Origin of the sequence: Williamsia sp. Leaf354 (assembly GCF_001424365.1) — a bacterium.
GTDB lineage: Bacteria > Actinomycetota > Actinomycetes > Mycobacteriales > Mycobacteriaceae > Williamsia_A.
On record NZ_LMPL01000002.1, the window covers coordinates 519,045 to 576,715 of the forward strand.

Here is a 57,671-nt window from a genome sequence, read left to right on the forward strand (position 1 = left end):
CGCCCAGTCCCGTGACCAACCTTCCCTGCTCTACGTAGTGCGCGACAATGGTCTCTTCGTCGAAGTAGGTGTGCACTGCGTAATCGGACTTCCGAGCCATTGAAGACCTCCAAATCCTGTCGTACTGGCCCGCTAGCAACGTGCGCGATATTGGAGTTGGGAGATAGCCGGACAGAATCGACCAATGTGAAGGTAGGGTGAAAGTCGCGGTTGCGTGACACGGAATACACGTACTTAAAGAGTCGAGGGTTGGCGTGTGGGCTCGCATTGCCGTATCGAATCGACAAGAATCCAGAGTCAAGAGCAGCATGTTATCCAGAACCGACAATCGCGTCATTTATATCATTGCCAACTTTCTGTTGGTGTGATCCAGCAGCGATATAGGCAAATTGCTCATCGTGTCAGCGAGACCATTCAAAATGGTAGACCGCATTTCCGCGGGATCGTAGTTGTTATCGAGAATCTGTCGGAATATTATGCGTATCTCATGGTCTTCCATCATCGCGAGCAGTTCGCATATTGCTGTATCGTCGAGTCGTCTTGCTGTGTTGCCCAACTTAATGTCCAGCGCCAGCCATCCAGGCGTGCTGTCGATGCGCGTGGTCACTTCGCGAAAACGCTCACCACGGGAGGTCCGCAGGAGCATCAGCAACGCCTTTGCAGTCGCGTAGTCGAGCGTTCGTCCGTTGCTAATGCCTCCCGCTCGGCTTGCTGCACTGGCCGCCGCGAATCCCGCGAGGTTTAAAAACCGGTCTGCCGCCATCGAAACATCAAGTAAGTCATCGTGCTGACGAAAGTTCACTCTGAGTGCTGACCACATAGCAAAGCGCTGCTGTACATCCGTTGTCAATTCATTCCAGCACTCACTAGGCAACAAGGCGACCGTCACATCGACGTCGCTAAATGATTCGCCATTCGAACAGTCCAGGTGAAAGTCATTTGCCAAGAATGAGCCGTACAGCATATCCGCCGCTGTGTAATGTCGGAAGCGAACCGAACTCCACACGCGTCGTTTAAATTCCGCCCGGGCTTGTTGAACGACGGGGTTTGACGCCACACCAGTCATCGTATTAGTTCAATCAGGCTTGCAATCGTTTCATCTGCCTTTAACCCGGAAGTACCAACGTCGACGTGTCGATTCCGTAGCCAAATCGTTCGCATTCCGACATTCGCCGCGCCAGCGATATCGTCGAGCGCACGGTCGCCAACAAAAACCACGTTTTGAGGAGCGAATGATCCGAGTTGCTCAGCCGCAGCCAGAAAAATAGATTCATGTGGTTTCCGCGCACTGAACTCACTGGAGTACACGCGGACGTCTAAAAACTGAATGAGACCGTCTCGCCGCAGGAGCTGATCATGCCAGCACGAAGGAAAGAGTGTGTTGCACACGAGACCCAGCTTCAAGCCGCTTCGCGAGAGACTGTCTAAAACAGCACCGGCGTTGCCGTCGTGACGAATTAAGTGCCCCAGGTGCGTCAGGAAACGTCCAACAAATCTAGGGCTTACTTGATCTACCTCTTCGACTCCGCAGGTCGTGAGAGCACTATGAACAATTTCTTTAATTGTAGGAGTCCAGTCATATACCGAGGAGTCCCAATACCGTTGAGCGGAGAGTTCGATCAAATCGACCGCCGTTTGTCGCCATCTGCTGTGCAAAGTGTCACCCGCGGCTGACATGAGCGCCAAGCTCTGCGCGGGTCGAATGTAGTCAGTCAAAGTACCGCCCCAGTCAAAGAGAACAGCTCGGTCTGCGCTTTTGATTAGCGAGCTGTTTACGTTCACAGGGGCCCCCACTCACTCGACAAGTTCAGTCAGACTCGCATCGTGCAGTTTGCGCATGACTGAGGTCAATAAGAACTGGTATGACAACCGGCGCGCGGTCGTAGTTGCTCTTTATCCATCGAGATGCAGAGTTGGTAACAATACGAGATAGGTCGCTTAGCTTGGTTTGTTGTCCCAGTAGGCTTTTTTCGAAGTCTTTTCGAATCGCAGTGAGGAGATGTGACGAAAAGCTGTCTGCGGAAGTTAGGCCCACACTTTTGATGCGGGGTTCTCCCACAATTACAGCTTGGTCGCTGTCGTAATAAATGGCGATAGCGACTGCACCACCGTCGGCAAGCCGGCCTCTCTCTTCTAGGATCTGGTTCGTAATATCGTCAAGACGATTACCGTCCAGATAGACACTCTTTAGCGGAATTCTTCCCGCGAATCGCGCGACGCCCTGTAGGAGATCGACTACAACTCCGTCTTCCGCGACGAGAACCTGGCTAGCCGTGGTCCCTGCCGCAACTGCGATCCCATGGTTCGCGACCAGGTGCTTCCACTCCCCGTGAACAGGCATAACATTCTTTGGACGGAGAATGTTATATAGATACTTCAGCTCACCGACAGCCGCGTGACCGGTCACGTGGACCTTCCGGTTCGATTGACTGACCACTTGGGCACCCCTCCGCACTAATCTATTAACGACCGAAGTGACTGCTTTCTCGTTTCCTGGAACAATGGATGAGGAGAAGATGACTAGGTCCCCAGGATCGATCGACAGTTGACGATGCTCTCCTCGGGAGATTCGTGTGAGTGCCGCCAACGGTTCTCCCTGAGAACCGGTGCATACGAGAACCGTCTTTGTCGGTGAGAGATTTTGATACTCGGAGATATTTACTACGTCAGAAGCAGCGTAGCTGAGGTATCCTTCATTAGCTGCAATTTCCGTGTTTCGCACCATCGAACGACCAAGGAAACAGACCTTTCGGCCAGTTTCAAGCGCGGCGTCTAAAACGCTCTGGACGCGATGGATATTGCTTGCGAACGCAACGACTAATATGCGCCCATCGGCAGATTTAATTACTTCCCGAAGATTTTGTCCAATCTCCGCCTCCGAGCTAACGAACCCGGGAATTTCTGCGTTGGTAGAGTCCATCAAAACCAGATCAACTCCGCTTTCTCCCGCGAAGCTCGCCATGCGATTAAGATCAGTCTTCCGACCGTCTAGAGGCGTTGGATCAATCTTTAAATCACCGCTGTGGAAGATTTTTCCGCCCGGATATTGTATTGCCACCGCGAAAGAGTGCGGGATCGAATGCGTCACCGAAATGAACTCACTCTTGAACGGGCCGTGGATATTTTCGGTCTTTTTATCGACAACGACTAGCCGTGGCGTCTGTCTGTGCTCTTGACACTTCGCTCTTAATAGAGCGAGGGTGAAACGCGAACCGTAGATAGGTATATCTGCGCGGAGTCTGAGTAGATAGGGCAGCGCACCGATGTGGTCTTCGTGGCCGTGCGTCAAGAGCACCGCCTCCACTTGATCTAGCCGGTCCGCGATGTATGAGAAATCCGGGATCGACAGATTGATACCTGGTTCACTGTCCGGGAACTGGACGCCACAGTCGACGATTAGCAGTTTCCCGTCGAACTCGAAGACGGTCATGTTCCGGCCGATCTCCCCGATGCCGCCGAGCGCGACCACACGGAGGCCGCCACGCGGCAACTTGTTCGGCAGACCGAGGCGATCGGTGGCGTCACCGACCGGTTGCGACGCCGCGCGGGGCGAACGGTCGCGGCCGGGTTCGGACCGGCGGTTGCCGCCGCCCTTGCGGTTGTCCGAGCGTGACGACCTCGCCGGGGCCCGGTCGCCGGATCCCTTCGCAGGCGCTGACTTCCCGGACGACTTCTCAGGCGCGGACTTCTCGGGCGCGGCTTTCGCCGACGCCGACTTCTGACGCCGTGACCTCGACGGGGCCGATTGTTGCTCGGCCGGGGCTGGGGCCGAGGACGACGACTGCGGTTCGGCCGGTGCATCTGCGGGCGCGGATTCGGCAACCGGCTGTGGGGTCTCGGTGACCTCGGGGGTGGGCTCGGGCGGGCCGCTGCGACGGGTGGCGGCGCGACGGGGGCGGCGTCCGGCGTTCGGGGTCTCGGTCACGAAAGAACCTGCGCTGCACGCAAATCAGCGATGAGAGCTTCGATCTGCGGTCCGGTCGCAGGCATCTGCGGCAACCGCGGATCACCCACGTCCAGTCCGATGATGCGCAGTGCGGCCTTGACCATGGTGACTCCTCCGAGGCGACCCATCGCATTCACGAGAGGGATCAGTGACAGGTTGATCTCGCGGGCTCGGACCATGTCGCCTTTGTCGACCGATTCGAGCAGCTCACGAAGGCGATCGGGCACGAGATGGCCGATCACCGAGACGAATCCGGATGCGCCGACCGCCAACCATGGCAGGTTGAGGGCGTCCTCACCGGACAGATATTCCAGATCCGCGTCGGCCATCAGTGCGGCGGCCGAGTTGAGGTCTCCCTTGGCGTCCTTGACGCCGACGATGTGACGGTGGCGTGCGAGCTCGAGCAGCGTGCGGTGCTCGATGGGCACGACCGACCGGGGCGGGATGTCGTAGAGCAGCACCGGGAGCTCGGTGGCGTCGGCGATCGCGGTGAAATGCGCGAGCAACCCGGTCTGCGGCGGCCGTGAGTAGTACGGCGTGACCACGAGCAGACCGTGGGCACCCCGCGCGGCGGCCTCGATCGCGAAGCGGACGCTCTCGGCGGTGTCGTAACTACCCGCGCCCTGGGTGATGCGGGCACGATCGCCCACTGCGTCGAGCACCGCGCTGAGCAGGTCGAGCTTCTCGTCGACGGTGGTCGTCGGCGACTCGCCGGTCGTACCGGAGACGACGAGCCCGTCGACTCCGCGATCGACGAGGTGCGTCGCGAGTTCGACGGCCTTGCCGATGTCGAGGCTGCCGTCCGGCGCGAACGGGGTCACCATCGCGACACCCACGGTTCCGAACGGATGCAGCCCGTGCTGCGTATGGCCGCTGTTCATGGTGGTCAGGCTACCGCCCGGGGGCGGGGCCGAGCCGCACAACCCACCTGCGGCCGCGTCGGTCAGCTGTCCACCACGAACGGCGAGGTCGCGACCTCGGTGCCGTCGGCCAGGGTTCCGATCTCGAAATCGCCGAAGACCGTCGGGGCGAGGCCCGACAGCTGTCGCAGACACTCGATCGCGAGCTGCCGGATCTCGACGTCGGCGTGCTCGGTGGCCCGCATCCCGACGAAGTGCCGCCAGGCACGCAGGTTGCCGCTCACCACGATCTTCGTCTCGGTCGCGTTCGGCAGCACCGACCGCGCCGCCTGCCGCGCCTGCTTGCGTCGCAGGATCGCGTTGGGCACGTCGGCGAACTTGGCCTCGAGCGCCTCGAGCAGTTCGGTGTAGGCCGCGCGGGCGGCGTCGGTGGCGGTCACGAACAGGTCCTCGAGCTCGGCGTCACCGCGGATCGCCGGCGGTGGGACCACGTTCGAGTCGTGTTCGGGGACGAAGCGCTGCGACAGCTGCGAGTACGAGAAGTGTCGGTGTCGGATGAGTTCGTGGGTGCACGACCGCGAGATCCCGGTGATGTAGAAGGTGACGGTCGCGTGCTCGAGGAGGGAGAGGTGTCCGACCTCGAGGATGTGACGCAGGTATCCGGCGTTGGTCGCCGTGCGCGGATTGGGCTTGTCCCAGCTCTGATAGCAGGCCCGCCCCGCGAACTCGACGAGCGCCTCGCCCCCGTCGACGTCGGTCGACCACGGGATGTCCGCGGGCGGATGGAACTCGGTGTGCGCGATCATGTGCACCTGCAACGGGACCAACTGCGACACCTGACTGCACTCCTCTTCGACGGGCCGACCGGCGACTCGATCGGCTCCGATTGTCCCGTGCCGCACCTCGACGCAGAACGCGGGTGTCGGTGTCGCCTATGCGAGAGCGCGACGCAGGACCGGCGCCAGGTCGCCCCGCCTGCCGACGGTGACGTCGTCCATCCCGAGCCATCCCGCCATCGACCGCAGGTCTGCGGCCAGTCGGGTCGCGACGTGATCGCGGTCGACGCCCTCCTCGGCGAAGGCGCCGAGCACCCGCAGCACACCGGCGGATCGGTCGGTCTTGAGGTCCACGCGAGCGGGTATCTCCTCGTCGAGGAGATACGGGAAGACGTAGTACCCGTGCACGCGTTGCGGTTCGGGCACGTAGATCTCGATGCGGTAGTGCATGTCGAACAGGCGGTGCAGGCGCGGCCGGAAGAACACCAACGGGTCGAACGGGGCGAGCAGGGCCGACGCCTCCACCCGACGCGGGGTGCGTGCCGCAGGATCCAGGTACGCGGTGCGGTCCCACCCCGCCACGGTCACCGGCGTCAGCTCGCCGGCATCGACGAGCTCGGTGACGGCGCGGCGGGCGTCGACGACGGGCAGTCGGTAGTAGTCGCGCAGGTCGGTCTCCGTCGCGACGCCGAGCGCACCGATCGATCGCCGAACGAGTTCACGGATCGCGACGTCCCGGTCGATGGTGGTGCTCGCGAGGTCCGGCCCCACGATGTTCTCGGCGAGGTCGTAGTGCCGGGCGAAATTTCCGCGCCGTATCGCCGAGAGATCGCCCGCGGCGAGCATCACCTCGCACGCGTGCTTCACCTCGCTGCGATCCCACCAGCTGCCCCGGCGCGGTTGATCCCGGCGTCGACCGAGCAGTTCTTCGAGTTCACCGCCGGTGGTCGGGCCCGTCTCGGCGAGGACGCGAGCGATCTCGGCACGGAGCGCGGTGCGTTCGGGCGGCTCGGCCACGGGCTTGCCGTACCGGCCGTAGCGGTAGTCGTCCATCCGCCAGCGGAACAGCGGCCAGTCCTCGACCGGGATCAGTGCGGCCTCGTGCGCCCAGTACTCGGCCAGCAATCGAGGTGCCCGAGCCGTCGATTCGGCCGCCGCACGGTCGAGGAGCGCAGGGTCATACGGCCCGAGTCGACTGAACAGCGGCATGTAGTGGGCGCGGACGGCGATGTTGACCGAGTCCATCTGCAGGAACCGGATCCGTCCGAGCACCCGCTGCAGGTGTCGACGCGTGACCGCGCCGCCGGGGCGTGGATCGGCGAAGCCCTGTGCGGCTAGGGCGATCCGACGCGCTCGCGCGATGGACAGGGCGGCTGCGCTCACGATGTCGGCGGGGTCGCTGTCGGCGCGTCGGGGCGGGCCCGGTAGTCGAGGAACCGGTAGCGCAACCCGCTCGTCGACTCCTGCCACTCACCGTGCGTGGTCGCCACCCACCGCGTGGGGTCGATCTCCGGGGCGTGGGCATCGGCGCCGTCGACATCGACATCGATCTCGGTGACGTGCAGGACATCGGCGAACGTCATTGCGGCGTCGTAGATCTGGCTGCCGCCCATCACCATGACGGTCTCGTCTCCTGCGAGTGCCTCCGGGAGGTCGTGGGCGACCACCGCGCCCGGTGACGACCAGGTCCGGTCGGTGGTGAGGACGACGTTGACGCGGTCGGGCAGTGGCCGGAACCGCTCGGGCAGCGAGTCCCAGGTCCGGCGCCCCATCACCACCCGATGGCCGCGGGTGAGTTCGCGGAAGTGCCGGGCGTCCTCGGGGACGCGCCACGGGATGGTGTTGTCGCGACCGATGGCGCGGTTGTTGCCCTGCGCCCAGATCAACGCGACCGTCATACGGCGACGGGCGCCTTGATACCCGGGTGGTGCTGATAGTCCACGACCTCGATGTCGTCGAACTCGTAGTCGAACAACGACTCTCGTGGCGCCAGCCGCAGGGTCGGGTACGGGTACGGGTCACGCGAGAGCTGCAACTGCACCTGGTCGACGTGGTTGTCGTAGATGTGGCAGTCGCCGCCGGTCCACACGAACTCACCGACCTCGAGCCCGGCCTGCGCGGCCATCATGTGGGTCAGCAGGGCGTAGGAGGCGATGTTGAACGGCACGCCGAGGAACAGATCGGCGCTGCGCTGATAGAGCTGGCAGGAGAGTTTGCCGTCGGCGACGTAGAACTGGAAGAACGCGTGGCACGGCGGGAGCGCCATCTGCGGGATCTCCCCCACGTTCCACGCCGAGACGATGTTGCGCCGCGAATCGGGATCCGACCGCAGGAGCGCCAGTGCGTTGGAGATCTGGTCGATGTGGTCGCCCGAGGGGGTCGGCCAGCTGCGCCACTGGACCCCGTAGACGGGTCCGAGATCGCCGGAGGAGTCGGCCCACTCGTCCCAGATCGTCACCCCGCGCTCCTGGAGCCACCGCACGTTCGAGTCACCGCGCAGGAACCACAGCAGTTCGTAGAACACCGACTTCACGTGTACCCGCTTGGTGGTGATCAGTGGGAAACCGGCCGCCAGGTCGTAGCGGAGCTGGTGGCCGAACAGGCTGCGTGTCCCGGTACCGGTGCGGTCGGCCTTGGGTGTCCCCTCGGCCAACACCTTCGCCAGCAGGTCCTCGTACGGGGTGTCGATCACGTGTCCGAGTCTAGGACTCCGGGCCGACGCCCGTGCGCAGGCGCCTCAGCTCATCAGGTGGGCGGCGACGACGCCGCCGAGTTCCCGGCACGCGGCGAGTGCACCGGTGTCCGGTTTGTTGGAGGCGATCACGTACTCGGCGGCCTTGGTCCAGCCGAGGCCGGTGGTGATCGAGTCGATGGCGCGGACGGCACCCTCTGCGCCTTCGTTGCCGTGCAGGTAGACCCCGAACGGACGGCCCCGGGTGGCGTCGAGGATCTGGTAGTAGCTGGTGTCGAAGGCGTGTTTCAGGGCGCCTGCGATGTAGCCGAGGTTCACGGGGCAGCCGAGCACGTACCCGTCGGCGTCGAGGAAGTCCGACGCGCTGACCGACAACGCCGGGCGGCGGATCACCTCGACGTCGGTGATCTCCGGATCGGTCGCCCCGGCGAGCACAGCCTCGAACATCGCCTGGGTGTGCGGCGACGGGGTGTGGTGGACGACCAGGAGTCGAGCGGTCACGCCTGCGGTCCGCCGTGTTCGGCCTTCTCCTGTGCGACAGCGCGTTTCATCATCTCGCGGGCCCGCGAGCGGTCGCCGGCGAAGTCGTAGGCGCGGGCGATGCGGTAGGTGTTGCGCCAGTTCTCGGGATCGGCCTCCCACTCGGTCTTGACCGTCGCGAACAGCTCGTCGGCCGCGTCGCGTTCCAGCCGGCCCGAGGGCCGTCGCGGGAGATCGGAGACGTCGAGTTCGCGGCCCTCCTCGCTCATCCGGCGACCCAGGCGCTGGTGGGCGATGCCTGCCCGCACGGTCGTGAACGCCATCCAGACCCCGAGGAACGGCAGGATCAGCACACCGACGCCCAGTCCGATGCCGACCACCGACCCGTCCTGGATCAGCTGGACCCCGCGGACACCGAGCAGCCCGATGTAGAAGGCCAGCAGGATGAGGATGACAACGATCACGAGCACGATCGGTCGCGCGTCGCGGGAGTAGAAGTCGCGCTTGGAGCGCTCGCCCATCACGACGCCCTACAGGTCGAGAAGGTCGTCGAGGCCGACCGTGAGGCCCGGCCGGTTGCCGATCTGGCGCACGCCGAGCAGTACGCCCGGGGCGAACGAGGTGCGGTCGAGCGAGTCGTGCCGGATGGTCAGCGTCTCCCCCTCGGTTCCCAGCAGCACCTCCTGGTGCGCGACCAGCCCCGCGAGTCGCACCGAGTGCACGCGGACGCCGTCGACGTCGGCGCCACGGGCGCCGTCGAGGGCGGTCGAGGTCGCGTCGGGCATCGGCGTCGCACCGGCGTAAGAGCGGGCCTCGGCGATCAATCGCGCGGTGCGGTAGGCCGTTCCCGACGGCGCGTCGGCCTTGTGCGGGTGGTGGAGCTCGATGACCTCGACCGAGTCGTAGAACCGGGCCGCCGCGGCGGCGAACCGCATGCTCAGTACCGCGCCGATCGCGAAATTGGGGGCGATGAGCACACCGACGCCGGGTGCGTCGTCGAGCCACGTGCGCACCTGGGCGAGACGGTCGTCGTCGAACCCGGTGGTGCCGACGACGGCGTGGATGCCGTTGCCGATCAGGAACTCGAGGTTGTCCATCACCACCGACGGGTGCGTGAAGTCGACGACGACCTGCGTGCCGGCGTCGACCAGCGACGACCGGTCGTCGTCCTTGTCGACGCCCACGGTGAAGGTCAGGTCGTCGGCGGCCTGCACCGCATCGACGATCGCCTGACCCACCTTGCCGCCACTACCGAACACCCCGACGCGGATCCCGTCACCACCAGCCATGACGTCCATGATCCCCCACGCGGGTCAGGTCGCGCGCAGCAGGTCCGCGCACTTCTCGGCCATGGCCATCACCGAGATGTTGGGGTTGACCGTGGGCAGTTTCGGCATCGCCGAGGCGTCGACCACGCGCAGGCGCTGCGTCCCGCGGACGCGCAGTTGCGGGTCGAGGACAGCCATCGGATCGGCGTCGGTACCCATCTTCGCCGTCGCCGCCGGGTGATAGACGGTGTTGTGGGTCTTGTGCATGTAGTCGATGAGATCGTCGTCGGTGACGGCGTCGGGACCGGGTGCGAGTTCCCGGGCGATCCACGGTCGCAGCGCTTCCTGCGCCGCGATCTCGCGGGCGAGGCGGATGCCGGCGAGCATCACCGTCTCGTCGTGGTGACCGGCGTCGGTGAAGTAGCGCGGATCCACTCGAGGGCGGTCACGGAAGTCGCGGCTGCGCAGCCGCACCGTTCCGCGGGACAGACCCTGCGTGACGTTCGGGGTCAGGCAGAACCCGTTGTCGGTGGTCGGGTATCCCCACCGCAGCGTGTTCATGTCGAACGGCACACTGCCGTAATGCATCATCAGGTCCGGTAGGCCGAGGGCGTCGGTCTCCGGGGAATGACCGGTCGAGGCGAACAGCCCGATCTCCCACCACTGACTCGACGTGGTGACCATGGGCTGCGCCGCCTCCCAGAACACGAGGCCCTCGACGTGATCGTCGAGGTTCGATCCCACCCCGGGTGAGTCGACCCGAAGGTCGATACCCATCGAACGCAGGTGGTCGGCCGGACCGATCCCCGACAGCATCAACAGTTTCGGGGTGTCGATGGCGCCGGCGGTCACGATGACCTCGCGCTTCGCACCCACCACGTCGAAGCCGGTGAGGTCGGGGCGCTGGTAGCGGGCACCGACGGCGGTGGTGCCCGAGCCGTCGTCGCCGTCGAACAGGATCTCCTGCGCCCAGCAGCCCGTGCGGACCTCGAGATTGGGGCGGGTCCCGATGATCGGGTGCAGGTAGGCATGCGAGGTCGACATCCGCAGGCCGTCCTCGCCGGCGTTGATCTGGAACCATCCGGCGCCGGTGCGCACCGTCTCGCCACGGTTGAATCCCACCGTGGGCAGTCCCGCCGCCGCGGCCGCGTCGAGAACCGCTGCCCCACAGGGGTCCCCGGCGGGGACGTCGCGCAGCCGGACGGGTCCGTCGTGACCGTGGTCGCCCGGTGCGTCGTTGTTCTCGAGTCGCCGCACCAGCGGGTGCACGTCGGCGGCCCCCCACCCCGTCAGCCCCATCCGTTCCCACTCGTCGAGGCTCTCCGCGGGCGGCCAGAAGGCGATACACGAGTTGTGCGAAGAACATCCACCGAGGACCTTGGCGCGGGCGTGCCGCATGAAATCGTTCCCACGCTCCTGCGGTTCGATCGGGTAGTCCCAGTCGTAGCCGGAATCGAGCAGGTGCATCCATTCGCTCAGCACCAGCACGTCGTCGTTGCCGACGTCGGTGGGGCCGGCCTCGATGAGACAGACGGTCACCTGCGGGTCCTCGCTCAATCGGGCGGCGAGCACACATCCGGCGGTGCCGCCGCCGACGATCACGTAGTCGAACCGCCCTGCGGTGACCTCGTTCTCGTGCAGTGGATCAGCCATGTGGTCAGACTCCCTCGGGTCCGGGGAACGGTACGGCGTCGGACTTGGTCTCCGAGGCGTGTGACCTCAGCGTCCCCATGCCCCGGCTGCCGACGGTGAAGTACCAGAGCAGACCGACTCCGCCGATGACGCCGATGTAGATGAACGCGGCCCACGTGTTGTACCAGGGGGCGCCGTACACCGCCTCGCGCGGCCACGCGAGGTTGATCGCCATCCCGATCCCCCACAGCACGGCGACGATGTTCACCGGGAGTCCCCAGCGCCCCATCGAGAAGTACCCGCCCGCCTTGAGATCCGGCGGCGGCCACTGCCCTCGAAAGCGCTGCAGCAGAAGCGGACCCGTCACCATCAGGTACGCGATGTAGATCATGATGATCGCCACCGACGTCAGCAGCAGGAAGATGGTCGGCTGGTTGATGTTGATCACGAGGATCAGGATCGACAACACACCGATCAGGACCGACGGGATGACCGGCGCCTGGGTGCGGGGGTGCACCTTGGCCAGCGATTCGCCGAAGGGCAGCGCGTTGTCGCGCGCCATGGCGAACGTGAGCCGGATGGCGGCGGTGTGGACGGCGAGGGTGCACACGAACACCGCGACCACGATGCACATCAGGAAGATCTTGCCGACCGGGCCGTACATGACGTCGAGCACGATCTGCTGGAGTCCGCCCTGCGCGGCGAGCGCCGGATCGGAGAGGTTCGGTGCGGCGAGGATGGCGAACACGAGGATCGCCCCACCGATCACGAACGAGGCGAGGATCGCCCGGAGGATCGCCGACGGCGCGGTCTTGCGGGGATTGACCGTCTCCTCACCGAGCGACGAGGCGGTGTCGAACCCGTACATGACATACCCCGACGCCAGCGAGGCGATGAGGAACGCGCCGAGATACCCGCCGCTCTCCCCTGCGCCGTAACCGTTGGTCGAGAAGAACACCGCCGGGGTGCGGTCGATGTTGAACGCCAGGATGACCGCGATCAGCACCGCGGCGATGAGTTCGATGAACACACCCGTGCTGTTGATGATCGACATCAACCGGACGCCGAAGGCGTTGATGGCCGTCGTCGCGAGCACCAGGATCGACCCCAGCAGAACGGCATTCGACGGCGACACCACGGTGAGGTCATCGGATCCGATGAGCCGGAAACCACTCCAGATCTTCGGCAGTGTCGAGTCGATCGCCAACACGACCGCCGACATCGTGACGATCGAGGCGGTCAGCATCATCCAGCCCGAGAACCACCCGACCACCTTGTTGCCCAGGATCTTGGCCCAGTTGTAGACCGACCCCGCGATCGGGTACTTCGCGGCGAGCTCCATGAAACACAGTGCGACAGCGAGCTGTCCGACGAACACGATGGGCCAGCTCCACAGATACGCCGCGCCCGCGGTGCCGAACCCGAAGTAGAACAGCTGGAAGGTGCCGGTGAGGATGGAGATGTAACTGACCCCGGCGGCGAAGCTGGCGAACTTGCCGATGCTGCGGTCGAGGCTCTCCTTGTAGCCGAAGTGTTCCATCCCGTTGTCGGGATCGATGGGTTTCTCGATGGTCATGCTGCCCCCTCGGGCGAAGCGGAATCGGATCTCGCGGTGACGACTGCTCTCGTGATGTCTATGGCGCGGTACGACGTGGGCCCTGACCTGCGGGCGGGGAACTCAGGGCGGGAACCACCCCGCCGGCGGGGCGGTGGTGTTGGTCCAGATGTGTTTGAGCTCCTGATATTCGGCGAGTCCCGAGGGACCGAGTTCGCGGCCGTTCCCGGACCGGCCGAAGCCACCCCACTCCGCGGCCGGGGTGTAGTAGCCGAAGTCGTTGACCCACACCGTGCCGTGGCGCAGACCGCGCGCCATCCGTTCGCCGCGTGCGGCGTCGGAGGTGCGCACACCGGCCGCGAGACCGTACGCGGTGTCGTTGCCCAGTTCCAGGGCGTGGGCCTCGGTGGTGAACCGTTCGACGGTGAGGATCGGGCCGAACGTCTCCTCGGCGACGATGCGCATGGAGCGGTCGCAGTGGTCGAAGACCGTCGGTTCGAAGAAATAGCCGTCGGCCAGACGCGGCTCGGTCGAGCGGTGGCCGCCGGTGACCAGCGTCGCCCCCTCGGCCACGCCCACCGCCACGAAATCGACGATCTTGTCCAGTTGCTGTGCCGAGACGAGCGGGCCGGTGAGGCTGGCCGGATCGACCCCGGGCCCCATCGGGATCCGGCCGGCGCGGTCGGCGACCGCGGCGACGAGGTCGTCGGCGACGGATTCCTCGACGATCAACCTGGTCCCCGCCGAGCAGACCTGACCCGAGTGCAGGAACACCCCCGTGAGGACCTGGTCGACCGTCGCCGACATGGCCTCGGGGGTCGCGCAGGCGTCGGCGAACACCACGTGTGGGTTCTTGCCGCCGAGTTCGACGAGCACACGGGTGACGTGCTCGGCAGCCGTGCGGGCGATGACCTTGCCGGTCGCGAGTCCGCCGGTGAACGAGATGAGGTCCACGTCGGGGTCGTCGGTGAGAGCGGGCCCCAGATCGGATCCGGCGCCGAGCACCAGGTTCACGACACCGGCGGGCACACCGGCCTCGGCGATGAGCCGGGTCAGCTCGATCGTCGACAGCGGCGTCACCTCGCTGGGTTTGAGCACCATGGTCGCGCCGGCCGCCAACGCGGGGGCGATCTTCCACGAGATCTGCAGCAGCGGGTAGTTCCAGGGCGCGATCATCACGCACACACCGACGGGTTCGGCGACCACGCGGCTGATCACCGCGGGGTTGCCGACGTCGACGAGTCGGTCGGAACTGGTGGTGACCAGGTCGGCGTAGTAGCGGAAGACCGAGACGACGTCGGTGATGTCGATTCGACTCTCCGCGAGCGTCTTCCCCGTGTCGCGGGTCTCGATCAACGCGAGCGACTCGATGTCGCGCATCAAAAGGTCGGCGATGCGGTCGAGGATGGCCGACCGGTCGGCCACGGTCGTCGATCGCCACGGCGAGTCGTCGAAGGCGGCGCGTGCGGCGACGATCGCCGCGCGGACGTCGGCCGGTGACGCCTCGTCGACCGACCGGATCACCGTCCCGTCGGCCGGATCGATGCAGTCGCGGGTGCGGCCGGAGGTCGCCGCGGTCCACGCGCCGTCGATGAAGAGGTCACTCACCTCCTCATCCTCACCCGTCGGCGCACATTTCGTTGATCCAATCGTGGAATTGCGCGATGTGGTGCTCGGCGGGTACGAGTACGCCTCCGGAGGCGTAGGCGCGCGAGGACATGCCGGGCTGCGTGCGTTCGCAGGCGTCGAAATCCTGGACGTTCACACGGTGGAACAGCTCGACACCGCCTCGGGTGTCGCCACCTGATGCGATCACGTCGGGGTGATAGAGCCAGTCGCACACCACCACCGTCCGGTCGACCGCGGTGGGGAACATGCGGTGCACGATCACGTGATCGGGCACGAGGTTCACGAACACCGTCGGATTGATCGTGATCGCGTAGTAGCGCCGATCCTGATCGGCGGTCAGGTCCGGAAGCGGTGCGAACCCGGATGACCCGTCGACGGTGAATCCCTCGATCTCGCCGCCGAACTCCGCGCCGTGCCCGACGTAGTACTGGGCGGCGAGACCGTCGGCGAACTCCGGCAACACCTCGGTGAGCTCGGGGTGGATCGTCGCGCAGTGGTAGCACTCCATGAAGTTCTCGACGATGAGCTTCCAGTTGGCGGCCACCTCGTAGGTTTCACGGTGCGCCATCGCGAGATCGGCGACGCCGTAGCGATCGATCTGTTCAGGCGATCCCAGACGTGTTGTGACCGCGCCGATCACGGTCTCGGTGAACGACGGCGGTTCGTCGGCCAGGCACACCCACAGGTAGCCGAGCCATTCACGGCTCGCGACGCCGATCAGTCCGTAGCGGGTGCGGTCGATGTCGCCCAGGCTGCTGAGGTTGGGTGCGGCGACGAGGGCTCCGTCGAGACCGTAGGTCCAGGCGTGGTACGGGCACTGCAGGTTTCGCCGGACCGACCCCTGCGCCTCGGTGCAGATGAGCGCACCCCGGTGGCGGCAACTGTTGAGAAACGCACGCAGGGCGCCGTCACGTCCCCGCACCACCAGCACGCTCTCGCGGCCGATGTCGACGGTCGCGAAACGCCCGGGGGCATCGAGATCGGCGCTGCGGACCGCGCACATCCAGCGTCGTTCGAGGATCGACTCCTGTTCGCGGGTGAAGGCGGCGGGGTCGGTGTAGGCGGCCCCGGCCAGTGTCGCCACGAGCGTGTCGGGTGGTGCCGGGTCGGTACGCCCGGTCTCGTCGAGGGCGGTCATCGGGCACCGGCTGTCGCGACCCGGTCCCCACCGCCCGCGGCGAGCGCGGTGCGGGTCGGATCGAAGATGTCGATCGGGTGGTCGGTGTGACCGTCGACGACGAGATCGGCGAGGATCTCCCCGACCACAGGCACGAACTTGAACCCGTGACCGGAGAACCCGCAGGCCACGGTCACCCGATCGTGTCGGGGATGCCGTGCGATCACGAAATTGTGGTCAGGGGTGGTCGAGTACATGCAGGTGGCGGCGTCGAGTGCGGGGCCGGCGACACCGGGCAGCAGCTGTCGCACCCGAGTTCGCATCCTTTCGGTCTCGTCGTCGTGGACGACACGGTCGATGGTCTCCGGCGAGCAGGTGTCGCCCCTGCGGAAGAAGGCGACCTTCACTCCCCCGTCGGGTCCGTCGATCGCCGGGAATCCGTAGATCTGCTCGATGTCGGCGTTCTCCTGGATGTAGATGGGCGCGTCGACCATCGCGGGAACGTCGTCCGCGGAGGGGTCGTCGGCTGCCGTCGGGGCGTCGAGGCCGAACCAGTACATGACCTGGCGCTCGATCTCGATCGAGACGCCGAGGTCGGCGAGGATCTCCGGCGCCCAGGCTCCGGGGCAGATCACCAGTTCCCGTGCCCGGAGGCGGCCGGAGTCGGTCACGACCTCCACGTACTGACCGTGATCGCTCCAGGATCGGACCGTCTCACCGAATCGGAGGTCGGCGCCCTCGCGGCCGGCGAGTTCGATGTGCGCGGCGACGGTCTCCTCCGGTCGCGCGAAACCGGCGAGCGGTTCGTACACGGCCACCTGACCGGCCTCGGGCACGAACCCCGGGAAGCGACGGGCGACCTCGCCGGCGTCGAGCACCTCGTGCTCGAGACCCCACAACTGCGCGGCGTGCAGCGAGCCCGACACGGTGGCGCAATCCGGTGGTCCGATGAACAGCCCGCCGGTGATGCGGTAGACCTCGCGGCCCGATGCGCGTGCGAGCTCCTCCCACAGTTCGTAGGCGCGCAACAGCAACGGCACGTACGCGGGATCCTCGAAGTACGACTGCCGGATGATGCGGGACCCGCCGTGCGACGACCCCCGATCGTGGGCCGGGGTGAACTGTTCGAGACCCAGCACCGACACGCCGCGGCGGGCGAGGTGGTAGGCCGCGGCCGATCCCATGCCACCGAGTCCGATGACGATGACCTGGGCATCGACGTCGCCCGGGTCGAGGGGTGCGTCGGTCATGCTGTGCGTCCTTTCAGGCGTGCGTTCTCCGGGTCGACGGTGGTGGTCGGCGACACCGTGAACGTCGCGGTCGTCGCGAGGTGGTCGACGTGCACCCGGTCACCGACACGCAGTTCGGGTGCGCCCCAGGCGTAGGCGATGGTGCGGTGCACGATCGGCGAGAACGCGGCCGATGTCACGTGTCCCACGGTCCCGTCGGGGCCGGTGACCGGTTCCCGACCGAGCAGGAGCGTGCCGGGGTCGTCGGCGACGAGTGTGTGCAGGCGCCGCCGCACCGGGCGCTGCGACATCGCCGCGCGTCCGGCGAAGTCGTGGTTCTTGGCGACGGCGAAGGCCAACCCGGCCTCGTCGGGTGAGTGCATCGCGGTCATGTCGGTCCCCCACGACCGGTACCCCTTCTCGATCCGCAGGGTGTCGAGCGCGCCGCGTCCGGCCCACACCGCGCCGAGAGATGCGCCCGCGGTGGTCAGTTCGTCGGCCAGGGTGACGGCGTCGTCGGCGGCCACGTACAACTCCCACCCGAACTCCCCGACGTAGGACACCCGCATGGCGAGGACGGAGACGTCGGCGATCCTGGTGCGCACCGTGCGGTAGAAACCGAGGTCGTCGGGCCCGAGCGCGGCCTCGCTGAGGGGATCGACCAGGGCGAGCGCAGCCGGCCCCCAGACACCGAGACACGCTGTTTCCGAGGTGATCTCGCGTACCTCGACGTCGGCGCCGTCGCGGCGGGCGACACGGGCGAGCGTGCGCAGACGTGCGAGATCGAGCGGACCGTTGATCCCGATCTGGAACGACTCGGCAGCGGTGCGTGCGACGGTGACGTCACTGAGCACGCCGCCCGAGGGGTCGAGCATGAGCGCGTAGATGACCGTCCCGACGGCGCGATCGGGGTCGCGGGTGAGGATGGGGGCGAGGAACGACACGGCGCCGGTTCCGCTGACCTGCACCCTCATCAGCGACGTCATGTCGAACAGACCGACGCCTGCCCGGGTGGCGGCCGCCTCGGCGAGCACGATCGGCGACCAGTGACGCGTGGAGAAGTCGTCGCGATGCGCCGACGCGGCGCTCGCCGTATCGATCTGAGGCAGTGCGGTATTGGCCTCGAACCACGCCGGGCGCTCCCAGTCGTGGGAGGTGACGAACACCGCAGCGCGTGCGCGGTGACGCTCGTGCAGTGGACTCACCGTGAGATCGCGCTGTATCGACCGTTGTTCGCGCGGATGGATGATGTCGTAGACCTCGTCGAAGGCGCGTGCACTCATCGCGGTGACGTGATCGGGGGCGGTCTCGCGGGTGGAGAACCGCGCGATGTCGCAGCCGGCGACACACAGATCCGGGCTGCCGTCGATCATCCAGTGCGCCATGGTGCGTGCCACGCCCGCCGACTGGGTGACCCACACCGCCTCAGCCACCCAGAACCCGTCGAGACCCGGATGGGGTCCGAGGACGGGCCCGCCGTCGGGGGTGAAGGAGAAGATGCCGTTGAACCCGTCGGCGACCGACGCCGAGGCGAGGCTCGGGAGAACGCGGATCGATTCCGTCCAGGCGGGCGCGAAGTCGGTGGGGGTGAACGGCAACATCGAGGGCATCGGTTGTTCCCGCGTGTCGCGGTAGAGACGATCCATGTCGACGGGCATCGCGCGGTGTCCGTAGTAGCCGATACCGATCCGGTCGCCGTGCTGACGGTAGTAGAGGTCGGCGTCCTGGTGGCGCAGGATCGGCAGTGTCGCAGCGGCTTTGCCCACACGCGGGTCGACGGACCCACGCAGCGGGTCCACCGTCGTCGTCTCGACGTACTGGTGTCCCATGGCGACGAGCGGCACGCGCAGATCGACCATCGCACCGATCTCGACGCCCCAGAATCCCGCGCACGACACGACGACGTCGGCGGGGTGGATGCCGTCGGTGGTCTCGACGCCGGTCACCCGGTCGCCGGCGGTCACGATCGCGCGTACCCGCGTGTCGCCGACGAACCGTGCACCGGCGGCCTCGGCCCGTCGGCGCTGGATGTCCACGCATGCCAGCGCGTCAGCGAGACCGTCTGTGGGCGTGTGCAATCCGCCGAGCACGGTCGCCGGGTCGAGCAGGGGGTGCAGCCGGGCGCACTCGGCGGCGTCGACGATCCGCGCCGACACGCCCCACGCACGCGCCCACCCGGCCTTGCGGTGCAGATCGGTCATGCGTGCCTCGGTGGTCGCGACCTCCAGCCCACCGACCGGGTTGAAACACAGGCGATCCGACGCCTCCGCGAGCCCGCGGAATTTGTCGACGGTGTACTGCGCGAAGCGGGACAGCGTCTCCGACGGGTTGGTCGCGAACACCAGGCCCGGTGCGTGACTGCTCGATCCGCCCGTGGCCGGCAGCGGCCCACGGTCGAGGACGGTGACGTCGGTCCATCCGCGACCGGTGAGCTCGTCGGCCAGCGACGTCCCGACGATGCCTGCGCCGATGACGACCACGCGAGGACCGGTCATGACCACCTCGATTCCGTCCCGTTGTTCCCTTGGGTCGCCCGTTGTTGCGTTGATCGCAACACGTTGCCCTTCGTGCAACACATGGTGCGACCGGGGATCGCAAACGTCAACTCGACGCGCGGCGTGCCACCGGGTCGGAGGAAGGGTCGATCAGGCGCGTGGGTGAATCAGGCGCGGTGGCCGAGTCGGACGCTGATCGCGTCGGCCGCATCGACGGCCTCGGCCGACAAGGTCGGAAGTCGGTCGTCGGACATCCGGAAGGTCGGACCGGAGATGCTCAACGCAGCGACGACATCGCCCGTGTGATCACGGATGGGGGCGGCAACCGCGGTCAGCCCCTCCTCGAGTTCCTCTCGCGCGTGCGCCCACCCGCGCCGACGGATGTCGCCGAGTTCGGCGCGCAGGGCATCGAGGTCGCCGATCGTCGAGGACGTGAAGCGCTCCAGCGTCGCGCCGACGGCGGTGTCGAGTCGACTGTCGTCGAGCGCCGCGAGCAACACCTTGCCGCTCGACGTGGCGTGCGCGGGGCAGCTCTGACCGACCCAGGTGCGCAACGAGATCCCCGGGGAGCCGTTGGCCTCGGTGACGTTGACCGCGCGCCCACTGTCGAGGATCGCGAGGTTGACCGTCTCACCGACGGCCTCGGCGAGCGGGCCGGCGATGTCGCGACTCTCGCGTCCGAGGTCGCGGGTGGCCATCGTCGCACCGGCGAGGCGGACGATGGTGAACCCCAGCCGGTACTTGCCGCGATCGGCGACCTGCTCGACGAATCCGCGACCCTCCAGCACCGACACCAGCCGCGAGATCGTCGACTTGTGCACGCCGAGGGTGTCGGCGATGTCGGACACGCCGCCCTCCCCGTGTCGAGCCAGGATCTCGAGGACCTCGAGTGCGCGATCGACCGACTGGATCGAGGCGGGACGGTTCCGGTCGGGCGAGATGTCGCCCGTGTCGTTGATGTCCATGTCGCTCCCCAGCATAGTTGCGGCCGCGAAGGGTCCGACACGCTTGACGGACACACCGACCGATGCGACTCTGTTGCGCACAATGCGTTATGTTGCCCGCAACGCAACGCCGCGCGTCACTGCTCCCGCCGTCTCGAGGTGAACCCATGTCCGTTGTCCACACCCCCACGACCGCAACACCCCACGGTGTCGCCACCGTGGTGGACGTCGCCGCCGCCGATCTCGCGGTCGACGTGCCGCTGCGCATCGAGCCCGCCGACCACCCGCCCATCGCGGTGATCCGCACCGCCGAGGGCGTGTTCGCCATCGACGACACCTGCACCCATCAAGACACCTCGCTGTCGGACGGATGGGTGGAGAACTGCACCGTCGAGTGCCCGCTGCACGAGACCTGCTTCGACCTCCGCACCGGGATGCCGACCGGCCCGCCGGCCACCCGCGCCGTGGCCACCCACCCGGTGACGGTCGCCGACGGTCGGGTGCACATCACCCTCCACGGCAGCTCGCTGTCCGTACCCGCTCCGGCCGAGGACGTCTCGGGCGCCGCATGATCGGCCCCTCGTGATCACCGTGGTCGGGGCGTCGCTCGCCGGGCTCACGGCCGCGCGCGAGCTGAGGGCCTCCGGCGTGACCGGCACGATCGCGTTCGTCGGCGCCGAGTCGTGGCTGCCCTATGACCGCCCGCCGTTGTCCAAGGACGTTCTGATGGAACCGTTCCCGAACAGCGCCGACGTCGCGCACGACCGCCACCCGGGACCGACGGCACTCCTTCTCGACGGCGAGGCCGAGACCTTCGACTGGCACCTCGGTGTCGCGGCCGACGGCCTGTCGGTCGACGCCGAGGGCATCAGTGTCCGACGTGGACAGCACCACCCCGTCGGACCGGCCGACGCGGTGATCCTCGCGACCGGTGCTCGAGGTCGCACGCTCATCGGCGCCGACCTCGACGGTGTCCACGTACTGCGCACCCTCGACGATGCCCGCGCCCTCGCCGCCGACCTTCGGACGGCCCGGCAGGTGGTGATGATCGGCGGCGGTTTCATCGGAGCCGAGATCGCCTCCACCGCGTGCACCCTCGGCGCGGAGGTCGCCATCATCGAGGCGACCGAGATCCCCGGTGCCGCGGTCCTCGGAGTCGACGTCGCCCGATGGTCGATGACCCGCCACGCACTCGCCGGGGTGTCGATGCACACCGGGGCGGCGGTGGAGACCATAGACGGGACTGCGGGGCGGGTCCGTTCGGTGACCCTCGGCGACGGGCGCGTCCTCGACGCCGACGTGGTGGTGGTCGGGATCGGATCGGTCCCGGACACCGAGTGGGCGGCCGCGTCCGGTATCGCACTCGACGACGGCTTCGTCACCGATGCCGGGGGCGCGACCTCCATGCCCGGTGTCTACGCGATCGGCGACTGCGCGCGCACCTTCGATCCGATCACCGGAACCCATGTACGGCGCCAACACTGGAGTTCTGCCGTCGACCAGGCACGCACGGTCGCACGCCGCATCGCCGGTCTCGCACCCCCACCGCAGCGGGCGCCCTACTTCTGGAGTGATCAGTACGGTCACCGCGTACAGGTCTGCGGGCACATCCCCGTCGGCGTGGAGCCGCAGCTCGTCGACGGGTCGATGGACCCGGGGGCGACCGAGGGTTTCCTCGCCGTGTTCGGCGACCGCGACCGTCCATCGGCAGTGGTCGCCGTCGACCGTCCCCGCGACTTCCTCCGCCTGCGCAAGTCGATGGACCGCGCCCTCGCCGGCTCGGTGAGAGACGTCGCCCACGCCTGAGTCGACCGACGCCCCGTGCGTCGGGCACCGGGTCAGAAGATCGGCGCAGCCGCCCGAAGGTGTTCGAACACCAGCGACGTGGTGGTGCCCGCGACCTCGGGTCGAGAGTTCAGCCGTTCGACGAATCCGCGGAGCGCCTCGGTGTCGGCCACCGCGACGTGCAACAGGTAGTCGTCGGATCCGGCGAGGAAGAAGACGTCGATGATCTCGTCCTGGGCGCCGATCTGGCCGACGAACCGACGGATCTGACCCCGCGCGTCGGACTGCAGGCTGACCGCCACCATCGCGCGCAACGTCCGACCGACCGCCGCCGGGTCGACGTCGGCGAAGAACCCGCGGATCACCCCGAGTTCGATCAGACGCCGCACCCGACCGTGGCAGGTCGACGCCGCGATCCCCGCCCGCTCGGCGAGTTCGCGGTTGGGCATCCGCGCATCGGCCTGCAGCAACGCCAGGAGCATGCGGTCGGTCTCGTCGAGATCGCGGCGACCGACGACGGTCCGAAGATCCTTCGATTCGATGCTCACCTGTGCAGCATATCTCGCTAGATCTTCCGCATGACCTGTTCACAGAGAATCTTGTTCGGAATAATTGATGATGTACCGAAGGGTGTTCACGCTGGGAGGCACACCATCGTGGCGACGACGCCGCGCCGCAGCGAACGAGAGGCAACGCCATGCGTGTCGGAATCCCCCGCGAGATCAAGAACAACGAGTACCGCGTCGCCATCACACCCGCCGGCGTCGCCGAACTGACGCGACGCGGACACGACGTGATCATCGAGGCCGGTGCGGGCGCCGGATCGGCGATCACCGACGTCGACTTCAAGGAGGCCGGCGCACAGATCCAGGCCACCGCCGACGCCATCTGGGAGCAGGCCGACCTCGTGGTGAAGGTCAAGGAGCCGATCGCCGCGGAGTACGCGCGGATGCGTTCGGGGCAGACCCTGTTCACCTACCTGCACCTGGCCGCGAGCCGTCCCTGCACCGACGCGCTGCTCGCGTCGGGCATCACCTCGATCGCCTACGAGACGGTCCAGGCGCGGGACGGGTCCCTGCCGCTGCTCGCCCCGATGAGTGAGGTCGCCGGTCGCCTGGCACCGCAGGTCGGCGCCTACCACCTCATGCGGTCGGCCGGCGGACGCGGCCAGCTGATGGGTGGCGTGCCCGGCACCGAACCCGCCGACGTCGTCGTGATCGGCGCCGGGGTCAGCGGCGTCAACGCCGCGACGATCGCCATGGGCATGGGCGCACAGGTCACCGTGTTCGACCTCGACATCGCGAAACTCCGCGCCGTCGACGCCCGTTTCGCCGGGCGGGTCCACACGCGCTACAGCACCGCCCTCGCGCTCGAGGAGGCCGTGAAGAGGGCCGATCTGGTGATCGGCGCCGTGCTGGTTCCCGGGGCGAAGGCCCCGGTGGTGGTGTCCAACCACCTCGTCGCGTCGATGAAGCCCGGATCGGTGCTGGTCGACATCGCCATCGATCAGGGCGGGTGTTTCGAGGACTCACGTCCGACCACCCACGACGACCCGACCTTCACCGTGCACGACTCGGTGTTCTACTGCGTCGCGAACATGCCCGGATCCGTCGCGCGTACGTCGACCTCGGCATTGACCGGCGCAACCCTCCCCTACGTCGTCGCCCTGGCCGAGAAGGGGTGGCAGCGGGCATGTTCCGACGATGCGAGCCTGGCCGCGGGACTCAGCACGCACGCAGGCGCTCTGTTGGCGCCGTCGGTGGGTGCCGCACTCGACCTGCCGGTGGGCGCGTCGCCGCTGGGCGTCTGAGGTCAGTCCTGCTCGCCGATCGGCGCGTAGTGGGAGAGGTTGATCATCCGGCGTTGGATACCCGACACCTCGCGGACCGCCTGTGCCACCAGACTCCGGTCGAGTGGTGAGAGCCTGCGCATGGTGAGCACGTCACCGGCGGACTCCCGGCGGTCGAGCTGTGCGACCTGGTAGGTGATGCGGATCTTCTGCAGTACATCGAACACCTCGATGAGCACTCCGGCGTTCTCCTCGGTGAGCATCGGGCTGCCGCCCGCGACACGAAGGCGCGAGCGGGTGTCGAGCTCGAGGGACTCCACGCTCAACGAGGCCCACCGGGCGATGTTCACCAACGGTGTGAGGGCGTGGGTCTTGATGTCGAAGGTCCCGCCGCGGCGGGCCAACACGTCGCGCATCGAGCGGATCCGGGCCTTGTGTGACAACGACTCCGCGAGGAGAAGGCGCAGGGTCCCCGGATGCGACCGTAGATCGCCGAACACCTCGGCCACCCCGGACAGGCCGCGGTCGCCCCAGATGGGACGGCCATCGAGCATGAGCGAGGTCATGATCATGCCCTTGTTCTCCAGCGGTGCGGCCAACCACTGCGCCGCCGCCGCACGCCATTGGGCATGGGTCCGGGCGAACAGTGGCGACGACGCCACCGCCCCGTTGACGTCGATCGTGAGTCCGCACGCCCGCAGGACGTCGTCGACCTCGGCGAACGCCGCCCGGTAGACGGCGATCTGCTCGGGGTCGGACACCGACTCGTCGAACGCGACCGCGCTGTCGACATCGGAGCTCAGCACGGCCTCACGACGTGCGTTGCTGCCCAACGACAACCACGTCAGTTTGTCGGGGTCGACATCGTCGTGGCGCTCGAGCACGAGTTCCAACGCTCTGCGCACGACGGCGTCGTGCACAAGGGACAGCATCGCGGTCACCTCGTGTGAGGGCTGCCCGCGCCGGACGAGGTCGGCGACGACGAACGGCATGCGCCCCGCCTGCTCGGCCAACGTCTCCACCGACCGTGCGCGGCCGATCTGATGCCGCAGCGACACGCTCGCCCCGCCCGGCGCCGAGATGAAGTCACCCGGGCCCACCACACCGACGAGTCGTCCACCCGGTTCCACCACGGGAAGACAGCCCAGTCCGTGTTCGAGGATCTGCAGCAGCGCGTCGGCCGCGGGTGTGCCGGTGACGACGGTACGGGCGCGCGGTGTGACGACACGGCTCACGGGGATGTCCCCGGATTCGCCGGCCGCCACCACCCGGGATCTGATGTCGGAGTCGGTGAGGACCCCCACGGTCCCGTCGCCCGCCGGGATCACGACGTAGTCGCGTCGGCGCTCGGTCATCAGACGCGCCGCCTCGCTCACCGACATCGTCGGGGTTCCCACCACCGGTGCGGTGCGGATCAATTCGTCGACGATGCCCCCGCGCGGGCGCACGGGATCGATCCTCCGCGGCAGTCGGAGCTGGCCGGCCAAGAACCGCGCGCCGGCCATGCTCGAGAAGACCGCGTGCACCGAGTCGCTCGGGATGCGGCACACGGTGCTGGCCGACATGGCGACCGCCCGTGGGCCCCGTGCGGCGTTGGTCAGCAAGGAGAAGTAGCCGAACACCCCGCCGGGGCCGAGGATCTCGTCGGGTTCACCATCGAGATGGTCGGGCAGACTCCACAGGCCCACCTCGCCGGTGATCACCACGCCGAGTTCTTCGACGGTGTCGCGGAACCCGTCGAAGATCTCCGCGCCGGCGGCGAACTCGCCGATCGTCGCCCGCGCGGCCAGGCGGTCGAGTTCCGCGGGAGCGAGCGCGTCGAACGGCGGGTGGAGCCCCAGGAATTGCGCGACCGCGGTCATCGGGACATCTTCGCAAGTGCGCGACATCCGCGCCACGCCGGACCGAAACGAACAAACCCGGCAGGAATGTCCGTTTCGTCGTGATCGGCAACATCGCTTGACCCCCAATGTAATCCGCGCGAAACCCCGTTGCCGCTACTGTTCAAGCCGGTGAACATCCGGGGTACGGAGGGCGACATGAGCACGGACATCGGTACGTCGGGTCTCGACGCGGAACAGGTCGGGTACAAACAGTCGCTCGGGCGACGGCAGGTGCAGATGATCGCCATCGGCGGCGCGATCGGCACCGGACTCTTCCTCGGGTCGGCCTCCCGACTCAACGCGAACGGTCCGGCCCTGCTGGTCAGCTACGCCGTCGCCGGACTCGTCGCCTACTTCCTCATGCGCGCCCTCGGCGAGCTCGTGCTGCACCGCTCCACCAGCGGCGCGTTCGTCTCCTACATGCGCGAGTTCTTCGGGGAGAAGGCCGCATATGTGACGGGCTGGATGTACTGGCTGAACTGGGCCCTGACCGGTATCGCCGAACTCTCGGCGGTCGGCGTCTACGTCAACAACAACTTTCCCTCGATGCCCAACTGGGGGTCGGCACTGATCGCCCTCGTGGTGGTCCTCGCGGTGAACCTGCTCAGCGCCAAGGCGTTCGGCGAGTTCGAGTTCTGGGCATCGATCCTCAAGGTCGGCGCGATCGTCCTGTTCCTCATCGTCGGCCTCGTCGTGGTCCTCGGCTCGGTACACGTCGGCGACCACCAGGCCGGCTTCTCGAACCTCTGGGACAACCCGGGCGGTTTCTGGCCGACCAGCGGCGCCTACAACTGGTACGGACCGATCCTCGTGATGTCCGGCGTGGTCTTCGCCTACGCCGCCATCGAGATGGTGGGCGTCGCGGCCGGCGAGATGGAGGACTCCGACAAGGAGGTCCCCCGCGCGGTGAACGCCGTCATCTTCCGTATCGCGGTGTTCTACATCGGCTCGATCCTGCTGCTGTGCGCCATGTTGCCGACCACCTCGTACACATCGGGCACCAGTCCGTTCGTGACGGTGTTCAACAAGCTCGGATTCGGCTGGATGGGCGACGTGATCCAGGTCGTCCTGATCGTCGCCGCGATGAGCAGCCTCAACTCGGGTCTGTACTCCACCGGGCGTGTGCTGCGCAGCCTCGGGATGAGCAAGCAGGCACCGGGATTCACCACCAGGATGAGCAACGGCGGGGTGCCGTGGGCGGGCATCGCCATGACCACGGTCGTCTACGTGCTCGGCGTCATCCTCAACGTCCTCGTGCCGGGTCGTGCCTTCGACATCGCTCTCGAGGCCGCGTCACTGGGCATCGTGTTCACGTGGGGCACCATCTTCGCCTGTCAGCTCAAACTGCGGTCGCTGGTGAACAAGGGCATCATCCCGAAGAGCAAGTTCCAGGCACCCGGTCACCCTTACACGTCGATATTCGGACTCGTGTTCCTCGTCGCGGTCATCGTCGGTCTCGGCGTCTCGGGCTGGCTCGACAAGGAGGGTGGTCGCGTCGACTTCTACGTCGTCGTGATCGGGATCCCGTTCATCGCAGCGTTGTTGATCGGCGGCTGGTACCTCATCCGCGACAACGTGAAGGCCAACACCGACGGCAAGATCGAGTCGACGTGGGCGGCCAAGGAACGGGAGTTCACCGCTCGCAAGCGCTGATCAGCGTGTGAGGGCCCGTACCGATGCGGGCAGGTCGCGGATACGTCGATAGGGCCCGACCACCGCGACCGCCGGGGCGGCACCGAGCAGACGCGCCGCGAGGGCCGAAACCTGCCGGGTGCGCACCGACTCGATCTGCCGGAGCGAGCGCGCGACCGGACGCCTGCGCCCGAAATCGAGTTCCGCGCTGCCGATCCGGTGCATCCGCGACTGGGTGTCCTCGAGACCCAGGAGCAGTGAGCCGCGTAGCGCTCCTTTCGCTCGAGCGCACTCGGCGGCGGTGATGCCGTTGCTCGCGACGTCGCGGAGGATCTCCACCGCCACCGAGGTGACATCGGCGAGCCGATCCGGGTTGCACCCGGCGTACACCGAGAACGTGCCGACGTCGCTGAACGAGTCCACACCGGAGTAGACCGAGTAGGCCAGTCCCCGCTCCTCCCGGATCTGTTGGAACAGACGTGAACTCAGTCCGCCACCGATGGCGGCGTTGAGCACCGACAGAGCCCAACGATCGTCGTCGGCGAGTCCCGCGGTGGGTACCCCGAGCATGAGGTGGGTCTGCTCGCTGTCGCGGTGGATCACCTCGAGGCCCGCACGCGTGGGTGGCCTCTGATTGCTCCGTCGCGGTGGTGTCGCGGAGACGCCCTGCTGGAGGTGCGCACCGAACGAGTCCCGCACCTGGGCCAGCACGTCGCGGTGGGCGACGTTGCCGGCCACGGCCAACACCATCTTGTCCGGGGTGTAGCGGCGGGTGTGGAACGACTGGATCTGCCTGCGGGACATGGCCGCGATCGACTCCGCGGAGCCGATCACCGGTCGGCCGATGGGGTGGTCGCCGAAGGTCGCGGTCATGAACGCGTCGGCGAGCAGGTCCTCGTGGTCGTCGTCGCGCATCGCGATCTCCTCGAGGACCACGTCGCGCTCGGTGTCGACGTCGTCGGAGGTGCAGCGTCCGCGCAGCACCACGTCGGCGACCATGTCGATCGCCATGTCGGCGTGTTCGTCGAGGACGTGCGCGTAGAAGCAGGTGTGCTCCTTCGACGTGAACGCGTTCAGTTCCCCGCCGATGGCGTCCATGTCCTGGGCGATCGACGACGCGGTGCGCGTCGGGGTCGCCTTGAACAGCAGGTGCTCCAGGAAATGCGCGGCGCCGGCGACGCTGGGTTTCTCGTCGCGCGAGCCGACGCCGACCCAGAGGCCGATCGATGCCGATCGGACCCCGGGGATGTGTTCGGTGACAACACGCAGCCCACCGGGCAGGACGCTTCTCCGTACGGAGTCGCGGGTCCCGGTGGGCTGTGTGGGTGTGGTGTTGTTCAGCGCAGGTCTTACTCGGCCGCCGCGGTGTCCGCGGTGGCCGCGTCGGACACGTCCGACACCGGCACGAGGCTGATCTTGCCGCGGTCGTCGATGTCGGCGATCTCCACGCGGAGCTTGCTGCCGACGGTCACGACGTCCTCGACCTTGTTGACGCGCTTGCCCTGGCCGAGCTTCGAGATGTGCACGAGGCCGTCACGACCCGGCAGCAGCGACACGAAGGCGCCGAATGCCGTTGTCTTGACGACGGTTCCGAGGAACCGCTCGCCGACCTTCGGCAGCTGCGGGTTCGCGATCGCGTTGATGCGATCAATCGCCGCCTGCGCCTTGATGCCATCGGTCGCACCGACGAACACGGTGCCGTCGTCCTCGATGGAGATGTTGGCGCCGGTCTCCTCGGTGATCGCGTTGATGTTCTTGCCCTTGGGCCCGATCAGCTCGCCGATCTTGTCGACCGGGACCTTCACGGTGGTGACGCGAGGAGCGAAGGGGCTCATCTCGTCGGGCTCGTCGATCGCCTCGGCCATCACCTCGAGGATGGTGGTGCGGGCGTCCTTGGCCTGGCTCAGCGCGCCGGCCAGCACCGCCGACGGGATGCCGTCGAGTTTGGTGTCGAGCTGCAGGGCGGTCACGAAGTCCTTCGTGCCTGCGACCTTGAAGTCCATGTCGCCGAACGCGTCCTCCGCACCGAGGATGTCGGTGAGGGCGACGTAGCGGGTCTCCCCGTCGACCTCGTCGGAGACGAGGCCCATGGCGATGCCGGCGACCGGGGCCTTGAGCGGCACACCGGCGTTGAGCAGCGACATGGTCGACGCGCAGACCGAGCCCATCGACGTCGATCCGTTGGAGCTCAGCGCCTCCGAGACCTGACGGATCGCGTACGGGAACTCCTCGACGCTCGGCAGCACCGGCATGAGCGCACGCTCGGCGAGTGCTCCGTGGCCGATCTCGCGACGCTTCGGCGATCCGACGCGACCGGTCTCACCGGTCGAGTACGGCGGGAAGTTGTAGTGGTGCATGTACCGCTTGGAGGTCTCGGGTCCGAGCGAGTCGATCTGCTGCGCCATCTTGACCATGTCGAGGGTGGTGACGCCCATGATCTGGGTCTCGCCGCGCTCGAACAGGGCGCTGCCGTGGGCGCGCGGGATCAGGGCGACCTCGGCCGAGAGCGACCGGATGTCGGTGATGCCACGGCCGTCGATGCGGAAGTGGTCGGTGAGGATGCGCTGACGCACGAGCTTCTTGGTCAGCGAGCGGTACGCCGCGCCGATCTCCTTCTCGCGCCCGGCGAACTGCTCGCCGAGCGAGGCGAGGATGTCGCCCTTGAGCTCGTCGGTCTTGTCGTCGCGCTCGGTCTTGCCCGCGATGGTCAGGATCTCCGACAGACGATCCTTGCCCGCGGCATCGACGGCGTCGTAGACGTCGGACTGGTAGGCGGGGAACAGCGGGAACTCGCCGGTGGCCTTGGCGGCCTGGGCGGCGAGCTGGCGCTGCGCCTCGCACAGCGAGCGGATGAACGGCTTGGCGGCCTCGAGGCCCTCGGCGACGATGGCCTCGGTCGGAGCCTGCGCGCCGCCCTCGATGAGCTCGATGACGTTGTCGGTGGCTTCCGCCTCGACCATCATGATCGCGACGTCGTCACCGACGATGCGGCCGGCGACGACCATGTCGAACACGGCGCCCTCGAGCTGCTCGACGGTCGGGAACGCGACCCACTGGCCCGCGCGGTTGGACTCGGTCGGGATGAGCGCGACACGCACACCGCCGACGGGGCCGGAGAACGGCAGTCCGGCGAGCTGGGTCGACGCCGAGGCGGCGTTGATGGCGACGACGTCGTAGAGGTCGTTGGGGTCGAGGCTCAGGACGGTGATGACGACCTGGATCTCGTTGCGCAGGCCGTCGACGAACGACGGGCGCAGCGGCCGGTCGATGAGGCGGCAGGTCAGGATCGCGTCGGTCGAGGGACGGCCCTCGCGACGGAAGAACGATCCGGGGATGCGGCCGGCGGCGTACATCCGCTCCTCGACGTCGATCGTGAGGGGGAAGAAGTCGAACTGGTCCTTGGGGTGCTTGCCGGCGCTGGTGGCCGAGAGCAGCATGTTCTCGTCGTCGAGGTAGGCGACGACGGCGCCCGCGGCCTGCTGCGCGAGGCGGCCGGTCTCGAAACGGATGGTGCGGGTACCGAAGGAGCCGTTGTCGATGACGGCGGTCGCCTCGGTGATCTCGTCGTCGTACTCGGCCTCGGGGGCGGTGGTGACATCGGTCATGTGTGGATGAATCCTCTCGTTCGATGCGCGCGTGTCATCGCTGCGCAACGGTGTAGCAGCGCCCGTCCAGACGGACGGGTGCTGTGGGTCGATGCCCGAGAGGAGGATTTCCGAACAGGTGCGGATGTCCGCGATCGAAGGCGGAGGAGGTTCGGCGACGGCCGTCGATCGAAGCGGTCGGAACCCTGCGGAACAGTTCCGCGGATTCCGGCAGCCACTACCGAAGACCGATCGTCCGAACTCGGGGCACGCGTGAAGCAAAAACCATCTCGTGGCATCGGGTCCATGGCGAGGGTAGCACCCGAGGGCGTCCGCACCTCGAACGCGCGCTCGTGGTCACCCGTTCCACTCACGCCACAGCCGCCGCAGACCGATGGCCGCCAGCACGGCGAACGTGATCGGCCAGGCGATCGCATACAGCGACGCCGACACGAACAACATCCCCATCCGACCGACACCGCCGCCCTGCCGTCGGTAGGACACGACCGCAAACGCGGCAGCGAGGATGAAGGTCACCGCTGCCACCTGCCAGAACCACAGCGGGACATCCGGCGTGGTGGTGTCGGAACCACCGGGGAACGGAGCACCCGAAGCGCTCACGTGCGACCGCCTCCCATCGATCCGGAGACCTCCGGCAGCCCTCATGGAAACGACGCGAGCCGTGGCACCCGGTGAGGTGCCACGGCTCGCGAGGAGTCCGGAAACGCCGGCAGCGTCAGCGACGCAGGCCGAGGCGCTCGATGAGCGTGCGGTAGCGGTTGACGTCGACCTTGGCGACGTACTTCAGCAGTCGACGGCGACGGCCGACCATCAGCAGCAGTCCGCGACGGCTGTGGTGATCGTGCTTGTGGGTCTTGAGGTGCTCGGTCAGGTCGCTGATGCGCTTGGTGAGCATCGCGATCTGTGCCTCGGGGGATCCGGTGTCGGTCTCGTGCAGGCCGTACTCGGAAAGGATCGACTTCTTCTGATCCGTGGTCAAAGCCATGGTGTTCTCCTGTGATGGAGTTCGCGTGAGGAATGGGCCCAGTGCCCCGGCACAGCCACCGCGAACCGCAGCGTGCGCCGATCGGCCAGGCTACCAGCGCTTTCGCACCCCGCCCAAATCGTCAGGGCGCGGTCAGTCCGCGAGCGCCTCGCGGGTCTTGACCACGTCGTCGTTCATCTGCTCGATCAACGGCTCCATGCCCTCGTACTTGATCATCCCGCGGATCCGTCGGACGAAGTCGACCGCGACGTGCTGTCCGTACAGGTCGGCGTGGGTGTCGAGGACGAACGCCTCCACCGTGCGTGTGCGACCGGAGAACGTGGGGTTCGACCCCACCGACACCGCCGCGCGGTAGCTCTCCCCCGGCACCACCTGTCCCACGACCGGTCCGGCGCCGAGCACCGTGAACCACGCCGCGTAGACGCCGTCGGACGGGATCGCCGAATACATCGGCGGCGCGACGTTGGCGGTCGGATAGCCCATCTCACGTCCGCGTCCGTCACCGCGCACCACGACACCCTCGACCCGGTGGGGGCGGCCGAGAGCCTCGGCAGCGGCCTCGACGTCGCCCGCCGCGACACAGGAACGGATGTAGGTGGACGAGAAGGTGACCGACGGGCGGTCGGTGGCCTCGGCGCCGGCTCCCTCACCGACCAGGGACACGGCGTGGACCTCGAACCCGAAGGTGCGGCCCAGCGACGTCAGCACGTCCACCGTTCCCGCCGCCTTCTTGCCGAAGGTGAAGTTGGCACCCACCACCACGTCGGCGGCGTGCAGACCCTCGACGAGCACTTCGTGGGCGAAGTCCTTGGGCGACTGCGCGGCCAGCACCGGGGTGAACGGCATGACACAGAAGACGTCGATGCCCAGTTCCTCGGCGAGCTCGGCACGCCGGGTGAGTGTGGACAGCTGCTGCGGGTGGCTGCCGGGGCGAACGACCTCGGCGGGGTGCGGGTCGAACGTCATCAACACCGCGGGCACACCGCGCTTCTTCGCGATCGACGTCGCGGTGGCGATCAGTTGGGCATGCCCTCGGTGCACACCGTCGAACACTCCGATGGTCACGACACATCGGCCCCAGCCCGCGGGGATATCGTCCAACCCTCGCCATCGCAACACGGGGCCAAGCGTACGGGGACGTCCCACGGCGTACCAGACCCGCGTCCGGCCGCGGCGCGAGATCGCCTCCGGCGAGTGCTCGTCGATCATCGACTTGCCCTGCCCTAAGCTCGTGGGGTGCCTTCCACCGGCGGCGAGCCGAGCCGCGATGTTTCGCCCACCGCGACAACGGTCGGCCCGAACGCCGCGCCCGCCACGCCCGTCACCGAACTCAGTGCGGTCACCCAGGACTACCTGAAGGTCATCTGGACCGCGCAGGAGTGGTCGTCGACCAAGGTGACCACCAAACTGCTGGCCGAGAAACTCGCCGTGTCGCCGTCGACGGTGTCGGAGTCCGTGCGCAAACTCGCCGATCAGGGACTGGTGTCGCACGCGCGCTACGGATCGGTGACGCTCACCGAATCGGGACGCCGCGCCGCGGTGTCGATGGTGCGCAGGCACCGGTTGATCGAGACGTTCCTGGTCCGCGAACTCGGGTACGGCTGGGACGAGGTGCACGACGAGGCCGAGGTGCTCGAGCACGCGATGTCGGACCGGTTCATGGAGCGCCTCGACGCGAAACTCGGCCACCCCACCCGCGATCCGCACGGCGACCCGATCCCCGATCCCGACGGAGACGTCCCGGAGTCGCCCGCGTGCCAGCTCGCCGACGTGCAACCCGGACGGTCGGGGCGGGTCGCGCGTATCGCCGACACCGATCCGGCGATGCTGCGGTACTTCGACTCGGTCGGCATTGCGTTGGACCGCCGGATCGAGGTCGTCGAGCAGCGTCCGTTCGCCGGGACGGTCGCGGTCGCCGTCGACGACTCCGAACCGATCGACCTCGGCGACATCGCGACCAGGGCCATCTGGCTCGACATCCCGCCGGCGACCTGACCGTCGGCGCTGGTGGGCGCGTCGCTCAGCGCATCGTCGAAGGTCGGACCACCATCACCGACGCGGCCCGCTTGCCCTTCTCCTCCAGCAGTCCGATCGCCCGACCGTGCCGGTCGACCGCCGCGTACACGCCACGCATGCCGACAGGGTCGAGCCACCGTCCGTTGCTGACCGTCTGGGCCTCGACGTCGTCGACGGACCGGGTCGGGAACGCGAGGGTGACCGCCGCGTCGATGTCGAGTGTCGGTGCGGGAGAGGGATCGTCGACGATGGCCGCGAGCGGGGTGGCCTGGGCGAGGGTGAAGGGGCCGACCGCGGTGCGACGCAGCGCGGTCAGATGTCCCCCGACGCCCAGGGCGGCGCCGAGGTCGCGGGCCAGCGACCTGATGTAGGTGCCCGAGGAGCAGTCGACCTCGACGTCGACGTCGAACCAGCCGTCGTCGATGCGGTGCTCGCCGATGTCGAAGCGCGACACGGTCACCCGGCGCGATGCGAGCGCGAACTCCTCACCGCTGCGCGCGAGATCGTGGGCCCGACGGCCGTCGACCTTGATGGCGCTGACCCTCGCCGGCACCTGATCGATGTCGCCGACGAAGTGCTCGACCGCGGCGGCGACGGCCGTGATGTCGAGCCCGGAGACGTCGGCCCGTTCACCGAGGACCCCCTCGCGGTCGTCGGTGTCGGTGCCCGCGCCGAGACGGATCGTCGCCGAGTAGGACTTCGTGGTGAGAGCCAGCAGGCCGAGCAGTTTGGTCGCTCGTTCCAGACCGAGGATGAGGACGCCCGTCGCCATGGGGTCGAGGGTGCCCGCGTGGCCGACCTTGCGGGTCCGGAATGCCTTGCGGCACTTCGCGACGACGTCGTGGCTGGTCATGCCGCCGGGTTTGTCGACCACCACCAGACCGGCGGTCGCGATGTGCTTGTTCTCGGAGCGTTCGGCTCCGTCGGCGTTCACAGACATATCGAGGTGACCACCAGTCCGTTCTCGATGCGCCAGCGACCGTCGAACGACCGCAGCGGCGGCCCGCCGTCGATCACCGCACCGTCCACGAGCAATTCCGAGCGGAAGGTGCCCGCCGCGGTGGCGTCACCGCCGGATGCGACCCGCTCGAAGGTGATGTGGGCGTCCTCGAAGCCCAACCACCGTTCGGTCAGCGGGAACCACGCCTTGTACGTCGCCTCCTTGGCGCAGAACAACAGCCGGTCCCAGTGGATGTCGCCCGGTCGGGTGGCGAGCACGTCGCGTTCGGGAGCGAGGGTGACGTGGTCGAGGACGCCGTCGGGCAGCTCACCGTGCGGTTCGGCGTCGATGCCCACCGAGCGACATTGCAGCTTGTAGGCGACGACCGCGGCGCGGTAGCCGTCGCAGTGGGTGAGGCTGCCGACCACACCGCGGGGCCACAGCGGTTGCCCCTTCTCGCCGCGCAGGATCGGTACCGGTTCGACCCCGAGCGTGCCCAGCGCACGACGCGCCAGGCCACGGGCGGTGGTGAATTCCGACCGACGTTTGTCGACGGCGCGTGCCACGAGCGAGGTCTCGGCGGGCAACAGCTCGAGGTCGTCGGGGTCGGCGAACGCCTCGGCGGCCGCGACCCCCGGTGCGAGCATCGCGTCGATCATCGCGCTCCCCCGCCGTCGCGTTCGGCACGAGCGGCGAGCCTGCGCGCCCGCGCCTCACGCTTGGCGACGACACTCGCCTTGAACTCCTCGGCGCGCTCGCGATAGTCCGGCGGGAGGTCGAAGCGGGCACCGTGCTCGGGCAGGTGTTCGGGACGCAGTCCGCCGTCGGGGATGATCTTGCGCAGCAACGGGTCCGGCAGCCCGCGCCGTTGCCATTCGCGCGGGTACCCGACCGAGACCTCCTCGAACCGGACGTCGTCGTACCAGGTGGTCCGGGGGATGTGGAGGTGCCCGTACACGCAGCAGGCCGCGTTGTAGCGGGTGTGCCAGTCGTGGGTCAGTTCGCTGCCGCACCACAGCGCGAACTCCGGGTACATCAGCGCATCGGTCGGCTCGCGACGCAGCGGCCAGTGGTTGATGAGAACGGTGCGCTCGGCGGGATCGATGGCGTCGAGCCGCGTACGGGTCCGTTCGATGCGGTCCCTCCCCCACGCGTCGCGGGTGGCGAACGGCTCGGGCGAGAGCAGGAACTCGTCGGTCGCGACCACGTCGTGCTCACGCGCGAGCGCGAGGGCGGCGAACTTGTTGGTCGTGCCCTCGGGCCGGAACGTGTAGTCGTACAACAGGAACATCGGGACCACGCGCACCGGAGGCGTGCCGTCGCCGGGGTCGAACTGCGGGTAGATCTCCTCGGGGGTGATGACGCCGAGGTCGCGGCAGGCCTGCACGAGGTAGTCGTAGCGGGCCACGCCGTGGATCTGCAGGGGGTCCTTGGCGGTGGTGTAGAGCTCGTGGTTGCCCGGCACCCAGACCACGGTCGCGAACTTGGCCTTGAGTCGGCGCAGCGTCTCGATGATGTCGTCGGTGCGCTCGGCGACGTCTCCGGCGACGATCAGCCAGTCGTCGGGGTCGGCGGGGTGGATCCGGTCGAGCACCTCGTCGTTCCCGCGGTGGCTGACGTGGAGATCGCTGATCGCCCACAGGGTCGGCACGCAGACCTCCTCGTCCTCGCCGCTGTCGGACGCGGTCGATCCCCGAGTCTATCGACGCCTCATCGGATCTCCACGAGGGTCCACCGGCCACCGGCCATGCGGGCCGACAACGCCACGAGGCGACAGATCATGAACAGGGCCAGTCCGGTCCAGATGCCGGCCAGACCCCAGTCGAACACCAACGACAGCCAGATTGTCGGCAGGAACCCGACGAGCGCGCTCGCGACGGTCGTGGTGCGCAGATAGGCGGCGTCGCCGCTGCCCAGGAGCACACCGTCGAGGGCGAACACCACCCCCGCGACCGGCAGCATCCCGATGAGGAACCACCACGGCGTGTCGAGAGCGCCGAGGACGTCGGTGTCGTCGGTGAAGATGCGGCCCATCGGTGTGCGCGCCACGGCGAACACCGCGGCGACCGCGACAGCGACACCGACCGACACGACGGTGACCCGGCGCGCGACGACCCTCGCCGCCCCGATCGCCCGGGCGCCCAACGCGGCCCCGACGAGGGACTGCGCGGCGATGGCCAGTGCGTCGAGCACCAGCGACACGAAGTTCCACAGCTGCAGCACCACCTGGTGCGCGGCCAGCGACGCGACCCCGAAGCGCGCGGCGACGGCGGCGGCGGAGAGGAAGCAGATCTGGAACGACAGGCTCCGGACGATGAGATCACGCGCCATCGACAGCTGTGCGGTGATGATGCGGCGACGAGGTGCGAGCAGCGCGGTCCACGGCTCCTCGGGTGCCGACCTGCGGGCCGCGACGACGACCTGTCGTGCGAACAGCACCCCGGCCACCGACTGGCCGACGACGTTCGCGACGGCGCTGCCGTGCAACCCCATCTCGGGGGCGCCGAGCAGACCGTGCACGAGGATCGGACACAGCACCGCACTGAGACCCAGTCCGATCACGACGAAGACCACGGGCCTCCGGGTGTCCTGGACGCCGCGCATCCACCCGTTGCCCGCCATCGACAGAAGGATGAGGGGAACGCCGCAGACGGCGATGCGCAGCCATCCGACGGCCTCGGCGTCGACGCCGTCGCCGGGCGCGATCACCCCGACGACCCAGGGGGCGATGACCGTCATCACCATCGCGATGACGACGCCGACCCCGATGGCGAGCCAGCTCGCCGCGACACCCTCGGCGATGGCTGCGCGCCGGTCACCGCGACCGAACATGCGCGCCGACCGGGCCGTGGTGCCGTAGGACAGGAAGGTGAGCTGGGTGCTGACGACGCCCAGGATCAGCGATCCGACCCCGAGCGCGGCGAGCGCGACGGCACCGAGTCGGCCGACGACGGCCAGGTCCTCCATCAGGTAGAGGGGTTCGGCCACCAGGACGATGAGCGCCGAGGAGGCCAGACGCAGGATGGTGCGCCCCGAGGGCGCAGCGGAATCCGGTCCGGTCACACCGCGGTCAGGAACTTCTCGATGACCTCGTCGACCGGACCCGACGCGCTGAACCCCGCCGCATGGGGGTGGCCGCCGCCGCCCTGGGAACGCGCGAGGGGCACCAGGTCGGTGTGCGACCGTGCGCGCATCGACACCGTCCACTCGTGCGGCGCGGACTCCTTGAACACGACGGCCACGTCGGCGTCACCGACGGTGCGGACCAGGTCGATGACGCTCTCGGCCTCGTCCCAGTCGATGGCTCGGCTGCAGTCGTGGTCCACCACCGCGTACACCAGGCCGCTACCGCCGAATGCCTCCGGGATCAGGACCGCCGACTGCAGTGCCCCCGACACCATCGTCAGCCACCCGAACTGGTGGGTGTCGAGCAGCGTGCGGGTCCAGCCCTGGCCGTCGACACCGGTCTCGAGGAGACGCGCCGCGAGCAGGTGGGAGTTGGGTCGCGCCCACCGGAACGAGCCGGTGTCGGTGACGAGTCCTGCGAACAGGCATGTCGCGATGTCACGGTCGACGGGCATGTCGGCCTGGTCGAGGATGCCGAGCACCAGTTCTGCGGTGCAGTCGGCGGCGGGGTCGATCAGGTCGATGTCACCGAAACCACGATTGGACGCGTGGTGGTCGACGACGATGCCGGTCTCGGCGGCGGTCAGGACCGCGGCGAGGTCGCCGAGGCGCTCGGAACTGGCGCAGTCCAACGCGACGGCGACGGGATGACCGACGAGGTCACCGGGTTCGACGATGAGCTTGGCGCCGGGGAGCGAGCCCAGCGCCTCGGGCAACGGCCAGGGACCGGGGAACGCGACCTCGACCTCGACCCCGATCGCGTCGAGCGCGAGCGCGAGGGCCAGGCCGCTGCCGATGGTGTCGGCATCCGGGCGGACGTGACAGAGCACCGTGACCGCGGGAGCGGCGCGCAGCACCTCGGCCGTGCGCGCCCGTGGCGCCCCGAGCGCGTCGGTCGTCTGCCCTGGTGCGCTCACGCCTGCTCCGTCCGACTCGTCGTGCCCTGTACCGACCGGCGGCCCAGGCGGCCGCTCGGCCGAACCCGTCACCGTCGGTCGGCCGCGTTGCGCCCATCGTAATCAGCGGGGTCGGCGCCTCGTGGTGGAGTTGCGTCAGCGGCCGGTCCGGTGGCCGTCGCCTCATCGGAGATCGAGACGTCGTCGCGGTAGGGATCGGCGTCTCCGGCCGGGACGGCGTCGCGGGCCTGGCGGGCCAGCATCTCGTCGTGTGCGCGGGCGCGGGCGACGAGTTCCTCCATGTGCCGCGCGGTGTCGGGCACGGTGTCGAGGACGAAACGCAGTGTCGGGGTGAACCGGACGCCGGTCCCGGCGCCGACCTTGGAGCGCAGGAGGCCGGTGGCGCGGGCCAATCCGGCGGCCGCACCCTCGTAATCGGGTGCCACGTCCAGGGATTCGCCCATCACCGTGTAGTAGACGGTGGCGTCGTGCAGGTCGTTGGTCACCTTGGTGTCGGTGACGGTGACGAAGTTGAGCCGCGGGTCCTTGATCTCCGAGCCGATCGCCGAGGCGACGATCGACGAGATCCGCTTGGCCATCCGTTGTGCCCGTGCCGGGTCGGCCATGGTGTCACTCCTTCGCGGTGGTGGGGGTGGGTGCCGAGCCCGACGCCCGGGATCCCGCGGATGCGGGACGCCCGGGCGTCGGGTGGTCGAGCAGCGCAGCTGCGATGTGCCGCGCGGTGTCGCAGCGATCAGCTACGGGCTTTCTCCTGCAACTCGTAGGTCTCGATCACGTCGTCGACCTTGATGTCGTTGTACGTGATCGTCAGACCGCATTCGTAGCCTTCGCGGACCTCGGTCGCGTCGTCCTTCTCCCGCTTGAGCGACGAGATGGTGAGGTTCTCGGCCACCACCACGTTGTCACGCAGGAGACGCGCCTTGGCGTTGCGTCGCATGATGCCCGAGGTGACCAGGCAGCCGGCGATGTTGCCGACCTTGGACGAGCGGAAGATCGCGCGGATGTCCGCACGGCCGAGCTCGACCTCCTCGTAGATCGGCTTGAGCATGCCCTTGAGCGCGCTCTCGATCTCGTCGATCGCCTGGTAGATCACCGTGTAGTACCGGATGTCGACACCCTCGCGGTTGGCCAGCTCGGTGGCCTTGCCCTCCGCGCGGACGTTGAACCCGACGATGATCGCGTCCGACGCCGTCGCGAGGTTGACGTTGGTCTCGGTCACGCCGCCGACACCGCGGTCGATGACGCGCAGCTGCACCTCGTCGCCGATGTCGATACCGAGCAGCGCCTCCTCGAGTGCCTCCACGGTGCCCGAGTTGTCACCCTTGAGGATGAGGTTGAGCTGCGACGTCTCCTTGAGGGCGGCGTCGAGATCGTCGAGGCTGATCCGCTTGCGGCTGCGTGCGGCCATCGCGTTGCGCTTGCGCGCATTGCGACGGTCGGCGATCTGGCGGGCGATGCGGTCCTCGTCGACGACGAGGAGGTTGTCGCCGGCACCGGGCACCGAGGTGAAGCCGATGACCTGCACGGGCCGCGACGGTGTCGCCTCGGCCACGTCCTCGCCGTGCTCGTCGACCATGCGACGCACACGTCCGTAGGCGTCGCCGGCGACGATCGAGTCGCCGACCTTGAGCGTTCCGCGCTGCACGAGCACGGTCGCCACCGGTCCACGGCCGCGGTCGAGGTGTGCCTCGATGGCGACACCCTGGGCGTCCATGTCCGGGTTGGCACGCAGGTCGAGCGACGCGTCCGCGGTGAGCAGGACCGCCTCGAGGAGGGCCTCGATGTTGGTGTTCTCCCGCGCGGAGATGTCGACGAACATCGCGTCGCCGCCGTACTCCTCGGGGATCAGACCGTATTCGGTGAGCTGACCGCGGATCTTCTGCGGATCAGCACCCTCCTTGTCGATCTTGTTGACCGCGACCACGATCGGCACGTCGGCCGCCTGGGCGTGGTTGATCGCCTCCACCGTCTGCGGCATGACGCCGTCGTCGGCCGCGACCACGAGGATCGCGATGTCGGTCGACTTCGCGCCTCGGGCACGCATGGCGGTGAACGCCTCGTGACCCGGGGTGTCGATGAAGGTGATGAGCCGCTCGTCGCCGTTGAGCTCGGTGAGCACCTGGTAGGCACCGATGTGCTGCGTGATGCCACCGGCCTCGCCCTCGCGGACGTTGGCCTTGCGGATCGTGTCGAGCAGTCGCGTCTTGCCGTGGTCGACGTGACCCATGACGGTCACCACCGGCGGACGCTGCTCGAGCTCGTCCTCGCCACCCTCGTTCTCGCCGTAGCTGAGGTCGAAGCTGTCGAGCAGCTCGCGGTCCTCGTCCTCGGGGCTGACGACCTGCACGACGTAGTTCATCTCGCCGCCGAGCAGCTCGAGCGTCTCGTCGTTCACCGACTCGGTGGCCGTGACCATCTCGCCGAGGTTGAACAGCGCCTGGACGAGCGCGGCCGGGTTGGCGTCGATCTTGTCGGCGAAGTCGACGAGCGACGCACCACGGGCGAGTCGGATAGTCTGTCCGTCGCCACGGGGCAACCGGACGCCACCGACGGCCGGTGCCTGCATCGAGTCGTATTCCTGGCGCTTCTGACGCTTCGACTTGCGTCCCTTGCGGGGCGCTCCGCCGGGACGACCGAAGGCACCTGCGGCACCGCCGCCACGGCCGCGACCGCCACCACCGGGACGACCCCGGAAACCACCGGGAGGTCCACCGGTCGGGGCGCCCGTGGGTGCGCCGCCACCGCGGTAGCCACCGCCACCGCCGCCGGGACGACCGCCGGGACCACCCGGACGTCCGCCCGGACCACCGGGACGACCGCCCGGGGCGGGACGCGCCGACCGCGACGGCATCGCGCCGGGGTTGGGGCGGGGAGGCATGCTGCCCGGGCTGGGACGGGGCCCACCGGCACCGGGTGCCGGGCGGGGACCACCGGGACCGGCGGCAGGACGACCTGCGCCGGGACGGGCGGCACCGGGGGCACCAGGGGCTCCGGGCGCAGCCGGACGTGCCGCCGGCGGTCGCGGTGCGGGCGCCGACGAGTAGGGGTTGTTACCGACACGCGGTGCACGCGGGCCGGGCTTGGGGCCGGCCGGTGTGCGCGGGCCCGGAGCCGCGGGCGGCGCCTCGGTCGGGGCTGCGGACGCGGCGGCCGGGGCCTGCGGTGCGGGCGCCTCGGCGGGCGGGGTCGCAGCCGCGGGACGCGGTGCCGGGGTCGGCGCGGACGGGGTGGGTGCGGCCGGGGTCGGGGCCGCGGGGGCCGGTGCCGACGGGGTCGGGGCGGCCGGTGCGGGCGCCGCTGCGGCCGCAGCCGAGGCGGGGCTCGGTGCGGACGGCTTGCGACCGCCGGGCTTGGCGCCGGAGCCGGGGGACGGTGCGGTGGTCGCCGCGCCGTTGCCGGTCGATCCGTTCTGGGACGACCCGTTCTGAGAGGACCCCTTCTGGGCCGCCGGGGCCGACGAGGCCGCGCCGGAGGCGGCCGGGAACGACTCACGCAGTCGACGCGCGACCGGTGCCTCGACGGTGGATGACGCTGATTTGACGAATTCGCCCTGCTCGCTCAATCGAGCCAGGACTTGTTTGCTCGTGACGCCGAGTTCTTTTGCCAACTCGTGCACGCGGGCCTTGCCTGCCACTGCTCTCCTCACTTGGAGGTCGAGCGGGCTGCCCGCTGCGACCTCGGATTACGTTAGAAACGTGCTCATCGTGGGAACTTCACGGTGTGCTCATGTCTTCTGCCACCCGTTCTGCCGGGGACTCGCGTCCTCGGCTCTCGACCGGTCACCGATGTGACCGGCTCGTGCCTACGGTCGTGGTGCAACCGTCTCCTACTTCGCGCTCAGGCAACGCCGCTGTCGGCCATCTCGCGTTCGAGACGGTCGGCGTCGGCGGTGAGTCCTGGCACCCTGAGCGCCGGTCCGAAGGCCTTGCGCCGCACCGCCGCCCGGACGCAGTCCGGACTGTGATGCAGCCAGGCGCCACGCCCCGGCATGGTGGAGGTGCGGTCGATCGTCACGATCGGCGCACCCTGCTCGACTGCTGCCACGACCCGCACGAGATCTGCGGCCGCGGCTCGCGTCCGACAACCGATGCACGTTCGCACGGGACCGGTGGTCGTCAGCGCTTTTTCTACCATCGGAGAGTCTACCGCCCGCCGCAAATCGCCGACGCCACGACACCGCGCCGGGTGTCGTCCCTCAGGGTCACTCAGCCGAGCCGGCCGCCTCGGCGGCGACCTCGGCGTCGGACCGGATGTCGATGCGCCACCCAGTCAACCGGGCCGCCAACCGGGCGTTCTGGCCCTCTTTGCCGATCGCCAGCGAGAGTTGATAGTCGGGGACGACGACGCGCGCGGCCTTCGCCACCGGATCGACGACGGTCACCGACACCACCTTCGACGGTGACAGCGCATTGCCGACGAACACCGCCGGGTCGGTGTCGAAGTCGATGATGTCGATCTTCTCCCCCGCCAACTCGCTCATCACGTTGCGCACACGCTGGCCCATCGGACCGATGCAGGCGCCCTTCGCGTTGAGGCCGGCGACACCGGTGTGGACGGCGATCTTCGACCGGTGGCCCGCTTCGCGCGCGACCGCGACGATCTCGACCGAGCCGTCCTCGATCTCGGGCACCTCGAGGGAGAACAGCTTGCGCACGAGGTTGGGATGGGTGCGCGAGAGGGTGATCTGAGGGCCGCGGGCACCGCGGGCGACGCCGACGACGTAGCACTTCACGCGGTCGCCGTGCTTGTAGGTCTCACCGGGGACCTGCTCGGCCGAGGGCATGACGCCCTCGGTGCCGGTGGCCTCGCTGCCGATGCGGACGATGACCATGCCGCGGGCGTTGGCCCGTGAGTCCTGCTGGACCACACCGCCGACGATCTGCCCCTCGTGCGCCACGTAGTCGCCGAAGTTCTTCTCGTTCTCCGCGTCGCGCAGACGCTGCAGGATCACCTGACGTGCAGTGGTCGCGGCGATGCGACCGAAGCCCTCGGGGGTGTCGTCCCATTCGGAGATCAGCTGGTCGTTCTCGTCGCGGGTCTGCGCCATGACCCGCACCGCACCGGTTTTGCGGTTCACGTCGATCCGCGCGTGCTGCGCGAAGCCCTCGGTGTGGCGATAGGCGGTGATCAGTGCGGTCTCGATGGCGGTGATCACCGTGTCGATCGGGATCCCCTTGTCGGACTCGATCATCCGCAGTGCGGCGATGTCGATGTTCATGCGTGTCCTCTCGTGGCGTCTGGTGCCGCGGCGTCGGTGGCGGAGTGGGGGTCGTCGGTGGTGTCGTCGGCGAACTGCGGGTCGTCGGCGGGGTCGACGTCACGCCCGGGTTCCTCCCACACCGCCACGGGGGCGCGGGAATCGGTCTCCTCGGGCAGGCCGCAGAGGTGGCGCTCGTCGCGGGTGGCGCGACCGAAGTCGACCTGCACCACGGCCTTCGCGACGTCGTCGACCGACAGCGTCCGAGCGGTGCTGCGTCCTCGGTCGGTGACGACGACGTCGATGGTGGCCTCGTCGGCGGCGAGCCGACCGACGCGACCGGCGACCGTGGTCCCGTCGGCGAGGTCGACGACGACCTTGCGACCCTGCGCGCGGCGCCAGTGCCGCGGCCGGGTCAGTGGACGGTCGATCCCCGGCGAGGTGACCTCCAGGGTGTAGCGCAGTGCGCCCAGCACGGGCGGATCGGCGGCGTCGAGGACCTCGGAGACGGCGCGGCTGAGGTCGGCGAGGAGGTCGAGGTCGCCGCCCTGCTCGGAGTCGACGATCACCCGGACCACACTGCGGTCGCCGGAACGGTGCACGATCACGTCGTCGAGGTCGAAGCCCGCGTCGCCGACGACCGGGGAGATCATGACGCTGATCGCCTGGCTGTCGTCCGCCATGGGGCGCCTCCTCGTCTGAAGTTGTCGCGCAACGTCGCTGCGCATCGTGGCCGTCGGGTCGTCGCCGTGGGCGTCGGTTCGTGATGATCGAACGCGACCCGTCGTGCCGACCGTGGTGCGAGTGGTGAGTTTACCCCGTCGCCGGGGGTGCTCCGGTCCACGCCGGACCGGCGGTCGGCTGGCAGTATGAACACCCGTGACCGTCGCCCGACCCACCCTCGCCCCCCGCTCCGTCGTGTCCCGGCGTGGCCTCCTGCGGAACACCGCGGCGGTGTCGACCGGTGTGGTTCTCGGGGCCGGGGTGCTCGCGGCATGCGGTGACAGCGCCGAGATGACCGAGGACATGCGGATCGCGCAGCAGCTGGAGCCGCTGTCGGTGGCTGCGTCGGTCGACGCCGCCGCGGCCACCGCGCTGGCCGCCCGTGCGCCCGACCGTGCCGCGGCCCTCGCCGTGATCGCCGCCGAGCGCCAGACCCACGCCACACTGATCAACGACGAGATCGCACGCCTGTCCCCCGACCTCGCACGGCCGAGCTCGACCTCGGGCGTGGTCGCCGATCCGTCACCGGTCACGACGACGGGTGGCGCTGACGCCGCACCGACGTCGGCGGCGCCGTCGGTGCGGGATGCGGCGGCCGCGGTGACGACCGTCGACGACCTGCGCGCCCGCCTGAGCGATGCCCGGTCGGCTGCGGCAGGCCTGGCGATCGCGGGGCAGGGCTATCGCGCGGGCATGCTCGGTTCGGTCGCCGCTGCGCTGACCGCCGAGATCGAGGTGCAGCTCTCATGAGTGAGGCCACCGACGCCCTCGCAGCCGCGGTCGAGGCGGAGAACGCCGCCGTGTTCGTCTACGGCGTGGCCGTGGCCTACGCGGCCGCGTCCCGTCGCGACACCATCGCCGACTTCACCGCCGAACACCGTTCCCGGCGTGACGAACTCGAACGTCTGATGCTGGCGGCGAAGGTCACCGCACCGCTGCCGGCCGCGGGGTATGTCCCGCCGGTGTCGATCACCGACCCGGTGACCGCGATCCAGGCCGTTCTCGCCGCCGAACAGGACTGCGCCCGCGCCTACCGCGCGCTGCTCGAACGCGCCGATGACCGGTCGCAACGACAGGCCGGTGTCGACGCGCTCAGCGACTCGGCGCGACGAGCCGCGAACTGGCGACTCGTACTGCGGATCTCACCGGCGACGGTCGCGTCACCGGGCACCCAGAGCTGACCGCACGTCGGCGACGGGCACCTCGCTGACCGCCCCGGTCGCGCGGACGCGCACCTCCACGAGGCCGTCGACGAAACCGCGACCGACGACCACGATGTAGGGCGTGCCGAGCAGTTCGGCGTCCTTGAACTTCACCCCGGGCGAGGCCTTGCGGTCGTCGAGCAGCACCTCACGTCCCCAGGAGTCGAGATCGGCGGCCAGCTCGTGGGCGCCGGTGACGATGGCCGGATCCTTCGCGTTGGCGATGACGACGTGGACGTCGAACGGCGCCACCGACTCCGGCCAGCACAGGCCCTTCTCGTCGTGGGTCTGTTCGGCGATGACCGCGACCAGACGCGACACCCCGACGCCGTACGAACCCTGGATCAGGCGGACGGGCTTGCCGTTCTCGCCGAGCACGTCGACCTCGAAGGCGTCGGTGTATTTCTGCCCGAGAGAGAAGATGTGCCCGATCTCGATGCCGCGGGCCGACACCAGCGTGCCGGTGCCGTCGGGCGACGGGTCGCCGTCGCGGATGGCGGCGGCCTCGACCGTGCCGTCGGCGACGAAATCGCGCCCGGCGACGAGACCGACGACGTGCTTGCCCTGCTCATCGGCACCGGTGATCCAGCTCGTGCCGTCGACGACACGGGGATCGACCAGGTACCGGACCCCGTGGGCGATCAGGCCACGCGGACCGATGTAGCCCTTCACGAGGAACGGATTCGCGGCGAAGTCGGCCTCGTCGAGCAGTGCGACGGCCGAGGGCTCGAACGAGGCCTCGAGCCGCTTCATGTCGACCTCGCGGTCGCCGGGGACGCCCACGCCGACGATCTCGGGTTCCTTGCCCGGCACGATCACCTTCACCATGACGTTCTTGAGGGTGTCGGCGGCGGTCACGGGCCGGTCGAGGGTCGCACCGGCCCACTCGACGAGGGTCGCGATGGTCGGGGTGGAGCCGGTCTCGTACACCGTCGCCTCGGGCTGACCCTCGATCGGGATCGCCGGCGGACTGGGGGTGACGACGGCCTCGACGTTGGCGGCGTATCCCGATTCCGGCGAGCGGACGTAGGTGTCCTCGCCCACCTCGCTCTCGGCGAGGAACTCCTCGGACGCACTCCCGCCCATGGCCCCCGAGGTGGCCGCGACGATGACGTAGCGGACGCCGAGGCGGGCGAAGATCGCCTGATAGGCCTCACGATGGGCGTTGTAGGAGGCCTTGGTGCCCGCCTCGTCGAGGTCGAACGAGTACGAGTCCTTCATCACGAACTCACGGCCGCGCAGGATCCCGGCGCGGGGGCGTTCCTCGTCGCGGTACTTGGTCTGGATCTGGTACAGCGTGACGGGCAGGTCCTTGTACGACGAGTACTCCCCCTTCACCAGTTGGGCGAACAGCTCCTCGTGGGTGGGGCCGAGCAGCATGTCCGCACCCCGACGGTCCTTGAGGCGGAACAGGGCGTCGCCGTACTCGGTCCACCGGCCGGTGGTCTCGTAGGGCTCACGCGGCAGCAGCGCGGGCAGCGAGATCTCCTGCGCACCGATGCGGTCCATCTCCTCGCGCACCACGTTCTCGACGCGGCGCAGCACCCGCAGACCCAGCGGCAGCCAGCTGTACACACCGGGCGCGACGCGCCGGACGTAGCCGGCACGCACCAGCAGCTTGTGGCTCGGCACCTCCGCGTCGGCGGGGTCGTCGCGCAGGGTGCGCAGGAAGAGGGTCGACATACGGGTGATCACGGGTAGTCAGCCTAGTTGCTCGCGAACCCACCGGTGCCGGCCGCTAGCGTGGACGATCGTGCTCATCATCCTGCCGCCGTCGGAGACCAAGTCCGACGGAGGGCGTGGCGCCCCTCTCGATCTCGGTGGCCTGTCGTTTCCCGCGCTGACCCCCATCCGACAGCGCCTCGCCGCCGCCCTGGTCGATCTGGCCGACGACCCCGAGGCCAGTGCCACCGCACTGGGGCTGGGTCGCACCCAACTCGACGAGGTCGCGCGCAACGCCACGCTGTTCACCTCACCGACCCGACCGGCGATGGAGCGGTACACCGGCGTCCTCTACGACGCCCTCGACGTCGGGGGGCTCACCCGAGCGTCGCGGACGAAGGCGCGTGATCGGCTCGCCGTCGGTTCGGCGTTGTTCGGGGTGGTCCGCGCAGGTGACCCGATCCCGGCGTATCGCCTCTCGGCGGCGTCGCGGCTGCCCGGCCTCGGAACACTGGCGTCACAATGGAAACCGGACCTGTCGGCCGCTCTCGACGACCTCGACACCGACGTCGTCATCGATCTGCGGTCGGGTGGCTATCGGGCGCTGGGACCCGTCGCCGGGTCGATAGAGGTGACGGTGCTGACCGAGAACGCCGACGGATCACGCAGCGTGGTCAGTCATTTCAACAAGCATCACAAGGGCGTGATGGCACGGACGCTGGTCTCCACGCGACGGTCGGTACGCGACATCTCGTCGCTGGCGTCGGTGGTGGCCGACGGGGGTCAACGCACCGAGATCGCCTCCGACCGCGAGCTGGTCATCCTCACCGACTGAACCGACTGATCCGACGGGTCGGGCGGGATCAGGCGGTGGTCTCGACCGGACCGCCCTCGTTGGCGGCCTTCTGCGCGAGCTGACCCTCGGCGACCTCGTCGACGGTGAACCGCATGAACAGCACGACCAGGCCGGTGAGGACGGCGATCCCCGACGCACAGACGAACGCGAGGCCGTAACCGTTGGCCAGGGCATCGAGCTGGGAGGGGTTCATGTCGACGACGGGTGCGGTGGTGCCGCCCAACGACAGGGTCCGCGACGTCACGATCGCACCGACGATCACCAGACCGATACCGCCGCCGAGGTTCTGGCCGACCTGCACCATGGCGGTGACCGGGCCGACCTCGTTGACACCGACACCCGCGACCGCGGCAAGGGTCAGCGGGATCGACGCGACACCCACGCCGAAGCCGATGACGATGACGGGGACGAAGATCGCCGGGAAGTAGCTCGGCGACGCGGTGGCGATGCTCGCCGCGTAGAGACAGCCACCGAGGATGCAGGCGCCGCCGACCACGACGATCCACCGGCACTGCACGCGCTGGGCCAGTCGCGACGCGAGGAACGCGCCGACGCCGAGGCCGTAGGCGAACGGTACGACGGCGAGACCGCTCTGCAGCGGGGTGTACTTGATGATCCCCTGCAGGAACAGGGCGATGTAGACCGCCATCGTCATGAGGATCGCACCCGACAGCAGGATCGAGACCAACGCGGCCACGCGACTGAGATTGCGGAACAGCGAGAACGGCAGGATCGGGTTCTCCGCGCGACGCTCGACGAAGACGAACGCGATCCAGGCCGCGACCGCGAGGACGGCGGGGATCAGGACGATCGGGCGCACCCATCCACCGGGGCCCTCATTGACGGCGAACACCAGCAGCGACGCACCCGCGGTCGCGAGGACGGCGCCCGGGACGTCGAGGGCGAGGCGACTGCCCTGTGACTCGGCGAGGAACGCGACGGCGCCGACCACCACGAGCAGGCCGATCGGGACGTTGATGAGGAACACCAGCCGCCACGACACCTCGGTGAGCGCACCGCCCACGATGAGACCCGCGACGGATCCGATACCGCTCATGGCGGCGTACACCGCGAAGGCCCGGCTGCGGGGTTTACCGGGTGCGTAGGTGGTGGTCACCAGCGCCATGGCGGTCGGCGCGGCGACGGCCGCCGACGCACCCTGCAGGGCACGACCGACGACGAGGCTCGCCTCGTCCCACGCGAGGCCGCACAGCAGCGAGGTGATCGTGAAGGCGGCGACGCCGAAGACGAACATCTTGCGCCGCCCGAAGGTGTCACCGAGACGACCACCGAGCAGCATGAGTCCGCCGAAGGCGATGACGTAGGCGGTGATGATCCAGTTGCCGCTGGACTCGCTGAGCCCGAGGGCGTCGCGGATGCGGGGCAGTGCGAGGGCTGCGACGGTGCCGTCGAGGACCACCAGCAGCTGCATGCCGCCGAGCACGAAGATGGGCCAACCGAACACACGGGATTGCCCGACGCTCGGCGCACGGGTCGTCGAATCGGCGGTCATGACCTCCGACGCTACCGGTCGTCGGTCGTTTCCGTGAAAACGCGGCGACGCGGATCCGACGGCGCCGGGTGCGATCGGTCGGTGCGGTCAGACGCCGACGCGTCCCAGGGTGCCGGCGGCGGCATCGAAGGCCGCCACCTCTCCGACGACCACGATCGCGGGCGGCCGGACCGCCTGTCCGCGGGCCTCGTCGGCCACGGCGGCGAGGGTGGAGGTGAGGCGTCGCTGCCCGGGCATCGAGCCCTGTTCGATCACCGCGACGGGGGTCTGCGGGTCGCGGCCGCCGGTGATCAGCGCCTCGGTGAACTGCTCGAGCCGCTCGACGGCCATCATCAACACCAGCGTGCCCTTGAGGCGCCCCAGGGCCGACCAGTCGACCAGCGACTCGGGGTGTCCGGGCGGCAGGTGCCCCGACACGACGACGACCTCGTGGGTGACACCGCGGTGCGTCACGGGGATCCCCGCGGCCGCCGGCGCGGCGATGGCACTGGTGATGCCGGGCACAACCGTCACCGGTATGCCTGCTTGCACACATGCGGCGAGTTCCTCGAAACCGCGGCCGTAGACGTAGGGGTCGCCGCCCTTGAGACGCACGACGAACTTGCCCGCGCGGGCGTTGTCGACGAGGGCGTCGTTGATCGCCTCCTGCTTCATGGCCCGCCCGTACGGAACCTTGGCCGCATCGATGATCTCGACCCACGGGGCCAGTTCGGCCAACAGGGCGGGCGGGGCGAGCCGGTCGGCGACGACGACGTCGGCCGCGGCGAGCAGACGGCGGCCGCGCACGGTGATGAGTTCGGGGTCGCCGGGGCCGCCGCCGACGAGGGCGACCCCTGCGGGGTGGCTCCCCTGCGACGGGGTACCGAGCGACCCGTCGAGCAGCCCCTGCGCGATCTCCGACCGGATACGTGCGGACCGTCGGTGGTCACCGGACGCGAGGACCCCGATGTTCAGGCGGTCGTGCTGGACCGACGCCGGGGTGACCGCGGTGCCGTGACGGGCGTCGTCGGCGCGGACGCAGAAGATGTGGCGTTCGGTGGCCTCGGCGACGACAGCGGCGTTCACCTCGGGGTCGTCGGTGCACGCCAGGGCGTACCAGGCGCCGGCGAGGTCGCCGGGTCGGTAGGCCCGTGTGGTGACGGTGATGCCGGGGAACGACTCGACCGTCGGCGTGGGGTCGACGGCGATGACGTGGATGTCGGCGCCGCTCGCCGCGAGGGTGCCCAGGCGCCGCGACACCACCGAGCCACCGCCGATGAGCACGACCCGTCGGCCGCGCAGATCGAGGCCGACGAGGTAGTGGTCCTCGTCGGGGGGCGCGTCGCGCCCCGTCACGTCAGGGACTGATCCAGGCATGGCAGAACCGTACCGACGTCACCGTGGTGACGGTCCTCACCCTCGGCCGCTGCCGCGGCGGTCGCGACGAGTCGGGCCACCGAGTCGGGGGCGCCCGCGGGGTGGGTGTGCAGATACGACGCGTGTACCGCGCCGCCGGCCACGCCGTCGCGGTGGACGACGCCGGCCTTGCGCCATGCCCAGGCGTGATCGATCGGACCGATGGCCTCGACGGTGCTGCGGTGGAACTCGTGTCCGGTGATGCGATCGCCCGCGGCGAAGAGAGCCGAGTCGGTCAGCGCCACCGCGTCGCGGTACCCGAGGGTGAGGGTGGGTCCGAAGTGTCCGCGCACGTCGACCACCCCGGCCATGGTGTGACCGTCGAGATCATGTGCCAGATAGAGCAATCCGGCGCACTCGGCGTGGATGGGGCGCCCGGATCGCGCGTGTGCGGCGACGTCGGCGAGCATCGGTGTGTTCGCGGCGAGGGCGTGGACGTGTTCCTCGGGGAAGCCGCCGCCGATGATGAGCGCGTCGGTGCCCGGGGGCAGCCGGTCGTTCATCGGATCGACGGTGACGACCTCGGCGCCGGCCGCGGCGAGCATCTCGGCGTGCTCGGCGTAGCCGAAGGTGAAGGCCGCTCCCCCGGCGACGGCGACCCGCACCGGGCGCTGCGGGGCCGACAGCCCGAGTCGCTCGCGGGCGTCGGCGATCTCGTCGTCGGCCGACCACGCGGTGGCGGGCCGAGGCGTCCGGGCGCGTGCCGCGGCGACGATCGCGGAGAGGTCGGCGGTGGCCGCGACGAGCTCGGTCATGGCCGCGACGGCCGTCTGCGCGGCTCCGCCGTGTTCGGCGGCGGGGATGAGCCCTAGGTGGCGCGACGGCACGACGAGTTCGGGTGCGCGACGCAGCACCGCGAAGACCGGCAACCCGACGCGGTCGCACGCCTGTCGAAGGACGTGTTCGTGGCGCGGCGAACCGACGCGGTTGAGGATGACCCCGCAGATGTCGACGCCCGTGTCGAAGCTGCGCATCCCGTGCAGGATGGCGGCGAGGGTCTGGCTGTGGCCGGACGCGTCGACGACGATCACGACCGGCGCGCCGAGCAGCGCCGCGACGTGGGCCGTCGACCCGTGGGCGTGTCCGGTGGGCATGGCCCCGTCGTCGGAGTCGTCGGCGATGCGACCGTCGAACAGACCCATCACGCCCTCGATGACCGCGATGTCGGCGCCACGGGAGCCCGCGGCGAAGAGGCCCGGGACGCGGTGTGCACCGACGAGGTTCGGGTCGAGGTTGCGTCCGGGACGTCCGGCCGCGACGGCGTGGTAGCCGGGGTCGATGAAGTCGGGGCCGACCTTGAACGGCGCGACCCGGTGGCCGGCGCGGGTGAGGGCGCCGATGAGTCCGGTGGCGACGGTGGTCTTGCCGCTGCCCGACGACGGCGCGGCGATGACGACGGCGGGTGCGCCCGCCGCACCTGCCCCGCTCACCATTCGATGCCCCGCTGTCCCTTGCGGCCGGCGTCCATCGGGTGCTTGGTCTTGGTCATGTCGGTGACGAGGTCGGCGGCGTCGACCAGCTCGGCGGGGGCGCGGCGGCCGGTGATCACGACGTGTTGTTTGCCGGGACGTTCGCGCAGCACCTCGAGCACCTCCTCGACGTCGATCCATCCCCACCCCAACGGGTAGGTGAACTCGTCGAGGACGTAGAAGTCGTGGGTCTCGGCACGCAGTCGGCGGGCGATCTCGGTCCATCCGGCGCGCGCCTGGTCGGCGTGATCGGCCTCGGCCTGGTCGCCGTGGCGGATCCACGACCACCCCGATCCCATCTTGTGCCACTCGACGGGTCCGCCCTGTCCGGTACGGGCGTGCACCTCACCGAGGGCGGTCATCGCGGTCTCCTCGCCGACCTTCCACTTCGCGTTCTTGACGAACTGGAACACGCCGATGTCCATGCCGGCGTTCCAGGCGCGCATCGCCATGCCGAACGCGGCCGTCGACTTGCCCTTGCCGTTGCCGGTGTGGACCGCCAGCAGCGCGGTGTTGCGACGTTGACGTGTGGTCAGGCCGTCGTCGGGGACGACGGCGGGGATTCCCTGCGGCATGCGGGCGCTCCTCTCGCGGATGGTCGGGCGGGCCGCGCGATCGTCGTGACCCGGGTCGGCGTGTGGGTGACGTCGCCGCGGATCAGGCGGCTCGGCGTACGGCCCCGGCCACGGCGTCGGCGGTGACGTCGTCGACGGTGACGTGGGTGGCATCGAGGTGAACGGCCAGCGTACGCGCCAGGCCGAGGCGGACGATGCCCTGTTCGCAGTCGACGACCACCGCGTCGACGCCGCGTCGGCGCAGTCGGTCCGCGGCGGTGGCGGCGCGACCGGTCGCGTCGGGCCCGCTGGTGGCCCGACCGTCGGTCAGCACGACGAGCAGAGGGCGTCGGCGCGGATCGGTGTGGCGGGCGCGGTCGATGAGCACCGCGGCCTCGGTGAGTCCCTCGGCCAGCGGTGTGCGACCGCCGGTGCGCACGCCCGACAGCCCTCGCAGGGCGATGCTCACCGATCGGGTCGGCGGGACCACCACCTGCGCCGACGACCCGCGCAGGACCACCACGGCGACACGGTCGCGTCGCTGATAGGAGTCGCGCAGCAGTGCGGCACACGCTCCGCTGACCGCGTCGAGGCGTCGGCGTGCGGTCATCGATCCCGACAGGTCGACGGCGAACACCACCAGGTTGCCCTCACGCCCGACGCGCACCGCGCCGCGCAGGTCGTCGGAGGTGATGGCGAGACGGCCGGCCCCGCGGTGACGACCGGCCGCGGCGAGGACCGTCGCGGTGAGGTGTACGCCCGAGTGCAGCGTCTCGGTCGCGGCGATGGTCTGGCCGCGTCGACTGCGCGCGGGTGAGCGTCTCCCCGGGTCGCCGTCACCGACGCCTGCGACCCGCATCATCCGGGTGACACCGGCGCGCAGCGTCCCCCGCTGATCGTCGACGGACAGGTCGGTGGGGGTCGGCGTCAACGACCCCGACGAGGCCGGGGTCGGTTCGCGGGGCGACGCCGACGGTTCCGGCGCCTCGGCGGGAGGGCCTGGCTGGTCGGACGGCGCCTCGGGGGCGGGGCCGTCGGCGGCGGGTGGCTGCCCCGCGGGCGGCGGTGACCCTCCGGGCGGCGGCGATCCGGGTCCCCCGTCGGGATCGGTGTCCGGATCGGGATCGGTCTCGGGTGCACCGCCCGGCGCCGTCGTCGGATCACGATCGGCCTGTTCGGCGGCGGAGTCCATCGCCGCGTCGAGATCGTCGCGACTCATGTCGGTGTCGTCGAACGGGTCTCGCCGACGGCGATGCGGCAGTGCGAGTTCCACCGCGACGCGCACGTCGGACTCGTCGACCTCGGAGGCACCGCGCCATGCGGCATGGGCCCGGGCCGTGCGGGCCACGACGATGTCGCCGCGCAGTCCGTCGACGTCGAGGTGGGTACACACCCCGGCGATACGTCGCATCTCGGCGACCGGCAACGACACCGACTCGACCGCGCCGCGTGCAGCGGCGATGGCCGCGGCGGTCTCGACGTCACGATCGGCCCAGCGCGCGGCGAATCCGGCGGGATCGGCGTCGTACTCCATGCGGCGGGTGATGACCTCGACGCGCTCGTCGACATCGCGTGGGGCGGTCACCGCGACGGTGAGTCCGAACCGGTCGAGCAGCTGAGGCCGCAGCTCGCCCTCCTCGGGATTCATCGTCCCGACGAGCACGAACCGTGCGTCGTAACTGTGTGACACCGAGTCGCGCTCGACGGTGACCCGCCCCATCGCCGCGGCGTCGAGCAGCAGGTCGACGAGGTGGTCGGCGAGCAGGTTCACCTCGTCGATGTAGAGCACGCCACCATCGGCGGACGAGAGCAGACCGGGTGTGAACGCGGCGTCACCGTCACGCAGGATGCGTGCCACGTCGAGGGAGCCGACTACACGGTCGTCGGTGGCCCCGATCGGCAGCTCCACGACCCGCCCGGCGGCGTTCGTCGCGGGGTCGGCCGGCAGCAGCGGCGCCAGGGCACGGACGATCGTCGACTTGGCCGTGCCCTTCTCGCCACGCAGCAGCACGCCGCCGATGCCCGGCGAGATCGCGCACAGGATGAGGGCGAGCTTCAGGGACTCCTGGCCCACCACCGCACTGAACGGGAACGGCGCCCGGATGACTTCGGGGACATGAGCGGGTTCAGCGGTGCGGTGACGATCGGGATCCGATTCGGATCGAGAGGTCACGACGGCTGCCAGGGCTCCCCGCCACCGCGGCGCATCGGCACGTGCGGGATGCCGTCGAGCAGGTATTCCTCGCCCTCGGGCGCGAAACCGTGCTTGGCGTACATGTCCACGAGATAGGTCTGGGCGTGGATGCGACACGCATGCGAACCGACCTCGGCGAGCGCCGTGCGCAGCAGACGGGTGGTGTGCCCCTGCCCGCGGTGCGCACGGTCGGTGCACAGGCGACCGATCCGGAACGACTTGCCGTCCTCGTGCTCCTCGAGCAGGCGCAGGGTGCAGACGACCTCGCCGTCCTCCTCGAGCCACAGGTGCCGGGTGTCGGTGTCGAGATCGAGCCCGTCGAGTTCGGGGTACGGGCACGACTGCTCCACCACGAACACGTCGACGCGCAGTTTCAGGATCTTGTAGAAGGTGGCGATGTCCAGGTCGAGAGCCCAGCTGCGGTGCAGGGACGCGGTGGCAGTCATGTGGTCGTGACTATCACACCGAGGTGGGTGCCGCCACGCGGCGGTCGGTGCCGGCGACGGGCTGCTCGGCCGGTGAGGACGACAGTTCGAGCACCTTCGACGTCCAGTCCCAGACCTCACGGAACAGCGACGGCGTGGAGTTCAGCTTCTGTCCGAACGACGGGATCATGTCGGTGAGCGCGGGCTTCCAGCTCTCGAAGTGGCGCGGGAAGCACCGCTCGAGCACATCGAGCATCGCCGGCACGGCGGTCGACGCGCCCGGCGAGGCACCCAGGAGTCCGGCCATCGTGCCGTCGGCGGAGTTCACCACCGCGGTGCCGAACTCGAGAGCCCCGTTCATCGGGCCCTTCTTGCGGATGACCTGCACACGCTGCCCGGCGGTGATCAGCTCCCAGTCGCCGCCGACGGCGCGGGGGACGAACTCCTGCAGCGTCTTGACGCGGTCGGCCGGACCGGCCGCGAGCTCGCTGATGAGGTACTTGAGGAGCCCGAACTCCTTCGGCGCGATGCTGGCGATGGGGAACGCGTTGAACGGCGTGATCGACGTCAGCAGGTCGAGGTTCGACCCCTCCTTGAGGAACTTCGGCGACCAGCCCGCATACGGCCCGAAAAGCAGACCCGGCTTGTGGTTGATCACGCGGGTGTCGAGGTGCGGCACCGACATCGGCGGCGCGCCGACCGCGGCGCGGCCGTAGACCTTCGCCTGGTGCTCGTCGATCAGTTCGGGGTTGGTGCACCGGAAGAACGCGCCCGAGACCGGGAACCCGCCGAACTGCCGCGCCTCCTTGATGCCCGACTTCTGCAGCAGGTGGAGGGCACCGCCGCCGGCTCCGACGAACACGAACCCGGCGTGGATCTTCTGCTTGCGCTTGGTGCGCAGGTTGACGACCTTCACGATCCAGCTGCCGTCGGACTGCTTGTCGAGGTCGGTCACCGCGTGACCGAAGTTGACCGAACCGCCCTCGGCGACCGAGTTGAGCAACTTCTGGGTCAGCGCGCCGAAGTCGACGTCGGTGCCGTTCTCGTACCAGTTCAGCGCCACGGGATCGGCGAAATCGCGGCCCTCCGACATGAGCGGCAGCTTCTTCGCGAACAATGCGTCGTCGTCGATGTACTCCATGTCGGCGAAGAGAGTCTGGCTCGCGAGCGCGTCGTAACG

52 protein-coding genes (2 of these 52 cut by a window edge) are annotated in these 57,671 nt (G+C 68.7%); 8 read left to right on the plus strand and 44 right to left on the minus strand.

What is annotated here, in order from left to right; translation table 11 throughout:
- From ASG12_RS21230 to ASG12_RS10565, 19 genes are all read right to left on the minus strand, one after another.
- On the minus strand, positions 1 to 76 hold the start of the coding sequence (locus ASG12_RS21230) for a sulfatase-like hydrolase/transferase (protein ID WP_162243423.1). It extends 551 nt beyond the left edge of the window; 76 of the gene's 627 nt are visible here — the first part of the coding sequence; its start codon is at positions 74 to 76; its stop codon lies beyond the left edge, outside the window.
- A gap of 261 nt (positions 77 to 337) precedes the next feature.
- Positions 338 to 1,057 (minus strand): hypothetical protein, encoded by a 720-nt coding sequence (locus tag ASG12_RS21695; protein WP_156378052.1) that lies wholly within the window; start codon positions 1,055 to 1,057, stop codon positions 338 to 340.
- Positions 1,058 to 1,062: 5 nt separating this feature from the next.
- Positions 1,063 to 1,794: an HAD family hydrolase gene (locus ASG12_RS21235; protein ID WP_082501855.1), complete on the minus strand. Its 732-nt coding sequence runs from the start codon at positions 1,792 to 1,794 to the stop codon at positions 1,063 to 1,065.
- Between the two features lie 13 nt (positions 1,795 to 1,807).
- Complete coding sequence (locus ASG12_RS21240; RefSeq protein ID WP_082501856.1) at positions 1,808 to 3,925, minus strand: ribonuclease J; 2,118 nt, start codon at positions 3,923 to 3,925, stop codon at positions 1,808 to 1,810.
- Positions 3,922 to 4,827 carry a 4-hydroxy-tetrahydrodipicolinate synthase gene (gene dapA / locus ASG12_RS10495; protein ID WP_055788925.1) on the minus strand — a complete coding sequence of 302 codons (906 nt, stop codon included), beginning with the start codon at positions 4,825 to 4,827 and terminating at the stop codon, positions 3,922 to 3,924. The genes ASG12_RS21240 and dapA overlap by 4 nt, the downstream gene beginning before the upstream one ends.
- 62 nt (positions 4,828 to 4,889) lie before the next feature.
- Positions 4,890 to 5,642 (minus strand): FAD-dependent thymidylate synthase, encoded by a 753-nt coding sequence (gene thyX / locus ASG12_RS10500; RefSeq protein WP_045822506.1) that lies wholly within the window; start codon positions 5,640 to 5,642, stop codon positions 4,890 to 4,892.
- 96 nt (positions 5,643 to 5,738) lie between these two features.
- Positions 5,739 to 6,965: a winged helix-turn-helix domain-containing protein gene (locus ASG12_RS10505; protein WP_055788928.1), complete on the minus strand. Its 1,227-nt coding sequence runs from the start codon at positions 6,963 to 6,965 to the stop codon at positions 5,739 to 5,741.
- A complete protein-coding gene (locus ASG12_RS10510; RefSeq protein ID WP_055788931.1) occupies positions 6,962 to 7,480 on the minus strand; it encodes a dihydrofolate reductase in 519 nt (172 codons plus the stop codon). Before ASG12_RS10510 ends, ASG12_RS10505 begins: the two co-directional genes overlap by 4 nt.
- A complete protein-coding gene (locus tag ASG12_RS10515) occupies positions 7,477 to 8,274 on the minus strand; it encodes a thymidylate synthase (RefSeq protein WP_045822503.1) in 798 nt (265 codons plus the stop codon). Before ASG12_RS10515 ends, ASG12_RS10510 begins: the two co-directional genes overlap by 4 nt.
- A 45-nt stretch (positions 8,275 to 8,319) precedes the next feature.
- Entirely contained in the window at positions 8,320 to 8,721 is a 402-nt protein-coding gene (locus tag ASG12_RS10520; protein ID WP_055789548.1) for a flavodoxin family protein, read from the minus strand.
- 50 nt (positions 8,722 to 8,771) lie between these two features.
- Complete coding sequence (locus ASG12_RS10525; protein WP_055788934.1) at positions 8,772 to 9,275, minus strand: hypothetical protein; 504 nt, start codon at positions 9,273 to 9,275, stop codon at positions 8,772 to 8,774.
- 9 nt (positions 9,276 to 9,284) lie between these two features.
- Entirely contained in the window at positions 9,285 to 10,043 is a 759-nt protein-coding gene (gene dapB, locus ASG12_RS10530; RefSeq protein ID WP_055789550.1) for a 4-hydroxy-tetrahydrodipicolinate reductase, read from the minus strand.
- A gap of 24 nt (positions 10,044 to 10,067) precedes the next feature.
- Complete coding sequence (locus ASG12_RS10535) at positions 10,068 to 11,675, minus strand: GMC family oxidoreductase (protein WP_055788937.1); 1,608 nt, start codon at positions 11,673 to 11,675, stop codon at positions 10,068 to 10,070.
- 4 nt (positions 11,676 to 11,679) lie between these two features.
- Positions 11,680 to 13,230, minus strand: coding sequence for an APC family permease (locus ASG12_RS10540; protein WP_045822499.1), 1,551 nt, complete (start codon positions 13,228 to 13,230; stop codon positions 11,680 to 11,682).
- Positions 13,231 to 13,332: 102 nt separating this feature from the next.
- The gene (locus tag ASG12_RS10545) at positions 13,333 to 14,817 is read right to left on the minus strand and encodes an aldehyde dehydrogenase family protein (RefSeq protein ID WP_235456566.1); all 1,485 of its coding nucleotides are present in this window, start codon (positions 14,815 to 14,817) and stop codon (positions 13,333 to 13,335) included.
- Between the two features lie 10 nt (positions 14,818 to 14,827).
- On the minus strand, positions 14,828 to 15,976 hold the full coding sequence (locus ASG12_RS10550; protein ID WP_055788943.1) for an aromatic ring-hydroxylating oxygenase subunit alpha: 1,149 nt from the start codon (positions 15,974 to 15,976) through the stop codon (positions 14,828 to 14,830).
- Positions 15,973 to 17,205 carry an N-methyl-L-tryptophan oxidase gene (gene solA / locus ASG12_RS10555; protein WP_055788946.1) on the minus strand — a complete coding sequence of 411 codons (1,233 nt, stop codon included), beginning with the start codon at positions 17,203 to 17,205 and terminating at the stop codon, positions 15,973 to 15,975. The genes ASG12_RS10550 and solA overlap by 4 nt, the downstream gene beginning before the upstream one ends.
- Entirely contained in the window at positions 17,202 to 19,679 is a 2,478-nt protein-coding gene (locus ASG12_RS10560) for a GcvT family protein (RefSeq protein ID WP_082501908.1), read from the minus strand. Before ASG12_RS10560 ends, solA begins: the two co-directional genes overlap by 4 nt.
- 167 nt (positions 19,680 to 19,846) lie before the next feature.
- Positions 19,847 to 20,644 (minus strand): IclR family transcriptional regulator, encoded by a 798-nt coding sequence (locus ASG12_RS10565; protein ID WP_055789555.1) that lies wholly within the window; start codon positions 20,642 to 20,644, stop codon positions 19,847 to 19,849.
- A 146-nt stretch (positions 20,645 to 20,790) separates the two neighbouring features.
- Here ASG12_RS10565 and ASG12_RS10570 point away from each other — a divergent pair, with 146 nt between their 5' ends.
- The gene (locus ASG12_RS10570; protein WP_055788949.1) at positions 20,791 to 21,195 is read left to right on the plus strand and encodes a bifunctional 3-phenylpropionate/cinnamic acid dioxygenase ferredoxin subunit; all 405 of its coding nucleotides are present in this window, start codon (positions 20,791 to 20,793) and stop codon (positions 21,193 to 21,195) included.
- Between the two features lie 10 nt (positions 21,196 to 21,205).
- Positions 21,206 to 22,429: an NAD(P)/FAD-dependent oxidoreductase gene (locus ASG12_RS10575; RefSeq protein ID WP_055788952.1), complete on the plus strand. Its 1,224-nt coding sequence runs from the start codon at positions 21,206 to 21,208 to the stop codon at positions 22,427 to 22,429.
- Positions 22,430 to 22,461: 32 nt separating this feature from the next.
- Here the strand turns inward: ASG12_RS10575 and ASG12_RS10580 are convergent, their stop codons facing one another.
- Positions 22,462 to 22,950, minus strand: a complete 489-nt coding sequence (locus ASG12_RS10580; protein WP_443089089.1) for an Lrp/AsnC family transcriptional regulator — start codon at positions 22,948 to 22,950, stop codon at positions 22,462 to 22,464.
- 155 nt (positions 22,951 to 23,105) lie between these two features.
- Here ASG12_RS10580 and ald point away from each other — a divergent pair, with 155 nt between their 5' ends.
- On the plus strand, positions 23,106 to 24,218 hold the full coding sequence (gene ald, locus ASG12_RS10585; protein ID WP_055788958.1) for an alanine dehydrogenase: 1,113 nt from the start codon (positions 23,106 to 23,108) through the stop codon (positions 24,216 to 24,218).
- 2 nt (positions 24,219 to 24,220) lie between these two features.
- Here the strand turns inward: ald and ASG12_RS10590 are convergent, their stop codons facing one another.
- Positions 24,221 to 26,059 carry a DUF294 nucleotidyltransferase-like domain-containing protein gene (locus ASG12_RS10590; protein ID WP_082080056.1) on the minus strand — a complete coding sequence of 613 codons (1,839 nt, stop codon included), beginning with the start codon at positions 26,057 to 26,059 and terminating at the stop codon, positions 24,221 to 24,223.
- A gap of 177 nt (positions 26,060 to 26,236) precedes the next feature.
- Between ASG12_RS10590 and ASG12_RS10595 the strand changes: the two genes are divergently transcribed.
- The gene (locus tag ASG12_RS10595) at positions 26,237 to 27,733 is read left to right on the plus strand and encodes an amino acid permease (RefSeq protein ID WP_055789559.1); all 1,497 of its coding nucleotides are present in this window, start codon (positions 26,237 to 26,239) and stop codon (positions 27,731 to 27,733) included.
- Here ASG12_RS10595 and ASG12_RS10600 read toward each other — a convergent pair whose 3' ends face one another.
- The 5 genes from ASG12_RS10600 to ASG12_RS10620 form a co-directional block, all read right to left on the minus strand.
- Positions 27,734 to 29,053, minus strand: a complete 1,320-nt coding sequence (locus ASG12_RS10600; RefSeq protein WP_055788962.1) for a M16 family metallopeptidase — start codon at positions 29,051 to 29,053, stop codon at positions 27,734 to 27,736.
- A gap of 8 nt (positions 29,054 to 29,061) precedes the next feature.
- Positions 29,062 to 31,317 (minus strand): polyribonucleotide nucleotidyltransferase, encoded by a 2,256-nt coding sequence (locus ASG12_RS10605; RefSeq protein WP_055788965.1) that lies wholly within the window; start codon positions 31,315 to 31,317, stop codon positions 29,062 to 29,064.
- A gap of 336 nt (positions 31,318 to 31,653) precedes the next feature.
- Positions 31,654 to 31,917, minus strand: a complete 264-nt coding sequence (locus tag ASG12_RS10610; protein ID WP_055788968.1) for a hypothetical protein — start codon at positions 31,915 to 31,917, stop codon at positions 31,654 to 31,656.
- 115 nt (positions 31,918 to 32,032) lie between these two features.
- The gene (rpsO, locus tag ASG12_RS10615; protein WP_045822490.1) at positions 32,033 to 32,302 is read right to left on the minus strand and encodes a 30S ribosomal protein S15; all 270 of its coding nucleotides are present in this window, start codon (positions 32,300 to 32,302) and stop codon (positions 32,033 to 32,035) included.
- Between the two features lie 132 nt (positions 32,303 to 32,434).
- Positions 32,435 to 33,421, minus strand: coding sequence for a bifunctional riboflavin kinase/FAD synthetase (locus ASG12_RS10620; protein WP_055789562.1), 987 nt, complete (start codon positions 33,419 to 33,421; stop codon positions 32,435 to 32,437).
- 117 nt (positions 33,422 to 33,538) lie between these two features.
- Between ASG12_RS10620 and ASG12_RS10625 the strand changes: the two genes are divergently transcribed.
- Positions 33,539 to 34,297 (plus strand): metal-dependent transcriptional regulator, encoded by a 759-nt coding sequence (locus ASG12_RS10625; RefSeq protein ID WP_055788972.1) that lies wholly within the window; start codon positions 33,539 to 33,541, stop codon positions 34,295 to 34,297.
- A 25-nt stretch (positions 34,298 to 34,322) separates the two neighbouring features.
- Here the strand turns inward: ASG12_RS10625 and truB are convergent, their stop codons facing one another.
- From truB to rimP, 10 genes are all read right to left on the minus strand, one after another.
- Entirely contained in the window at positions 34,323 to 35,258 is a 936-nt protein-coding gene (gene truB / locus ASG12_RS10630) for a tRNA pseudouridine(55) synthase TruB (protein WP_055788974.1), read from the minus strand.
- The gene (locus ASG12_RS10635) at positions 35,249 to 35,917 is read right to left on the minus strand and encodes a 4'-phosphopantetheinyl transferase family protein (RefSeq protein ID WP_055788977.1); all 669 of its coding nucleotides are present in this window, start codon (positions 35,915 to 35,917) and stop codon (positions 35,249 to 35,251) included. Before ASG12_RS10635 ends, truB begins: the two co-directional genes overlap by 10 nt.
- On the minus strand, positions 35,914 to 36,909 hold the full coding sequence (locus tag ASG12_RS10640) for a metallophosphoesterase family protein (protein WP_055788980.1): 996 nt from the start codon (positions 36,907 to 36,909) through the stop codon (positions 35,914 to 35,916). The genes ASG12_RS10635 and ASG12_RS10640 overlap by 4 nt, the downstream gene beginning before the upstream one ends.
- A gap of 59 nt (positions 36,910 to 36,968) precedes the next feature.
- The gene (locus ASG12_RS10645) at positions 36,969 to 38,321 is read right to left on the minus strand and encodes an MATE family efflux transporter (RefSeq protein WP_268810441.1); all 1,353 of its coding nucleotides are present in this window, start codon (positions 38,319 to 38,321) and stop codon (positions 36,969 to 36,971) included.
- A complete protein-coding gene (locus ASG12_RS10650; RefSeq protein ID WP_055788983.1) occupies positions 38,318 to 39,301 on the minus strand; it encodes a DHH family phosphoesterase in 984 nt (327 codons plus the stop codon). The genes ASG12_RS10645 and ASG12_RS10650 overlap by 4 nt, the downstream gene beginning before the upstream one ends.
- A 68-nt stretch (positions 39,302 to 39,369) precedes the next feature.
- Positions 39,370 to 39,906, minus strand: a complete 537-nt coding sequence (rbfA, locus tag ASG12_RS10655; protein ID WP_082501858.1) for a 30S ribosome-binding factor RbfA — start codon at positions 39,904 to 39,906, stop codon at positions 39,370 to 39,372.
- Between the two features lie 128 nt (positions 39,907 to 40,034).
- Complete coding sequence (gene infB, locus ASG12_RS10660; RefSeq protein ID WP_055788986.1) at positions 40,035 to 42,935, minus strand: translation initiation factor IF-2; 2,901 nt, start codon at positions 42,933 to 42,935, stop codon at positions 40,035 to 40,037.
- 203 nt (positions 42,936 to 43,138) lie between these two features.
- A complete protein-coding gene (locus tag ASG12_RS10665; protein WP_055788989.1) occupies positions 43,139 to 43,435 on the minus strand; it encodes a YlxR family protein in 297 nt (98 codons plus the stop codon).
- A 67-nt stretch (positions 43,436 to 43,502) separates the two neighbouring features.
- Complete coding sequence (nusA, locus tag ASG12_RS10670) at positions 43,503 to 44,519, minus strand: transcription termination factor NusA (RefSeq protein ID WP_055788992.1); 1,017 nt, start codon at positions 44,517 to 44,519, stop codon at positions 43,503 to 43,505.
- Complete coding sequence (rimP, locus tag ASG12_RS10675; protein WP_082501859.1) at positions 44,516 to 45,181, minus strand: ribosome maturation factor RimP; 666 nt, start codon at positions 45,179 to 45,181, stop codon at positions 44,516 to 44,518. The genes nusA and rimP overlap by 4 nt, the downstream gene beginning before the upstream one ends.
- A gap of 196 nt (positions 45,182 to 45,377) precedes the next feature.
- Between rimP and ASG12_RS10680 the strand changes: the two genes are divergently transcribed.
- Both ASG12_RS10680 and ASG12_RS10685 read left to right on the plus strand, forming a co-directional pair.
- Positions 45,378 to 45,971 carry a hypothetical protein gene (locus ASG12_RS10680; protein WP_055788996.1) on the plus strand — a complete coding sequence of 198 codons (594 nt, stop codon included), beginning with the start codon at positions 45,378 to 45,380 and terminating at the stop codon, positions 45,969 to 45,971.
- Positions 45,968 to 46,402, plus strand: coding sequence for a ferritin-like domain-containing protein (locus ASG12_RS10685; RefSeq protein WP_055788999.1), 435 nt, complete (start codon positions 45,968 to 45,970; stop codon positions 46,400 to 46,402). Before ASG12_RS10680 ends, ASG12_RS10685 begins: the two co-directional genes overlap by 4 nt.
- Here ASG12_RS10685 and ASG12_RS10690 read toward each other — a convergent pair.
- Entirely contained in the window at positions 46,382 to 48,106 is a 1,725-nt protein-coding gene (locus ASG12_RS10690) for a proline--tRNA ligase (RefSeq protein WP_082501909.1), read from the minus strand. The genes ASG12_RS10685 and ASG12_RS10690 overlap by 21 nt on opposite strands.
- A 70-nt stretch (positions 48,107 to 48,176) precedes the next feature.
- Between ASG12_RS10690 and yaaA the strand changes: the two genes are divergently transcribed.
- Entirely contained in the window at positions 48,177 to 48,920 is a 744-nt protein-coding gene (gene yaaA, locus ASG12_RS10695) for a peroxide stress protein YaaA (protein WP_055789007.1), read from the plus strand.
- Positions 48,921 to 48,948: 28 nt separating this feature from the next.
- Here the strand turns inward: yaaA and ASG12_RS10700 are convergent, their stop codons facing one another.
- The 7 genes from ASG12_RS10700 to mqo all read right to left on the minus strand — a co-directional run.
- Entirely contained in the window at positions 48,949 to 50,454 is a 1,506-nt protein-coding gene (locus ASG12_RS10700; RefSeq protein ID WP_055789010.1) for an MFS transporter, read from the minus strand.
- Positions 50,455 to 50,541: 87 nt separating this feature from the next.
- Positions 50,542 to 51,810 (minus strand): uroporphyrinogen-III C-methyltransferase, encoded by a 1,269-nt coding sequence (cobA, locus tag ASG12_RS10705; RefSeq protein WP_055789013.1) that lies wholly within the window; start codon positions 51,808 to 51,810, stop codon positions 50,542 to 50,544.
- Positions 51,786 to 53,282, minus strand: coding sequence for a cobyrinate a,c-diamide synthase (locus ASG12_RS10710; RefSeq protein ID WP_055789015.1), 1,497 nt, complete (start codon positions 53,280 to 53,282; stop codon positions 51,786 to 51,788). The genes cobA and ASG12_RS10710 overlap by 25 nt, the downstream gene beginning before the upstream one ends.
- Entirely contained in the window at positions 53,276 to 53,893 is a 618-nt protein-coding gene (gene cobO, locus ASG12_RS10715; RefSeq protein ID WP_045822467.1) for a cob(I)yrinic acid a,c-diamide adenosyltransferase, read from the minus strand. The genes ASG12_RS10710 and cobO overlap by 7 nt, the downstream gene beginning before the upstream one ends.
- 82 nt (positions 53,894 to 53,975) lie before the next feature.
- On the minus strand, positions 53,976 to 56,045 hold the full coding sequence (locus tag ASG12_RS10720) for a VWA domain-containing protein (protein ID WP_082501860.1): 2,070 nt from the start codon (positions 56,043 to 56,045) through the stop codon (positions 53,976 to 53,978).
- The gene (locus ASG12_RS10725) at positions 56,042 to 56,512 is read right to left on the minus strand and encodes a GNAT family N-acetyltransferase (protein ID WP_045822466.1); all 471 of its coding nucleotides are present in this window, start codon (positions 56,510 to 56,512) and stop codon (positions 56,042 to 56,044) included. Before ASG12_RS10725 ends, ASG12_RS10720 begins: the two co-directional genes overlap by 4 nt.
- A 13-nt stretch (positions 56,513 to 56,525) precedes the next feature.
- Positions 56,526 to 57,671: the 3' portion of a malate dehydrogenase (quinone) gene (gene mqo / locus ASG12_RS10730; protein ID WP_150116461.1), read on the minus strand. 417 nt of this gene lie beyond the right edge of the window; the window shows 1,146 of its 1,563 coding nt (coding positions 418-1,563); its start codon lies off the right edge, out of view; it ends in the stop codon at positions 56,526 to 56,528.

Coding starts and splice junctions, on each gene's coding strand:
- dapA (WP_055788925.1), bottom strand. CDS start 4,827: ATGAACAGCGGCCATACGCAGCACGGGCTGCATCCGTTCGGAACCGTG.
- ASG12_RS10510 (WP_055788931.1), bottom strand. CDS start 7,480: ATGACGGTCGCGTTGATCTGGGCGCAGGGCAACAACCGCGCCATCGGT.
- ASG12_RS10520 (WP_055789548.1), bottom strand. CDS start 8,721: ATGTTCGAGGCTGTGCTCGCCGGGGCGACCGATCCGGAGATCACCGAC.
- ASG12_RS10525 (WP_055788934.1), bottom strand. CDS start 9,275: ATGGGCGAGCGCTCCAAGCGCGACTTCTACTCCCGCGACGCGCGACCG.
- dapB (WP_055789550.1), bottom strand. CDS start 10,043: ATGGCTGGTGGTGACGGGATCCGCGTCGGGGTGTTCGGTAGTGGCGGC.
- ASG12_RS10535 (WP_055788937.1), bottom strand. CDS start 11,675: ATGGCTGATCCACTGCACGAGAACGAGGTCACCGCAGGGCGGTTCGAC.
- ASG12_RS10540 (WP_045822499.1), bottom strand. CDS start 13,230: ATGACCATCGAGAAACCCATCGATCCCGACAACGGGATGGAACACTTC.
- ASG12_RS10550 (WP_055788943.1), bottom strand. CDS start 15,976: ATGACCGCCCTCGACGAGACCGGGCGTACCGACCCGGCACCACCCGAC.
- solA (WP_055788946.1), bottom strand. CDS start 17,205: ATGACCGACGCACCCCTCGACCCGGGCGACGTCGATGCCCAGGTCATC.
- ASG12_RS10560 (WP_082501908.1), bottom strand. CDS start 19,679: ATGACCGGTCCTCGCGTGGTCGTCATCGGCGCAGGCATCGTCGGGACG.
- ASG12_RS10565 (WP_055789555.1), bottom strand. CDS start 20,644: ATGGACATCAACGACACGGGCGACATCTCGCCCGACCGGAACCGTCCC.
- ASG12_RS10570 (WP_055788949.1), top strand. CDS start 20,791: ATGTCCGTTGTCCACACCCCCACGACCGCAACACCCCACGGTGTCGCC.
- ald (WP_055788958.1), top strand. CDS start 23,106: ATGCGTGTCGGAATCCCCCGCGAGATCAAGAACAACGAGTACCGCGTC.
- ASG12_RS10590 (WP_082080056.1), bottom strand. CDS start 26,059: ATGACCGCGGTCGCGCAATTCCTGGGGCTCCACCCGCCGTTCGACGCG.
- ASG12_RS10595 (WP_055789559.1), top strand. CDS start 26,237: ATGAGCACGGACATCGGTACGTCGGGTCTCGACGCGGAACAGGTCGGG.
- ASG12_RS10605 (WP_055788965.1), bottom strand. CDS start 31,317: ATGACCGATGTCACCACCGCCCCCGAGGCCGAGTACGACGACGAGATC.
- rpsO (WP_045822490.1), bottom strand. CDS start 32,302: ATGGCTTTGACCACGGATCAGAAGAAGTCGATCCTTTCCGAGTACGGC.
- truB (WP_055788974.1), bottom strand. CDS start 35,258: ATGTCTGTGAACGCCGACGGAGCCGAACGCTCCGAGAACAAGCACATC.
- ASG12_RS10635 (WP_055788977.1), bottom strand. CDS start 35,917: ATGATCGACGCGATGCTCGCACCGGGGGTCGCGGCCGCCGAGGCGTTC.
- rbfA (WP_082501858.1), bottom strand. CDS start 39,906: ATGGCCGACCCGGCACGGGCACAACGGATGGCCAAGCGGATCTCGTCG.
- ASG12_RS10665 (WP_055788989.1), bottom strand. CDS start 43,435: ATGGTAGAAAAAGCGCTGACGACCACCGGTCCCGTGCGAACGTGCATC.
- nusA (WP_055788992.1), bottom strand. CDS start 44,519: ATGAACATCGACATCGCCGCACTGCGGATGATCGAGTCCGACAAGGGG.
- rimP (WP_082501859.1), bottom strand. CDS start 45,181: ATGGCGGACGACAGCCAGGCGATCAGCGTCATGATCTCCCCGGTCGTC.
- ASG12_RS10685 (WP_055788999.1), top strand. CDS start 45,968: ATGAGTGAGGCCACCGACGCCCTCGCAGCCGCGGTCGAGGCGGAGAAC.
- ASG12_RS10690 (WP_082501909.1), bottom strand. CDS start 48,106: ATGTCGACCCTCTTCCTGCGCACCCTGCGCGACGACCCCGCCGACGCG.
- ASG12_RS10700 (WP_055789010.1), bottom strand. CDS start 50,454: ATGACCGCCGATTCGACGACCCGTGCGCCGAGCGTCGGGCAATCCCGT.
- cobA (WP_055789013.1), bottom strand. CDS start 51,810: ATGCCTGGATCAGTCCCTGACGTGACGGGGCGCGACGCGCCCCCCGAC.
- ASG12_RS10710 (WP_055789015.1), bottom strand. CDS start 53,282: ATGGTGAGCGGGGCAGGTGCGGCGGGCGCACCCGCCGTCGTCATCGCC.
- cobO (WP_045822467.1), bottom strand. CDS start 53,893: ATGCCGCAGGGAATCCCCGCCGTCGTCCCCGACGACGGCCTGACCACA.
- ASG12_RS10725 (WP_045822466.1), bottom strand. CDS start 56,512: ATGACTGCCACCGCGTCCCTGCACCGCAGCTGGGCTCTCGACCTGGAC.